Consider the following 56,812-nt stretch of genomic DNA (forward strand, 5'->3'; position numbering starts at 1 on the left):
TTGCCTCGTTCCTGACGGTTATTACAACAGATACCCCGGGCAGAGGGTTCATGCTGTTATACCCAGTCCATCCTCCCCAGTTCCCTGTCCTTCTTCGTCTCCTTCTTGTATTTCTTGTAGTGCTCCCTGCACAGGTGCACCTTCGTCTTCTTCTCCTTCAACGAGAAGACCTTTTCCGCAAGCTCTGAGGGGACTGTCCTGAAGCTCTCCCCGTTGCACCCGGAGACATCGCAGATCTTGTCCGGCATCACAGGAACATGCTGTATGTTGAGATAAGCTTATGGATTTTAACCTTCATTGCGGGGCAGTGAGCAAAGGGGCCTTAGAACTCCCAGACAATAGAGTGCTTCACGACGCAGTGCAAGCGTTACAGAATCGAGCGCTATGCGGGGGAATGCCCGGAGTAAGCCTCCTTCTGTTCACCCTTTCGGGTTGGCGACATTCGACTCGCTTCGTCTTACCCGGCCCTCGCGGCGGCCTCACAGGGCCTGTTCAGACTTTCTCCACCCAGGCAGGTGCTTCCATCGTCCACCCCGGGAACGTCAGCCTTGAGGGCGTCACACTATTACCGGGAGCCGTGTCGTTTCTTTTACCTTCACCACCCCTCTCGGGGTACCGGCTTGCGCCGGTTGGGCCCCGCCGTGGAGGGAGGACTTTCCTCACCCGTTCCGGGCGTCAGTCGCCCTCGGGCTTTCCCCCGATCCTCTATGGCTAACAGGATAATAACATCCTCACATTACCGCTCTATCTAATTTTCAGTTTAGATAAAGGATTAATAAAGCGCACATATGTCTGCGTATCTGTCTAAGGACAGAGTGGTATGCAGGTGATCAGTTTGCAGAAGGGTTCAGGCTCGGCACAGGAAGTGGAGTACAGGTACCCGCCCTGGGTAAGGAGGTACATCGACATACCGGAGGAGAGCGTTTACGATGCCTTTGCATTGTCCGTGAAGGAGAACTCTGGCAGGCCTGCAGTCTACTTCCTGGGTAGGAGGATGACATACAGCGAACTCGGCGAATATGTGGATGCAATGGCCGAGATTCTCAGAGACCAGGGGGTGTCCAGGGGCTCCCGGGTCATGGTGCTGATGCCCAACGTGCCCCACTACATAGTCACTTTCTTCGCTTGCATGAAGCTGGGTGCTGTCGTCGTGCAGGCAAACCCGCTCTACACAGTGAGGGAGCTGTCGTACGAGCTTTCGGATTCAGGCTCCTCCACGCTCGTGACCGTTGACATTGTTGCAGGACGCCTGAAGGGCCTGGACCTCTCCGGTGTCAGGGTGCTGGTGCTGGACACGATGGACTTCCTGCCAGGAGGGAAGGCCATGCTATTTCCGCTGAGCAGGCAGGGCAGGGAAGCCAGGGGGTCTTTGAAGGCACTGGGCCTCAGGACCGTGCGGATAAGGGTAGGAAGGAACGGGCCACCCGAGAAAGTCGATCCTGCAAAGCACCCAGCCCTGATCCAGTACACCGGTGGTACCACCGGCATGCCCAAGGGCGCCGTGCTATCCCACAGGAACCTGGTGGCCAACGCGTACCAGATAATCGAGTGGCTCCCCGAGAAGTACAGGAAGCACACCTCCTATCTCTCGGCCGCACCGTTCTTCCACGTCTACGGAATGATGACAGCTATGCTCCTGCCTCTTATTCAGGGTGCCACAATGTACCTTGTGCCTGACCCCAGGGACACCGGTATGATAGTGGATTACCTTGAGAGGTTTGGGCCCACGGCATTTCCTGGGATCCCGACCATGTACCATTCAATAGTATCCCGTAAGGACATATCTGCGAGAAAGATCAACAGGGTGAAGGTGTGCATCTCAGGTGCGATGCCACTGCCCGTGGAACTCCAGAAGAGGTTTGAGGAGGTCACAGGGGCGACTCTGGTTGAGGGCTATGGTCTCAGCGAGTGTTCGCCTGTGGCAAACGTGACACCGATCGTGGAGGAGGATCGCGACAGCTGGAGGCGGCCTGGATCCGTTGGCCTCCCGCTCCCCTCCACGGAGGAGAGGATAGTATCCCTGGCCGATCCAGACAGGGACGTGCCTCTGGGGGAGGAGGGCGAGCTACTGATCCGCGGGCCGCAGGTGATGCTGGGGTACTGGAACAGGGAGGATGAAACGAGAGAAGTCCTGAGGGACGGCTGGCTGCACACGGGGGACATAGCCCGCATGGACAGTGATGGCTATGTCTACATAGTGGGAAGGAAAAAGGAGCTCATCATAGCCAGCGGTTACAACGTGTATCCCAGGGAAGTGGAGGACGTAATATACCAGAACCCTAAGGTGGCACAGTGCGCCGTGATAGGCGTCCCGGACGAGCACAGGGGAGAAACGGTCAAGGCGGTAATAGTCCCGAAGGACAGGAGCCTCACAGCCGATGAGGTCATAGGCTTCTGCAGGGAGAGGCTTGCGGCCTACAAGGTCCCGAGGATCGTCGAGTTCAGGGACAGCCTGCCCATGACTGCGGTTGGAAAGGTGGACAAGCTCAGGCTGAAGCAGGAATACCTTGGGAAAAATGGGGGTTGACACATTGTACCAATAAGTAGTTATTTATACTCAGGGTAACGAAACACATGGACAAGAGGATAGTGGTCCTAGTTACACTGGGGTTACTGCTTGCAGGTACCTCCACTGCCTTTGCTGCGGGCAGCGCGGCCTCGGCCAACCTGGGTAACTACACCTTCAACTACAGCGGCAACACGGTCAGTGACGTCACATACACGCATGACGGTGTTTCCGCTGGCCTGGTCTCAACGATGTATGTGAATGGCACATCGTACATGGTGGCCAGCAGGGACAACAGCATATCTGACACGAATTTCACAGCATTTTCTGACAACGGCGCCCTGGTATTCCTTACAGTGCCGCGGGTGGGTAGCACTGCCTATTACCTCTCCCTTAACGGTACCGTGGTGGAGAGGCTCTCCTTCACCAGCAAGGTGGGTGACATGTCCACTGAGGACCTTTCAGGAGCGTTCGTGGCATTCGAGGTGCAGGGAAGCGCATCCATATTCTATGTCATCACGAATGGCATGGTCTCCAACACCTCCACATCCATATCGGTCACCGGGAACGCGATCAGTCCAGTCATGCTTGCGATAGTGGCACACGGCGACCTACTGCAAAAGCTCAGGGAACACAGCAGGGTACACTTCACATCCCCGGCCTTCAAGTACGACAGCGCGACTGGCTTTGTTTCAGGCAAATACCTGACCTTCTACGTGAACACGACCAGCGGTGAGATAAAGTATTTCAACGACACACTGGAGAACACAACAGTCTTCAACTCTGTCACTGTGAACGCCACAGGCACCAACAGCACCGGAGAGATAATGCCACCACTGCCTGTGGGCAGGCCCGTTATATTCGGCGACCTGTTCCTGCTCGGCAACCAGGGTTACTATTACATGTTCCATGACAACCCACCTGTGGTCTCCACATTCCTCCTGAGCAACGGCACCATGAACTTCACCCTGGGAACCGGAGTTAGCGCAACGGTTGTGCAGACACCCGGCATATCTTCGAGCGGTTACCTGTCAGCACAGGTTGGCAGCTCAGAAGGCCTTGCGCAGGTGGCAACCAACGAAGACCTTGAAGCAGGTCACTACACCGTGATACTTACAGGGCAGCACTTCTATGCCGTCATGGTATCAATAGGGGCCAGCGTCACACTAAAGGGCTCTGTGCTCAGCTTCAGCACTAACAGTACAGCGGCAATAGGCCTGGTGGCCCCTCCCGGCCTCGTCAAGCTGCCACCCAGGATAATTCAGGACATGGACAAGCAGATAGGCAAGGGCAAGCTGGCCGCAGTGGTATCCATATCGTTTGCTAACAACACCGCCGAAAACGCATCAGTTGTGTTCAACTCATCGCTCACAATGCACGTGCTCTCTGTCTCAGCCGGAAAGGTCTCGGTCTCGGTGTCTTCTGACCACCACTCTGGCGTGAACGTGGCGATCTTCGTACCAAGCAGCGTCCTGAACGGCACAACCTCGGTTAAAGTCCTCATAGATGGCCACGCAGCGGTGCTGACAACCATCGGCAACATAGTTAACGTGACAAGCAACACAACAGCATACTATAGCTTCGAGGCCGCCTCAAACGGCACAGTGGTCATCATTCACATACCCCACTTCTCCAACCACACTGTGACCATAGAGCCCCTCACATCCAACACACCTCCTTCCGGGCTTCCGCACAGTGACTACATCATAGGTGGCATAGTGGCTGTGGCTGTTGTGGCAGTTGCAGGAGCATTGCTGGTCAGGAGGAGGCAGTAACCCTGCTGTAGCATGCGAGGGCCCCGCAACATGTGGCGGGGCTCTCCTATATTTTCTGCATACAGACAATATCAGTGCGCTGAGCTTCAGAGGCCATCTGCCTGCGTCCCCTAGGTCTGGAATGCCAAATTCATCAGGGACAGTGGCCATTAACGCATCTACCTGCTTATGGAGGTTATGTAAATGCGCCAGAAATCCATGATACTGTAAAGGTATGTGGACAACCATGGTCAGTGCCATAGTGATACAGCAAACTTCTCGCCTCTCTGTGTGCTAATCCTTTCTTCTCTATGGCTGGAGGTCTGCCACCCATCCTCCGGGCCATGTGGCCTGCAGTGGGCCTCATGGGCCAAGGCCTCAGCCCACCACCGGCGGCCAAAAACCGAGAAATGAGACAAATTGGGGAAGGGCATGCTGGCCATGCCCCCTACTTCTCCGTGACGGCCTTCTCCCGCCTTATAGGTATGGCGGCGCCTCTCTTCACAAGTATCTCCGCGAACTCCTCAGGCACGTACAGTATGTCATTCTCGTGCAGGTAGTAGTCCCTGTCCTCCTGGGCTATGGGTGGCTGGTCAGAGAGGACACGTATGAGGACATACTTAACCTCACCACTCTCACCCGGAGCCTCTGCCATGGGTTCCCCGGCCTGCTCCTCCGCCTTCTCCTCCTCACCCGCCCCATGCTCTTCAACTACCTGCTGCTCCGGCTCCTTCTGCTTCCTCTTGAGGAGGAAGGCATCAAACCGGTCCTGGACCAGGTTGTGAATCTCAAGTATGATCTCGCGCTCCTCCTGAGTGAGCGATTCCATAGTGGCTGAGTCCAGCTCGTAAATTGCCGCGATCAGTATCTTCTCGAACCTCTTCTGCAGGAAAGAGCGCAGATCCTTCTCGATCTGATCCTTCCTGTCCTTCAGCCTGATGAACCTGTCTATATCCTGTGCGGCCAGGCTGCGCTGGGCCTCATCTTCCAGGTCTATGAGCACCGCCCTGACGTTCCTGTAGAAACCCTGCTCGATCTTCCTGAGCTTCCTGGCCTTATATTCAGCCCTCATCTGGGCCCTGAGGTCTTCAGCGATCTTGTCGATCTGGGCAGGTGTCAGGGGCATAACGTTCCATACCTAAGCCATTAATAACCTTCCCTCGCTAGCTGAAGTCAACCGAGTAGACCTCCGCGGGGAGGTCATGGAAGGCGGAGTGGAGCAGTTCCTCGCAGTCCTCGCACTCCTGCTCTGCCATCCTGACCCTCTTCGGTACGGAATCTGGAGGTATGACCTTGCCCGGCTTGGACGGGTCGTCGACATAGTCCGTTTCGAGGAAGGCCGGCTTCCTGACGCTGATCCAATGCCTTATGTTGGGCCTGGTCGCGAGGAGTGATATCCTTATCTCTGTACCGAGGAGCAGGTCCTGTGGCAGTGCATGGTGCTTCACAACCCTCCTCCTGTCCATGCCAGCGGACACCGTTAAGCCCTCTATCCTCCTGTACCCGTCCGCTCCAAGGTCCATGGTGTGCAGCATGACTGGCGCGCCCTCATCCGCTGCCATTGAGAGTATCTGCCCGAGAAGCTTCCAGGAGAGGTCCATATGCTCGTCTGAAACACGGAAGTGGGGCAGGCCCACCTCACCTATGCACGAGCACAGCCCCTCACTGTAGAGTTTGATGGCAAGTTCCGCACCTCTCATGACCTCCATCTCAGGGTCCCTCCCAGCTCCGCTGAACATCAGGAGATCGAGGGGATAGGGCCCAAGGGTCACCATGACTTGCAGCCCAACATCTTCCCTTATTGCATCCGCTATCCTCAGGGTCCTTTCATAGACCCTCTCGTAGTATCTGTCCAGGCCAACGGAGGGATCAGGGAGGTTGACTATGTTAAGCGCAGTGCCACCGGCTGCCTTGAACGCCCTGGCGGCCTCCCTGAAGAGGCCATCCTCACGGAGGTGGAAGTGGTTGTCGAAGACTGGCCCGGAGTACCTCACACATATGCATGCTTAAGTGAGGATTATTCGTTTCGCAACCGGAAAGGCTGCGCTGGGAAAACTTTAGAAAAGTTTTATACAGAATTTAACCTAAGGGGTGGAGGAGGATCAGATATGCAGCAGGGCCAGATGGCTTATGATAGAGCGATCACGGTATTCTCACCTGATGGTAGACTCTTCCAAGTAGAATACGCCAGGGAGGCCGTCAAGAAGGGCTCCACGGCAATAGGCATAAGGTTCAGGGGCGGCGTTGTCCTCATATCTGACAGAAAGATAAGGAGCAGGCTAGTGGAGCAGAACTCACTGGAGAAGATACAGCTGATCGATGACTACGTCGCAGCTGTCACGTCCGGCCTCGTTGCGGATGCCAGGGTGCTAGTTGACTTCGCGAGGATAGCGGCACAGCAGGAGAAGATAACCTACGGTTCCCTTGTAAACATTGAGAACTTAGTGAAGAGGGTCGCCGACCAGATGCAGCAGTACACCCAGTTCGGAGGCGTGAGGCCATACGGCGTCTCCATGATCTTTGCCGGTGTGGACAGCATTGGCCCGAGGCTCTTTGACTGCGACCCAGCGGGGACAATAAACGAGTACAAAGCGGTCTCCATAGGTGCTGGGAGGGATGCAGTGACAGCGTTCCTGGAGAAGGAATACAAGGAGGACCTGGACGAGAAGGAGGCGGTATCCCTTGGGATACGGGCCCTCAGGGCATCTGTGGAAGAGGGCCAGGAGTTCAGGCCACCCGAGATCGCCACGATAGTCGAGGGCTCGAAGTTCAAGATCTACACGAGGGAAGAGGTGGAGAAGGCTGTGCAGAACGCCTGAGGCCCCTTTTCAGAGCCCTCCATAATCTTCTATAGGCTCCCTCTCGTTTTCCACCTTCCTTTTCATCAGGGTGCCCACTATGGCCCCCCAGGCCAGGGAAGCGATGATGCCTGTCCCTATATTTGTCAGGTAGTACGTGATGCCGTACTCCCTGATATCGGCCAGGTCGACAAGTGCGTACACTATGAACCAGAGGATGAGGGAAAAAACTATGGCCTTCCTGAAAGGCGTCGATCCAGGTATCCCCCCGTACGCGTAGCCGTAAATGGCCCCGAAGATGGTGCCGGCGATCAGGGATATTATCGCAACCAGTGCGACCGCAACTGCGAGGGCAGCCGGGTATAACTGCTGCGCAGTGAGGCCCGAACCTGGTGGTATGCTGCTTGCAATGACCTTCATTATCTCCGGCTTCAGTGCGCTGAAGAGGAGGTAAACGGAGACCGCAGAGATCAGGGCGAACACCAGTGACCCGAGCAGACCGTAAACTGCACCACTCCTAGTGTACCTCGGCAAGCCTATCGGAACAATACCGCAAAAAGGGAATAAACCCTTTTCGGTATGGAAAGCGGGTACCGTGCGAGGCAATCTGCAAAGATAAATATGTACTTGTATTATGTTGCACAACATGGTAAGGCTTGAGGACTCCATTGTGGCAAGGCTCGACTCCCACGGCCATAGGTTCGAGATCCTCGTTGACCCTGAGGCGACCGAGAGGATAAGGGAAGGGCAGATCGATATAGAGAAGGACCTGGCCATAGACCAGATCTTCAAGGATGCGAGGAAGGGGGAAAAGGCCGGAGAGGAGGCGCTGATGGAGGTCTTCAAGACAACTGATGTCGCCACGATAGCGGTGGAGATCGTAAGGAAAGGGCAGATCCAGCTGACAACGGAGCAGAGGCGGGAGATGCTTGAGAGGAAGAAGAAGGCCATAATAGATACAATATCGAGGGAGAGCATAAACCCGCAGACAAACACCCCTCACCCGCCGTCCAGGATCGCCCAGGCCATCGAGGAGGCCAAGGTCCACATAGACCCGTTCAAGAGCGTGAACGAACAGGTCCAGACGGTACTGAAGGCAATTAAGCCCCTGATACCTATAAGGATGGAGAAGGCAAAGTTGGCGGTCAAGCTGACCGGGGACGCCTACGGAAAGGTCTACGGTGATCTTGTGCGCTCAGGGTTCATAGTCAAGGAGGAGTGGGGAAAGGACGGTTCATGGATGGGCCTGCTTGAGGTGCCAGCTGGCATCCAGGGGGACATAATAGCCTCCATCACGAGGAAGGCGAAGGACAACGTGGACATACGGGTGGTGAAGAACGGGAAGTAGAATAGAAACTATTACATTGTCCTATAATATTAAAGCTTGCAACTGGTGGAAAGTCTGATGCAATGTATCGTGTTTGTGCTACCCTTTGAAGCGGACGGTGGTGGTTTTTGCCAGAGACGAGACAGATTGTGATGCCGGGGGATCCCATAGACCTGGGGGGCCTGAAGCCCAGGAACGGCCTCTTCAAGTGCGGCAACGCGCAGTACTGTTCCGAGTACTTCGGTGTTGTGCAGAAGAGTGAACAGTTTGTGGATGTTGTGCCATTCGCAGGGCCCTACATACCAAGGAGGGGCGACAAGGTAATAGGCAAGGTCATAGAGGTGGGCCCCTCCACATGGACGGTCGACATAAACTCCCCTTACATGTCGATGCTCCACATGAACGACACGCCCTGGAGGGTCACCACAGGCGACCTCAAGAGGGCCCTCTCTGTGGGCGACTATGTGTATGCTAAGGTGATGACACTGAACGAGATTAAGGAGAGCTGGCTCACCCTTAAGGACGTCGGACTGAGGAAGCTGGAGGGTGGGCACATAGTTTCCATAGCGGCGCCCAAGGTGCCCAGGATCATCGGCAAGGGAGGGACAATGGTCAACACCATCAAGGAGGCCACCCAGACGCGCATCGTGATAGGGCAGAACGGCGTGATATGGCTCGACGGGAGCCCGGAGAACGTCATGGTGGCCATTGAGGCCATCAAGATGGTGGAGAGCGAGGCCCACACCACAGGCCTCACTGACAGGGTTACGGCATTCTTAAAAGAGAGAAAGGGTGATGCGGTTGGGAACACCAAGTGATATTAAGCTGATAGACGAGAACGGACTGAGAGTGGACGGCAGGACGCCGGAGCAGCTCCGGCCCATAAAGATACAGACGGACGTGCTCAACAGGGCCGATGGCTCCGCGTACATAGAGTGGGGTGGAAACAAGATAATGGTCGCAGTGTACGGGCCGAGGGAGGCCTACCCGAGGCACACGCAGGACATAGAGAGGGCCATAGTGAAGGCCAGGTACAATATGGCTGCCTTCTCAGTGGACGAGAGGAAGAAGCCTGGCCCGGACAGGCGCTCTGTGGAGATAAGCAAGGTCATATCTGAGGCCCTCCAGGCTGCAATACTCGTGGAGCAGTTCCCTAGGGCGCAGATCGACGTCTTCATAGAGGTGCTCCAGGCAGACGCGGGCACGAGGATCGCAGGCCTCACGGCTGCATCAGTGGCCCTGGCCGCGGCCGGTGTGCCCATGAGGGACCTGGTCGTGGGGTGCACTGCCGGAAAGGTGGACGGCCAGATCGTGCTCGACCTCTGCCGTGAGGAGGACAACTTCGGCCAGGCAGACCTGCCCATGGCCATACTGGCAAGGTCTGGCAAGGTCGTGCTGATACAGATGGACGGCGACCTGACAACGGAGGAGTTTGACAGGGCAACATCCATGATCCTGAACGCGACGAAGAGGATAAACCAGATACAGAGAGAGGCGCTGCAGGGTAAGTACATAGCGGAGCAGGGTGGTGAGTGATGCCAAAGGACGAACTCAGCGTTCTTTCAGAGATAAAGAGGAACTATATCCTCTCAAGGCTCAAGGAGGGTGTCAGGGGAGACGGAAGGAAGCCCAAGGAATACAGGAAGATCAACATAATCACGAACTACGTGCCCAGGGCTGCAGGCTCCGCCCTTGTTGAGCTAGGCAACACAAAGGTGCTCGTCGGGGTTAAGATAGAGACGGGGGAGCCGTTCCCCGACACGCCGAACATGGGTGTCCTCACAACCAACCTGGAGCTCCTGCCCATGGCCTTCCCCTCATTCGAGGCCGGGCCCCCAAACGAGCAGTCAATAGAGATAGCAAGGGTCGTGGACAGGGGGATAAGGGAGAGCAGGATGGTTGACCTGGAAAAGCTGGTCATAGAGCCAGGCAAGAAGGTCTGGATCATATTCATCGACATAAATGTCCTCGACTATGACGGCAACCTCATAGACGCCAGTTCCCTCGGTGCTGTTGCGGCGCTGAGGACCGCTGTGGTGCCAGCCTCAAAGGAGGGTGGCGAGGACTTTGCACTGCCTGTGAACAGCATACCAATATCCGTGACCATGGCGAAGATAGGGGACAACCTCCTCTGCGACCCAGACCTGGAGGAAGAGCAGCTCTCCAGCACGAGGATAACTGTGACCACCACGGAGGACGGACACATCAGGGCAATGCAGAAGGGCGACGCGGGAACCCTTGACCTGGAGGAGATCAGAAAAGCTATAAAACTATCAAGCGATATAGGTCGCCAGCTCAGGGAGAAATACTTCAGGTGATGTCCAGTGTCAAGGAGGACAGTTAAGGTAGGTGCCGCGGGCAGGTTCGGGCCCAGGTACGGGGTAACCGTCAGGAAGGCCTGGAACGAGATATACAAGCTTAAGAAGGCCACATATGCCTGTCCGTCCTGCGGCAAGAGGAGGGTCAGGCGCGTGGCAAACGGCATCTGGGAATGCTCCTACTGCAGCTATAAGTTTGCCGGTGGCTCCTACACGCCAGAGGTAACGGCGCAGATCACACAGGAGGCCCAGAATGTATAAGTGCATAAGGTGTGGCAGGCCCCTGCGCGAGAGCTACGGTACCGCAGAGATAGAGTGTGAGTGCGGCTCAAGGGTCTTTGTCAAGTCCAGGCCACCCATAGAGAAGGAAGTAATTGCAAGATAGGTGCATGGTACGCATAGAGGCCGAGATACCTCACGACATCTGCGTGAGGTGTGCCGGCAGGATCTTTGCCCTTGTGGACAGCGGCCTCACGAATACGGGCAGGGGGGAGATGCTGCAGTTCGCCATCCGGTCGCTGACAGGCAACAGGGACTTCTCATTTGTTCCGGAGCGAAGTTGCAGGGTCTGCAGGGGTACCTTCCTCCAGATGGAGAAGTACCTCTCCATGTTCCTAGACGCCACCTCAGGGTACGAGTTCTCGACCTTCCTCGTGGGTTCCACGTTCCCGGAGGAGACCGTCTCAGAAGAGCAGGCTATCCAGGCCCTGTTCCCGGGTCTCGGGGAGAGCATAAAGAGGGAGTTCAACAGGGAGCTTGGCAAGCTCATATCTTCAAAGACAGGGAAGCAGCACGACCGGAAGGAACCGGACATCATAGCAAACTATGACCTCAGGTACGACACACTCAGCCTGACGGTGAGGGGCTTTTACGTAAAGGGCAGGTACAGGAAGCTGAGCAGGGAAATACCGCAGACAAGGTGGATACACAGGGTCGGTGACGACAGGTCTGTGGAGTACTTCATCGGAAAGCCGCTCTGTGACATGCTGGGTGGCAAGGAATACCACCTCCATGCGGCGGGCAGGGAGGATGTGGACGTAAGGATGCTCGGGAGTGGCAGGGACTTCGTTATCGAGGTGGTGAACCCGAGGATAAGGCACCTTGACCTTGAGGAGTTCAGAGAGAGGGTCAACGCATCTGGATACGTAGAGGTTGATGCACTTTCACTGGCCGGCCCCGATGATGTTGTGAAGGTAAAATCCCTGCAGCACGAGAAGACATACGAGGCTGTGGTGAGGGGAGAGGGAAGCATAGACTGTTCCAGGCTTAGGGAAGCGCTCTCCTCCATATCTGGAAAACTTATATATCAGCGTACTCCATTAAGGGTATCCGGCAGAAGGGCGGACAAGATACGGCCAAAGAGGATAGTGGCTGCCTCTCTCTTGTGGTGCGAGGGAGACAGGGCGGCCATAAGGGTGAGGGCAGAGGCAGGCACTTACATAAAGGAGATGGTCAGCGGAGACGGTGGAAGGACAAAACCGAGTTTGTCCTCCCTTTACGGCTCACCACTGGTGGTGAGTGAGCTGGATGTGGTGGAGATACACAGAGAGGGTGGTTGAGCATGGTAAAGATGTCCCACGGCCCAAGGGCCGGTTCCAGGATGAAGATGACCAAGCGGGTGAGCGAGAGGGGTATGCCACCCGTTACCAGGTTCATGCAGGAGTTCGAAGTAGGCGATTACGCCTCAATAGATATCGAGCCGTCAGTGCACTCAGGCATGCCGTATCACGGCTTTCAGGGGCTCACAGGGAGAGTTGTGGCCAGGCAGGGTGACTGCTACCTGGTCGCTGTCAGGGTCGGTGGGGTAACGAAGAAGGTTCTGGCAGCTCCTGTGCACCTGAAGAAAGTGGTCCAATGAGGATCAGGTACAGGACGATAGCAGAGACGTACGAGATACTGCACTCCAAGCAGAGCCACAGTGATCCGGAAAAGGACTCGCTGGCCTACTGCGAGTCGTTCCTCAAGCTGAAGCCTGAGGAGGCGAGGAAGGCCGTTAAGTATATACAGGAAGAGTTCAGGGTGCCGGAGAAGGTTGCCGTGAAGCTTGTCGACCTGAAGCCCGTTTCCAGGGACGAACTTGTTGCGGTCCTGTCAAGTTACGGCGTGATGCTTGACGAAAACAATTTAAGCAAGATGTTGGATTATTTCCTGGGGCTGTAAGAGGTATCTCACTTGGAAGAGTACGCATACATTCTAGACTACCTCCCGCAGGGCAGGGCTGACGAGAAGGGCTACAGGAAGACGCCGGTAGCACTGGCACTGGGCGAGACAGAGTTCAAGCTTCTGGAGCTCGTCCCAAAGCCCGACGCGGGGATAAATGTGGGTGACAGAGTCTACATAGGCAAGGACGCTGAGAAGAGGGACAAGATAGCGGCAGTCAGGCGCAGGATATCTTACAAGGAACTCACCAGCGCCGCGGCGAACGAGCTCCCGTACATAATCGAGGACATAGTGAAGCAGAGGGAGAAGTTCTTCGTGGACTTCTTCAACAGGGCGGAGCCGATCAACACGAGGATGCACACGTTGGAGCTGCTCCCTGGCCTTGGCAACAAGACCATGTGGAACATACTCGAGGAGAGGAAGAAGAGGCCGTTCGAGTCCTTTGAGGACCTTGTGCAGAGAATAAAGACCATACACAACCCCCAGAAGATGATCGCCAGCCGTATACTGCAGGAGCTCGAGGAGAGGAACGAGAAGTACAAGCTATTTGTGGCTAGATGAGCGGTATTAACCTTCACAGGAGGTACGGGCAGGTCCTTCTCAACAACAGGGGGATAGCGATCAGGGAAGCCGATACCCTCGGCCTAGGCGCGGGTTCCCACGTCCTGGAGATAGGCCCGGGCACTGGCATCCTGACTCAGGTGCTCCTTGAGAGGGGGCTCAAGGTGACCGCCGTCGAGGCCGACCATAACATGTACGATGAGATACGCTGGAAGTTCCAGAAGTTTGTGGAATCGGGGCAGCTCGTGCCGGTGAAGCAGGACTTCCTTGAGTTCCAGGCCGGGGAGTACGATGGCATAATAGGCAATATACCGTACCACATAACTTCGCAGATCGTGTTCAGGCTCCCGGAGTTCAGGTTCAGGAGGGCGGTGATAATGGTGCAGAGGGAGTTTGCTGAGAGGATGGTGGCAGCTCCAGGGAGCAGGGACTACTCAAGGCTGTCTGTCAGCGTGGCACTCAGGTTCAACGCCAGGATAGAGAAGATCGTGGCCAGGAAGTACTTCAGGCCCGTGCCTAAGGTGGACTCTGCAATCGTCTCCCTTCAGCCAAGGGAAACGCCTGTGGATATGGCTGCTGTCGAAAAGGTGATACAGAGGGCCTTTTCCATGAGGAGAAAGAAGCTGGGGAATATATTCGAGGGGTGCCCACAGGAGTATGCGGAACTGAGGCCCGATCAGATCAGCCCGGAGGCATTCCTCGACCTGGCCTCAAGGCTCACGGGCCTTTCTCCGCGTGGTCACCCGTAGACTCTGTCATGCCCTTTATGGTGAACGGGTTCGAAACGAGCCCTGCGGCAGGCGTGTTGATGGGCACCATCATCAGGGTGCCCTTGCCCTCAAGGCCTATCTCGTAGAGTATGTTGAGCCACCTCAGCTGGAAGGCTGTTGGGTTATCCACGTACTGGTTTGCGGCCTCAACCATCTTCTGGGCAGCCTCTACCTCCGCAAGTGCCAGTGTGACCCTGGACCTCCTCTCCCTCTCCGCCGCTGCCTGCCTGGACATGGCCTCCTGCAGGTTGGAAGGGACGACAACGTCCCTTATCTCCACGGACGATACCTTGACGCCCCACGTCTCTGTCTTCTCGTCTATTATCTGCCTGGCAGCCTCTCCTATCTTCTCCCTCTCGGAAAGCACCTCGTCGAACATTGTCTTGCCCAGCACCTCCCTGAGCGTGGTCTGGGCGGAATAGTTGGTGGCCTGCAGGTAGTTCTCCACGTTTAGCGCAGCCCTCTGGGGGTCCACAACCTGGAAGTACATGACCGCGTCTACGTTTATCGGGACGTTGTCCTTGGTGAACGTGCTCTCTGTCTTGAAGGAAACGGCTTGTATTCGGGTGGATATTACCTGGTTCATCTTGCTTATGATGGGCGTCACGTAAATTATGCCTGGCCCCTTGAGGCCAGTGAACCTACCGAGCGTGAGAACAACTCCCCTCTCCCACTCCTTCAGGATGTGTATGCCGGAGAGCAGTATTATCAGCACTATTATCAGCACTATGATCAGGACTATCTCCAGGGGTGTCATCTTAATTTTATAAAAGGAAACTTAATATTTTAAACTTTGCCAAGCCGAGAGGGAAAGCCCTGCGTCCGTCTCCATGAATGGTTCAGGCCATACTTTGGTCGCTGCTCCGCGATCCTGTGTAAGGGTTGATCCTGCCCAGGATGAACATGGAGAGGAACTCACCGTCCCTTAGGAAGCACTCCCTCATGTACCCCTCAACCTGGAACCCGTTCTTCATCAGCACGCGCAGTGACCTGAGGTTATCCTCGAGCACCCTTGTGTGAAGCCTGTGCATTCCGAGGTCCCTGAAGGCGAAGTCGCATACCAGCGAGAGGGCCCTTGTCGCATAGCCCATGCCCCAGAACTTCCTGCCTATCCAGTAGCCAACGTGCGCGTCCAGGTCGTAAGAGTCGAGGTCAGAGAGGCCTATTATGCCTACGAGTTCGTGTGAGACGGCATCCCTTATGGCGAAGTCTATGGCAAAGGGCCTTCCGTTGATCTCCCTGTTCCTGTCTATGAAGTAAGATGCATGGAACACGGTGTACGGGTAGGGAAAGCTGTGGCCCCCTATCGTCCTCTGTATCTCGGGGTCGTTCGCAAGTGCTGCAAGTTCCCTGGGATCCACCGTGCCCAGGTCACTGTCCAGTTCAACCAAACTGTCCGTGAGCAAGTACCTCTGCACTGGCCAGTCAGGAAAACGGGTTATAAAACGGTATCCGGGAAAAGGTTTTATGAATTCGGCGTATACATTTCAGAACTTCATGCGGTTCAAGGCTACTCTGGTATCCTGGCAGGACATAGAGGACTGGTGTGATGCAATCAGGGAGAAGATCGTTGGCGACTATGAGCCGAACGTGATCATCGGCCTCTCCCGTGGGGGCCTTGTGCCTGCGAGGATCCTCTCGGACAAGCTCTGGGTGAAGGAGCTCATATCCGTCAAGACCGAGCACTGGGGCATCACGGCAACAAAGGACGGCAAGGCTGTTCTCAAGACCTACGGTAAGCCAGACCTCACAGGGAAGAGGGTTCTCGTGGTTGATGACATAACGGACACGGGGGAGAGCATGAGGCTCGCGTACGACTTCGTGAAGTCCCTGAACCCCCTCTCCGTCAGGACAGCGACAATGCTCCATGTGTCGAGGTCCAGTTTCGTCCCGGACTACTATGCCAGGTACGTGGACGAGAAGAACTGGGCCTGGTTCATATTCCCGTGGAACGTATACGAAGACCTTGACAACCTTATAGGGAGGTCCATGTCGGAGCCCATGGAGACAACGGAGATAAGGGAGATACTCCTGAGGGACTACGGGCTCGACGTGTCTTCCCTGGACATGGAAAAGATACTGCGCGACTTCGAGAACATGGGCAGGATAAGGAGGAACGGAGAGGTCTGGGTCAGGTGAATCATGGCACGACCACAGTTCCGGAATGCCCTGAAAGGGTCTCTGTGCACCTCTCCAGGGAGGCTATATGTGCCACCTTCCCACCCCTCCTGATGAAGTCCACCGCAGCCCTTACCTTTGGCCCCATGCTCCCGTCCTGGAACTCACCGCGGCGCAGCATTTCCTCCAGCTCCCCGGCACTCGCCCTCCTGATCGGCTCCTGTGAGGGCCTGCCGTAATCCCTGTAGACGAATTCCACATCTGTGAGGATCACGAGCCTCTGCGCTTCGATCAGGTTGCCAAGCAGGGCAGAGGTGGCGTCCTTGTCGATCACCCCGTTGACCGGAGTTATTCCAGTGGAATCCCTTATGACGGGGATCCCCCCGCCCCCACACGCTATTGGCAGGAACCCGTCGATAATTAGGGATATTATGGCCGAAGTCTCCATTATGTCCACAGGCCTTGGCGATGCCACCACACGCCTCCACCCCCTGTCGTCCTGCCTCTTCACATTCCAGCCGAAGGCCGATGCCATGCTGGCAGCCTCATCCTCGCTCATGAACGGGCCAATGAACTTCCTGGGTTCCCTGAGAGTAGGGTCATCTCTGTCCACCACTACACGGGTGAGGACCACCGCCGGGGGCTTGCCTATGCCAGCTTCCCTCCTTGCAAGGTCATAGGCCATCGCCAGCACCTCGCCAATCATGCCCTGTGACAGGGCCACGGCGGTATGCATATCGAACGGGCGGATCTTCGATGCTGCCGCCTGGGCCTGTATCAGGAGTGACCCGACCTGCGGGCCGTTCCCGTGCGTGATCACGACCTCGTTCTCCTCGATCACAGGGAGCAGCGACCTGAAGGCCTCAGTCGCCCTTTTCAGCTGGCTCTCGTAGCTCCCATCGTCACCCTTTTCCTGGAGTGCGTTGCCACCCAGCGCTATAACGATCCTCTCCATGTGTACACCGCAGGGTGTGGCCATTTGAACGCTCTATTTAAGGCATTCATCCTTTCCTTGAACTCGCCTGAGCACTTGGGAAAGGATATGCACAATTTTCTTGCCTTTTTTCAAAAACAATATGTGCGATGCAGTTATGCGAGTTTATGGAAATTGTTGTAGCACACACCCCTGACCCGGACGACTCCTTCATGTTCTACGCGATGTTCGAGGGGAAGATCAGCACCAGGAACACATACAGGCAGGTGGTCAAGGACATAGAGACACTGAACAGGGAAGCTCCTTCCGGCACTTACGGTGTGACCGCAATATCTGCCAACGGCTATGCATACGCGAGTGACAAGTATGCACTCACTCCTTCCGGTGCGAGCTTTGGAATAAGTTACGGGCCCATGGTGGTCGCGAGAAGGGACATCGACCTCTCCAGCGCCGTGCTTGCCACTCCTGGGCGGTACACATCATCGCACCTCCTCTACCAGATGTTCGGCCCAAAGCCGGCAAAGATGGTGGAGATGCGCTTCGACCTCATTCCAGAGGCTGTGCAGAATGGTAAGGTTGACGCTGGCATCCTCATACACGACGAGCAGCTCACGTTCCAGAGGCGCGGCCTTGTGAAGGTCCTTGACCTGTACGAGGAGTGGAAGCAGTACGCAGGGGAACTACCGATACCCCTTGGCTTCAACGCCATAAGGAAGGACCTCGGAAAGGAGGCCATAGATGGCTTCAAGGCGGATTTCCAGGCATCAATAGTATATGGAAAGGAGCATGAGGACGACGCCCTGAAGTATTCTCTCAGGTACGCCAGGTACAGTGATATCGAGCTTGAGAGGAAGTTCGTGAGGATGTACGTGAATGAGCTCACTGTAGACTTCGGAGAGAGGGGCAGGAGGGCGCTCAGAATGTACTATGACCGTGCCATATCCATGGGCCTGCTACCGGACTTTGACCTCGAGATAGTGTGAGTGGGGTGGTTCCGCTGGAGGTGAGGGACAGGTTCACCGGTGAGGTGATGGGCGAGATCGAAGATGGGGACCTGCTCCTGGACTGGAGGGCTTGGCAGGAAGAATCCTGCAAGGGCCTGGAGGGCCTGACAGTGGAGCAGAGGATGGAGGCAGTCCACTGGATCGCCAGGTGGCTCTCTGCTCAGCCGGAGGAGATCGCTACCGAGCTCGCCAGGGAGAGTGGAAAGACAGTCTCCGAATCGAAGAATGAGTTGCTCTCCTCCTCTCTGGCCATGGCCAGGACTGCCTCCTCATTCAGCTCGCTCCTCGCCCTCACAGGCTCATGGAAGGGAGGCGAGCGCTACTTCTCCCTCAGTTCCAGGGGCCCCGTGGTCTGCCGTTTCGATGCTTCGCTTCCGGTCCTGGGGATATCCACACCTCTGGCCGTATCTGTGCTGACCGGATCGCCACTGGCAATGCTGTGCGAAGAAGGGCCTTCAATCACTGTGGCCAGGATCCTGAAGGAGCTGCCAAGGGCGGGCCTGCCGGTGTCCGCATTCAGGCAGTGTACTGCAGCACAGGGAGTGGCTGACAGGGCCACCCACATAGACTCCACTCTCAGGAGGGACTTCGGCTCTTTCATCGGCCCCGTCAAACCGGTTGTGGTGCTCGTTGACGGTGACAACGACAGGGTGGCATCCGATTTCGTGGACTCTGCCACGTTCTCCATGGGCCAGGCCTGGGCATCCACAGGCTACCTCTTCGCACCGCAGGCGGTGTTCGAGTACGTTAAGAACAGGGTACTGGAGGAGGTGGAGCAGAGGATGGACTTGCAGTCACCGCAGGGCAGGCTGGGCGCCTTCACTTCCGAGAGGAGGAGGGAGGCCTGGCTTGGCTCCATCCAGTCACAGGTCAGTAGGGGGGCGGTGCCCATCGGGCCGTCCATATCTTGGAAGGTACCAGTGCTGGAGGCCTCAGGCCTGAATCCGGAAAGGGGTGAACCCGGCCCATACATGTTCCTCTCATGGTACCGGGACCTGGAGAGCCTGGGCCAGCACATCCGCTCCCTCGGTTCAAGCCTTGTCTACCTCTACACCGAGGACGAGGGGGTGGCGAGGGCTTTTTTCAGGAAGGGTGGTATGAGTGTCATGCTCAACTCCCCACCTGCATCTGTGGTCTCCCTGGCAGAAATGGCCCTGTTCTCCAATGGCTCTCCTGGCCCTGAGGAAACGATCCTCAATTGCGTGCGCAGGAGGGAGCTCATTTTCCTAGGATGAAGCCTACTCCACCGGCTTCATCCTCTTTACGACTTCCTCTGCAAACTCCGAGCACTTCAGTGGCTTTATATTCAGCACCCTGGCCAGGTCCTGTGTTACCTTCTGGTCCTTGTATGCCTGCACAATGGCATCTTCAAGCACCTTCGCTGCCTCGTTCCAGCCTATGTACTGGAGCATCATCACGCCGGAGAGCATGAGGGATGTCGGGTTTGCCACATCCAGGCCCGCGTACTTCGGGGCGGTGCCGTGGACTGCCTCGAATATGGCATACACATCGCCAACGTTCCCACCGGGCGCTATGCCAAGGCCGCCTACCTGTGCAGCTATTGCGTCTGAGAGATAGTCTCCGTTCAGGTTCGTTGTGGCGATCACGTCGTACTCCTCCGTCCTGGTGAGGACCTGCTGGAACATGTTGTCAGTTATCCTGTCCTTCACAACGATCCTGTTCCTGTAAGCCTCAGGGTTCTTACTGTACTCCTCCTCTGTGACCGTCTGGTCCCTGAACTCAGTCGCGGCCAGTTCATAGCCCCAGTCCTTGAAGGCGCCCTCAGTGTACTTCATTATGTTGCCCTTGTGGACAAGCGTCACGCTCCTCCTCTTGTTCGCTATTGCGTACTGTATGGCCTTCCTCACGAGCCTCTGAGACCTGAACTTGCTTATCGGCTTTATGCCTATCCCAGTATCCGGCGTAAGGGATATGTTGAACTGCTCGCTCAGGAACTGCCTTACGCGGTTCGCCTCCTCAGAATCGTATTTCCACTCTATTCCAGCATAGAGGTCCTCGGTGTTCTCCCTGAACACTACCATGTTGACCTTCTCCGGGTTCTTGACAGGGGACGGCACACCTGGAAAGTACCTCACTGGCCGTATGTTTGCATAGAGGTCGAAGTACTGCCTCAGGGTCACGTTTAGGCTCCTGAACCCCTCTCCTACCGGTGTGGTGAGGGGGCCCTTTATGCTCACAACACACCTGCGAAGCTGTTCCAGGGACTCCTGGGGTAGTCTCTTGCCCGTCTTCTCGTAAGCCTCGTCTCCCACCATAACCTTCTGCCACTCTATGGAGCGCTCGCCTTTGTATGCGAACTCCAGGGAGGAATTGATGGCGTAGAGAGTGGCCTTTGTTATGTCCGGCCCAATGCCGTCGCCCTCAATGTAGCCGATGGTGGGGTTGTTCGGGACAGAGAGCCTGGTGCCTTCCTTAATCTCTATGTATGTCATCCTGTATCGCACAGTGATGTCTTCCAGGCCTAAAATGCTTTTATCTCAGCGCCTGTGATAGTACGCAGGCATGGCACGAGGCATTGCGCTGCGGCACAGAGCGCAAAGTTAATAGTTGAATACACCATAGTTCAGGACTGTGGTTGCATTCCGCATTCTGACTGAAAGGAGGTACAGGTTTTGATAACAGCCGTCCTGGGTCTGCAGTTCGGTGATGAGGGTAAGGGCAAGATCACCGATTTCTTAAGCGGTGAGCACAGCACCGTTGTGAGGTTCAACGGTGGCAGCAACGCTGGCCACACCGTTGTGACGGAGAGCGGTACTTTCAAGTTCCACCTCGTCCCATCTGGCGCCCTTAGGTGCAGGAACATAATACTCGGAAACGGCATGGTCATCGATCCAATATCGCTGATAGAGGAGATAGAGAAGTTGCAGCAGGTGAAAAAGGACCTCAACATAAGGATAAGCCTCATGGCACATGTTGTGACACCCATGCACAAGTACCTGGACAGGGCAGAGGAGGAGGTGAGGTCGAAGCTCAGCATAGGCACCACAGCCCAGGGGATAGGCCCCACGTACGAGGACAAGTACGCCAGGACGGGAATAAGGATGGGTGACCTCTCCAGCATCGAGATCCTGCGCTCTAAGGTCGAGACAATCTACAGCATGAAGAGGGCCCTGCTCGAGGGGTCTGAGTTCGAGAGTAGGGAGAGGAGGGAGGAGATGGTGAGGCAGCTCAACTCCGCATACGAGAGGATAAGGCCTTACCTGGACTACACGGAGATCACGATAAACAGGCTCTACAGGGAAGGAGAGAGCATACTCTTCGAGGGGGCGCAGGGTGCCATGCTTGACATAGACTTCGGCATGTACCCGTTCGTTACATCCTCGAATACGATTGCAGGCGCCCTTTCCCTGGGGGCTGGCCTGTCGTTCAGGAAGGTTGACCGGGTCGTGGGCGTGGCAAAGGCCTATGTCTCCAAGGTCGGGGCCGGGCCCTTCCCAACCGAGATACTGGGTGAGGAGGCGGAGAGGCTCAGGAAGCTTGGCAACGAGTACGGCACGACAACAGGCAGGCCCAGGAGGGTGGGGTGGCTGGACATACCGATGCTGAGGTACTCCACAATGATGAACGACGTGGACGTCATAGCCATGACAAGGCTCGACACACTTGGTCAGCTTGGCAGGATAAAGGTGTGTTACCAGTACGCATCAGACAGCGGCCCGGTAGACGTGATACCGAGGAACCTGGAGGATGTGCAGGGGATAAGGCCTCTCTACAAGGAGTTCACAGGATGGGGCCCTCTGGATGCCCAGACGCTGAATGCGGTGGTAGAAAAGGGCTACTATGCTCTCCCGCAGGGCATGAGGGAGTATGTGGAGTATGTGGAAAAGGTACTTGGCATCCCAGTGGAGATAATATCACTGGGGGAGAGGAGGGAGTACACGATAAGGAAGGGGAGCATGAAGGTCAGCAGGGTAACCGGCTGATCCCACCTTCACAAATATGGCTTGGGCACTCTATCGGAGGTCGCAGACCAGCAGCAGGTGCCATTTTATGCAGCAAAGGCCCGTGGCCAGGTCAACACACCTGGCACAGCCGAGCATTCGAGGGCAGATAACCTATCCATCTAGTTCCCTCAGGACTGCCCTGCAGGGCGCACCGTCCTCGTACATGCTGAGTGGAAGGCATATGAGCTCGTAGTCGCCCGGCTCCACGTCCTTGAGGTACAGGCCCTCCAGTATCACTATGTCCCTGGAGAGGAGCTCCCTGTGGGCGAGCGGTTCCGGGGAGCCGAACCTCTCGATGGAGAGGTAGTCTATGCCCACAAGCCTCACTCTCCGGGACGCGAGCTTCCTGGCACCTTCAGGCGTAAGGTAGGTAAAGGAGGTATCGAACCTTCCGTACTTCTCCGAATTGGGCGTTTTGAATATTATCCTCTCTCTGTGCACATCGGGTATGTCCTCCGGGCCTATCCTGTCCTTGTCCACCTGTACAACGGTAACTGGGCCGATGAACTTATCGAGAGGTATCTCGTTCGCCCTCTTGCCATCCCTTATCATGTGGTAAGGGGCATCGAAGTGTGTGCCCGAGTGCGTCTCCATCAGCACTCTCATTATGTGCACGTGATCCTTTTCGTGTGTCTTGTACTGGTACTCCTCGTAGGCAGCATCTCCAGGATACGTTATAAGGCCATTCCTCAGTGGCAGGCTTATGTCGATCATCCAGCAACCATCTCCAGAGCAGGCTATGCAGTCCGGCCCATCTGGCAGCCTCAATATGCGACAGCCCAGCCGGATGCAGTGCAGCATCCGGAGCGAATAGAAATAGTTCATGGGGGCAGCGCGCCCTATCTTATCCTCTTCCTGGACCTGGAGACCCTCCTTAGGGCGTGCCCGCAGACGTCACACGCCTCCACAGGCCTCCTGTAGATCCTGCCGCAGCCGGTGCACATGTATGCCCACCTGATGCTGTGGGTGATCGGGCCTATTGAAACGCCGCTGAATGGCACTCCCACCTCCCTGCAGAGGTTCTGGATTGCATAGTCGTCAGTGAGCACCTCCCCACCTGTCTCGATGGCAGCAGCGACGACTGAAATGTCTGCCTCGCTCACCTCGCCTATGTCGCCAGTCCTCTCCGCAGCCTCCCTCACAATGCCGACTGTACGCTCGCTGGGCCTGTAGAGTGCACCTTCAAGGAGGAGCTGGGCCCTGAGCCTGTCCACCCTGTTCCTGACCTCAGAGGCTACCATCTCTGTGACCACGAACTCCCCGTCCGCGATGTCCAGGTTGCCGGAGAGGATGGCGCTCGTATCAAGGACGAAGGGCCTCATGCTCTATCTCCTCCTGAACAGTGCCATTGCCCCAACGGCTGCTATCACCACAGCGAGGGCTATTATGCCATAGGCTGTGACGTTGCTCTGCGATTCAACGGGCCTGAAGTCCACCGTGACGGATATACCGTTCCTGTCCACAGACACGCTGATGGGGCTGGAGAGTGGTTCGTACCCGGCCGGCGAGAGAACGATTACGGTGTAGTTTCCGAATGTCAGGTTACCGGAGATCTCTGCTGTGTCGCCCGAAATGGTCATGTTATCCACGACCACCCCCCAGAACTGGCCCGCCGGGAGGCCCTGCTCTCTGAATGTAACTTTGTAGTGGTAGGGCTCGAAGGTCAGGTTCACAACCGGTGACGGGGTATCGGTCACAACCTGGCCTGACTGGTTCGTTACCTGGTATCCTGGTGGAGGCGTCACTGTGTAGTTGTAAGTGCCGTAGTACTCCCTGAAGAAGAGGTCAGTGCCGTTTCCAGACTCGACCGTGCCGTTGAGGTCAACTGACCATGTCAGGTCCCTGAGGCCTGTCTGGTGGAAGTCTATTAAGTAAACCCTCTTGCTGAATGCAACCTCCACCGTCACGTTTGACCCGCTGACTTTGAAAGTTCCTGTCACGGCGTTGAAGGTGGCGTTGTTGGAATATGCCGTGTACGTGTATGTACCGTTGGGGAGGAACAGGTCAATTGAGCTGCCGGTGCCGGACTTCACTATCCCGAATGAGCTCACGTTCCACTCCTCCCCTGCTGGCAGGCCGACCTCGGTGAACTGCACGACGTATGCCCTGGTCGTGAAGCTTGCGAACTGGAAGGTGTTTCCCGTGACGGAGAGTGGAATACTGCTTGAGTCAGGGGTAGAAAACGGTGGGGCGATAAGGGACACGGTATAGTTGCCTGCAGGCACGGGGATCACCATGTACGGAGAAGAGGTGACGCTGGTAGCCACGTTATCGATCTCTATTCCCCACTCCTGGCCTGCATAGAGTCCGCCCTGCTTCACCGTCAGGTTGTACAGTTTGCGCGGAACAGAGAAGTATGCAGAGGATGTGGATGTTGATGGTGCTGCCACAAGGTACCCGTTATCCGTTGAGAACGAGAACGGCTCCTTCTCGGCCACGGATGGCCCATACTGCTCCCCAGGAACTGCTATGGTCTCTATGCCGGGAGAGCCGGTGCTGAACGATGCTGATACCTGGATATCGGTGTTGCCTCCCTCGTTGAGCGAGATGGAGGGGTCGAGCTCACCTGGCCCGGCATACCCTCCAGGGCCGGGTCCGGAGACAGCCAGTGTCCCGTTCTGCGCTGTGTAAGCCTGTTCCGGAGCATCGATTATGAAGGATGCACCCGGGGTATTGATGGTGAGGCTGTCGCCGTTAACATTCAGCACCGTCTGGGCCTCCCAGGGCCTGCTTCCGTTCACAACCTCCAGGGATATGTTGATATCCCCATCCTGCTCGGCGGATACCGTCTCCTCTTTCACGAAGTGCTGCCTGTAGGTGTAGGGATATGGCGCTGAGGCCTGCACGTATCCCGAAACGGCGTTCCCTGTGGCGTTGAGCGTTATGTTGATGACGTAGAGTGGCTCCCCAAGGGTGCCAGCCAGGATGGGCGAGAGGTGCAGCGAGTACCCTCCAGAGCTCACGTTTAATGGGTGCACGAATACTCCCATCTCATAGGGCCTATGTGTCCCCGGGGGCACAGAAAGTGACTGGGCAGAAATGTTGTACGCCACAGGCTGACCCCAGCCACCCACAAGGTTGTAGCCGTAGTGGGCAGAGTAGAGCGTGTTCTCTCCCGAGGTGACGTAGGAGAGTGCCGTGAGGGGTAGGGATGAGTTGTACTGTGAATCACCGCTGTACCTGAGCTGGTCTGCCCCCAGGTAGAACAGCATCGGGTTGATGTAGCCCAGCCGCGGGGCACCCATGTGCTGTGCCACCGCATCGATCTCCGCTACCATCCCGGCAACCAGGGGGCTGGCTACGCTCGTTCCCGCAACGACCAGAGTGGATGGTGGCGATTCATCTGTGCCGTTAATTATCGTGTTGTTTGCCAGTGCCGATATGTCAGGGAACATCAGGTACCTTCCAGGGTCCTGGGAGGCTGGCACTGTTTCCACCTGGTAATAGGGCTCAGGTATCTGCTCCGCGTAACCCCCCTCTGAGCCGAGTATGCCGGAAGAGAACGTGTCCTCGAACCATGCGGAGGCAGAGGATATATGCAGGTTCGGGCCGAGCACATCTGTGACTCCGCCAACCGATGTTATGCCGGTGTAGTTGAAGGCCAGCGCTGCAGGGAAGTTCGCTATAGAGCCTGAATACTTTGAGGAGAAGGGGCTGTCCGCAGCATCCCCGCTCGCGGCCAGCACGGTGATGCCCCTGGCCTCTGCAAGGTCGAGCAGGTACTGCCAGGCCTGCACTGTGCTGTTGGAAACTGTGGAGAGCCCTGTCCCCCAGGAGTTGGATATCACAGAGAGGTTCTGGAACAGCGCGGACTGGTTGCTTAGGACGCTGGTGAGGACTGCGGTTATGAGTGCGAGGTTGTTGCTGGCGCTACTGGGCCCGTACGCGTTCACTATGGTGGCCCCGGGCGCCATGCTGCCTGCCATTTCCAGGTCGAGCTCGTTCTCGATAACAGCTCCTGTGGTATCGTACTGGGCCTTCGGGCCAGGTAGCGGGGCGCCATCGACTGGGTATGGCACGATCCTTGGCCTCGGCTCCCAGCTGGGAAGAGTCAGGTTCAGGTAGCTCTCCACGCTGGCCGGGTCGTAAGGGGGAACCTGGATACCTTCGTCGCTGCCGGCCCACAGTATCGTGACTATGGTCTCGTTGAAGGGATATGTTATGTTGAACAGTGGCCTCTCACCGTAGGCCACCTGCATGTCAGGACCCCACAGGTACTGTACTCCACTCTGGGTCACTGGTGCAGGATAGCCGGACGGTGTGGTATCCGGGGATGACATGTTGTGTCCCGGGAGGTCTGAGAGAACCTGCAGGGGGAGCCTCATAGGCGGCGAGGAGGAGAGCCCTATGACTGAGTTGACCATAACGGAGACGTTCCCCGGGAGCACTGGGTTCGAAGAAGGCCCGAATGACTTTGAGTCTCCGACTATATCTGTTCCGAAGGCCCTGCCTATCTGCCCGGCACTGCCCTGCAGCTGTATTGCAAGCCTGCTGCTGTAAGTCGTGGCTTGAAGGCCAAAGGAACGGAAGTAGGAAACAATATCCCTGTACTTGCCCGGAGGCGGTGCATACCTCTCTATGAACTGGGCAAGGGTGATGTAGTGCCCGTAATCCGGGCTATAAGGGTCTGATATGCTGGCCAGGAAGGATTCTAGGGATGTCAGGTTCGAGGGCTTCAACATGACCATCACGGTTAGGTTTCCGGTCATGTTAGGCCCTGAACCAGGGCTCCCCACATACGGAACATCCTGCATACCAGCACGATCGCTGCCGGCGGCAGTTAAAGTGATTGCAGATAGCGTGATCATCAATACCGCGAGCATGGCGATCGCTTGCTTCATATTCATTAAATATTAATCGATGGGTAAAACCTTACCGATCTCCCACCCCTGCGTGGGCGGCGAAACGGTAATATGGCCATGCCCAATACTTTGCTCCGTCGAGAAATATTATGATAAAAATAATTGACCTTGAAAAGAGGTACAGGGACGGGCCCCACGCCCTGAAGGGCATAAACCTGGAACTGGAAGACGGTGTTACATCGATAATAGGGCGGAACGGTGCAGGAAAGACAACTCTCATAAGGATACTGTCCACGCAGCTCGAGCCAACCTCCGGGACAGCCCTGATAAACGGCCTGGACATACTCAAGGATACCCAGGAGGTAAGGAGGAACGTTGTGAGCATACCACAGGAATCGGGCCCCATAGGCATACTCACTCCAGTGGAGCTCGTCAAGCTCTTCCTTGTGGGCAGGGGCATGTCCTTCCACGACGCGCATGTGCTTGCACTCAAGACTCTTGACCAGCTGGGGCTGAGGGAGTTCAGGAACGCACCCTCGGACACCCTGTCCGGCGGCATGAAGAGGAAGATATTTGTTGCTATGGCACTGGCAGCAAACGTGGACACGGTCTTCCTGGACGAGCCGACAACAGGCCTTGATCCCCTCTCCAGGATAGAGGTCTGGTCCGCCGTGAGGGAGCTTGACGGGAACGTGATCCTCACCACGCACTACATGGAGGAGGCCCAGGAACTGTCCAGAAAGGTGGTCCTCATAGACAACGGGACCGTGCTGGAGAAGGGAACAGTGCAGGACCTGCTCTCAAAGTTCAGGGGGAAGATAAGGGTGGAGTGTTCCTTCGACCCTGGTGGCCCCTCAATGAGGATAGGAAACATGTTCATAGGGTACGCCCCCAGGTCAGAGGCGGAGAGCTACATTGACAGGGGGTGCACTGTGAAGGCCATAACGCTTGATGACCTCTTCCTCGCTCACGGTGTTCTCGTTGAACCTTAAGTTCTCATTCCTACTCGCCTGGTACTACGGGTTCCGGACGGTCACCAGGGGCCCTTCCTACGTGGTGGCATCGCTGAGCTCTCCACTGACACTGCTCTTCCTGGTCTTCGTTATATCCAGGGGCCGCCTGCTGCCCTTTGCCATAGCGGGCGGCTTCATAACGCTGGTGGCAAGCGTTGCGCTGTCAAGCGCAGGAGACGCTGCTTTCCTGAGGCTCCAGCTGAGGATCCAAGACCTCTTTGTGGCTAGCAGCGTATCGCCCGTGGACTACATGCTTGGCCTCACCCTGAGCTACCTTGTATTCTCCCTGCCGGGCATGGCTCTCTACGTAGCCCTTGGGGTGGCGTTCCACATATTCACACCCCTCGGCTCGGCGGGCCTCTTCGGTGTCCTTGTCCTCCTAGTTGTAGCGACATCTGCCATAGCATTCATCATAGCGGAGAGCATCAAGCACGTCAGGAACGTATGGGGCATCGCAGGCATCCTCTCTGTGGTCATGACGGTGCTACCGCCCACATTCTACCCGTACACATACATACCGAAGTATGCACTGTGGGCACTCTCGATCTCGCCGGCAACGCCAGCCGCCGTACTCACACAGGGTTTCTTCGGCCTGGCAAGGCCGCTCCCGTACATGGCATACGTGCTCGTTGCGGAGACACTGGTGTATTTCCTGGCCGCAAGGTACCTGACCAGGTGGAGGGAGAAGTGAATCACTCTTCCTCGACCAGGAGCCTCCTCACCACCTCGCCATTCATGTTCCTTGGGATGCTCTCCACCCTCCTGAACCTCGAGGGCCTCATGTAGTAGGGGATGTTCCTCTGCGAGTAGTTGCCAAGCTGCCCCTCCCACCCATCCGAGGCCGGTACTGCAAAGACCTCTATTCCCTCATCTGTGGACAGCGCTGCACACTCCTTCACTGCACCAGACCTGCAGATGAGGTCCTCAAGTTCAACGGGGTCTATGTAGAAGCCACCGTTCATCAGGACATCGCCGGGCGGTCGCCTTATGTGGAGCAGACCGGATCTGGTGAATGCCCTGATGCCCGTCTCAACATTCCCGTACTGGTGCCTGATGTTGAGGTATCCCTCCTGGCCCTCAGGAAGCACGGAACCATCATCTCCAACGATCTCTAGGGAAACGCCCTCGAGAGGCGTGCCGTATGAATCGCCTGCCTGATCCTTCGTGGCATTCTCTGCTGAGAATATCCCTGGGGCCGCGGGGTGCGATGCAGCGATCAGGGCCGTGACTGGGACGCTGTGCAGTGCCTCCATGGCATGGCTGCCCGGGTGGCCAACGGAAACCGTCACAGAAACGCCGCGGAGTGAGGCATGGAGACCCTCACGTACGATGAGGTCAAGGAGCAGGCCTGGGGCCAGAAGTACCGGCCGACCCGCATCTCTGCAGGCCGATATGGCCTCCACTGTGTCGTATGTATCCATGACAAGGGCACTGGACCCTCCGGTGCTCAGGGGTGCAATGATGCCGTCAACAATGGCCGCCTCATGGAAGGCTGGCACGGTATTGACGAGGTTCAGGCGGCCATCGCTGTTCATGAACCTCCTGGCGAAGGCACGGGCGAGGGCCATGCACTGCCCCTGTGACACCTCGAAGACCGCCTGTGAGCCGGAGGCATCAAAGCCGTACAGCCTGAGCCACGGTGTCTCAACGTCCAGGCTCTCTGGGACACCACCGGAGCCATCGAATATTAGATCCGTCAGCTTGATCACAGCATCTCCGTACCTCGGCCTCCTCTCAGACCTCAGCGAAGTCCTTATGGAGTAGGACACGGACGCCTCGAAAGACATGAAGTCCTGTGGTCTGCAGACCACCGTGGTCCTCTCTGCATCCTTCACCCTGTGGAAGTCCTCCTCATTAACAAGCACAATTGAGGCCCCGGTCAAGTCCAGCCGTTTCCTGATTATGTCCGCGGGCAGCGTGGGGTCGATGAACTCAACCTGCGTGCCCGACCTTGAGGCGGCCAGCAGCGCCATTACGCTTGGCGGCGTATTTCCGGTCAGCACAGCGAGCCTCCTCTCCCCGGTGACGGGCACACGCGTGGTGAGGTTCATGCAGAGGGAATCGGAAAAGCGCAGGAGCGTCTGGTATGTTATCCTCTTGCCCCTGAAGATAAGCGCAGGGTAAGACCTCCTGGAGTCGGCGACGTTCCTGAAGTAGGAGTAGAACGTCTCCTGTTGCCAGGTCTCCTCATCCTGGCCGGGCCCATCCATGGTTTTCAATGCGCCCTGAAACTATTAATCTTTGCACCGTCAGAGTACCTGAGGAACACCTCCGGCACTGCCCCGATCATGTCGGATACGCTGTACCATAGGCCCTTCCTCTCCATGCACATGTCGGCTGCTGACTTGTTGATGAAGGTACCGAGGAGCGATGCCCTCAGTGCTGGCATTCCCTTTGACATGAGGGCAGAGATCAGCCCGGCGAGCATGTCGCCCGTGCCTCCCATAGTCATCCTCGGGTTGCCCCCAGTGCACCTGTACAAAGAGTTGCCGTCAGTTATTATGTCCTCCTCTCCCTTTAAGACCACGACGACACCATGCGACTTCGCGAACTCCATGGCGTTCTCCGGCACGGGGTCCATGCCACTCATATCCCTGAATTCCGATGCATGGGGCGTGACCACGACCTCCTTGCCGGACAGGTCGCCCAGATGGGGCAGGAGCCTCAGGGGATCTGCATCCAGGACAATTCTCTGGGCCCTCATTATGATCTGTGAAACTATGCGCCTGTCAAAGTCCCTTCCAAGGCCTGGTCCCAGGAGTATGCACCTGGACCTGAAGGCTTCTTCTGGCACCGAATCACCTATGCTCGACACCATGTATTCGAAGGAATGCGAAGCTATGAGCGGTGCGTTCTCCCTCGTGGTGTAGACCTTGACCAGGTCGCAGCCCGCTGCAAGAGCTGCCCTGGCGGCTATCACGGCGGAGCCGTAGTATGACCAGCCTCCAAATACCGAGAGTGTGCCGTTCATGCCCTTGTGCGACCCCGGCTCCGGATAGGGGTAGAAGAGCATGTCACCAGGGCCTGCCCTGTACACTGCGTCCCTGGGTATCCCTATGTCCCTGACGACGATCTTACCACTGTTCTCTCCTGTCATGCCCTCCTTGACATCCGTGAAGGTTACAGTTATGTGGGGTCTCACTGCTATCTCGGAGCCCAGGCCCGAGGGTACATCGATTGACACAACGGCCTTTCCACTGGTATTGATCTTCCTGATTGCAGAGGCATATGGTTCCCTCGGTGTGCCGTGCGCACCTACCCCCAGGATCGCATCTATTACTATGGTGCAGTTCGCTATGCACTGGTCAAGCATTTCCGGGCCCTCTATCGGCCCGTTGTATGTCTCAACTGCCCTCTTCAGCATGTCCGTAGACAGAGACTCCCTGCCCCTCAGAGCTATCACGGATACCGAGTTTGACTTTATGAGCTCGGAGGCCGCAACTATGCCGTCCCCACCGTTGTTCCCGGACCCGCACACGACGCATATCCTCTGCCCCTTCCCGAACTCCTCCTCTACGACTTCGCTGACAGCCCGGCCTGCATTCAGCATGAGCCTGAAGAGGTCACCGTAAAAGTACCTGTAATTTGCGTCTATCCTTGCAGATTCCAGGTAGGAAAGCATGTTTGAGTATCAGGGCTTTCCTAATAAACATGGACAGCCTACTTGAGCACCCTTCCGGTGGCTATCTTCCAGAGGTAGAGGTCGAATATGCCTGGCTCCAGGCCAATCTGTGACGCCATCCCAGCCAGTTCTCTCTCTACGGCAAGGTAGCTCTTCGCGGAGCCTGCCCTGAAAGCCGAGACATCGATTTCCCTGGACACAAGGCGCAGGACATGCTTGTCGAGTATGGCGAAGTCGAACACACCAACGTTCCTCAGGAAGTGTGACGCCTCTTTGTACCCAAGGCCATCGACGTTCGCCACCATGAACTCCCTGGCGTAGAAGCGGTCCCTCTCATTGACGATTGCCGGAAGCAGTGGCAGTACCCACCTGGCCCTGTATATGTACTGTGACCTCGTCCTGTAGAACCTGCAGTGGTGGGAGTGCATCCTGGACACGAGTGCATCGTAGCTGGAAAAGGCGAAGAACTCTTTGGGTACTAGGCGCTGCATTCTGAGACCGAGTTCCGCAGAGGTGTTCGCGGTGATGATGCAGAAGCAGAGTTCGCCAAAGAGGGTGAGGGGATCGGAAGACCTCAGCACCCTGAACTCCTCCGCCCTTGATTCGACTTCAGAGCGCACTGGCGTATCCATCAGGGCAGAAACGGCGTCGATAACGCTGGTCGAGCCCGAAAGTACCTGTTCCCTGAGGCGTTCCACTGCACTCCCTTGCGCCAGCACGCAATGAAAACGCACATGCGGATTTAACGGTGTCGAATGCACCTGAAAAAATTGGTTTTGTTTAGGACTTGAAGGCCTCGTAGGCTTTTATGGCCTGCCTCAGCCTCTTCTCAACAACGTCCCACTTCACGTTCCTCATGAAGGCGTCGAGGTACGGGGCCCTCTTTGCACCGTAGTCTGTATAGTAGGCATGCTCATACACGTCGAGGGCCAGTATGACTATGGCATTCCATATGCCGTTCATGTTGTGCGCATCCGCGCCTATATTCCTGAGCTTGCCAGTGTTCAGGTCGAAGACGAGAAGCGACCATCCCCTGAAGGCTATGCCAGTGGCCTTAAAATCCTCGACCCACTTCTCGTAGCTGCCGAAGTCCTTCTCAATCTGCTTCTTGACGAATTCCGGTACCTGTGCCTTCACGTTAGCAAGGCTCTCGAAGTACAGCTCGTGCAGGAGGGCACCGTCGTAGTTGAACGTCTCCTCAAGCTTGAGTTCCCTCAGCTCGCTGTAGTTCTGGTTCGCCTTGCTCCTGTCGGCGTTTGGGAGCCTCTCCCATATCTCGTTTAGCTTGTTCACGTAGCCCTTGTAGTGGGTCTCGAAGTGGTACTCTATCTGCTGGTCCGATATCCCGTCAAGTCCCTTGGGTTTCAGCTTGTCCTTTGTCTCCCATTTCTCTGCCATGTTTTCACCGCTCGTTTATAATTTCAACAGGTAAAAAAGTTTCGAGATTTGCAAGACGCAGTGGCCGGAATGAAGATACTATGGTTGTTCAAGTTTACAAATTGTCCCGGCAGGGGGAGATGATGACGTACCCTTGACTCGGGAGTGTACTGCCGGGACAGGTGACCAGTGATATGATATATAAATTATTTATGCCAATGGAAGAGTCAGGCGGGCCCTTCTATTCCGATATGGTCACCTGAAATGGACTGCCCTTCACCCATTTCATAGTAAGTCCATGGCCTGCGGAAAACACGTCCAGCCACGCAGGGCCATGTGAACACGGACTTCCAGCGTCCAAGCCAACAGGCAATCAGGGCCTGGCGAATTCCACTCTTCAGGGGATGGCAGTTCTCTTATGCATTAGGGCACTCAGGCGAAGTCCTCGAGAGGTATCTCCCCCTCAGATCCGTGCCTGCTGACCCTTAACCTCTCGTCTCTCTTCCTGGAAATCCATTCCTCCAGGCTCTCTTCATCCAGGGTTCTGGACCTGGTGACCTCGGCGTTGCAGGTTGAACAGTAGAGGCCTGAATATATGAGTGTGCCGCATATTATGCAGTGGTGCTTGGCCGACATCATGACCGCATACGGTCACACCTAAATTAGTTTACCATCAGGCTGAGCAACTGCGCCACCGAATTTTTCAGTCGTCCCTGTATAGCGTGTCCGTGTCCGCTCCGCCCTCGAAGAAGAGGGACATCTTGCTGTATATGTCCTCGAGTCCCGTGAAGTCCCTGGAGGAGACGGGTATGATCTCGGAAAACATCCCGCTGTCCTGCAGGGCCGTTATCACACCTGAAAGGTAGTCCTTCAGCATCTCCTGCCTCTCCTCGAACAGCGCGTTGCGCAGCTCCTCTGAGTCGTTGAACCACGTCTTGATCTCGTCAAGGTCGTCCTCACCGATGAGGTCGGTCTTGTTCACTATATACAGCATTGGTTTGTAGAACCTCGAAAACACGGAACCGTAGAGCATCATCTGTGAGACAAGGCCGGAGGGCGATGTTGAGAGGACCGCATCGGTGACGAATGCTAGCATGGCCCTGCCACCGGACAGCTTGTCCACAAGCATCGGGCTGCCCTGCCTAAACGCGAAGAGCTCTATCTGGCCCGGCGTATCGAATATAACGTAGTAGTCGTTGAACTCAGAGAGGTATTCCTGCATCTTGTCCACGTTCTCCAGCATAAGGTCAGAAGCCACTATCTGGGCCCCGTTTGGGCCAAGGTTGAATTCAGACATCACGTCCGGTAGCGATATGATCTCCCTCACATCCACATCCGGTTCATACGGCACGAACTCTGACCCGGGGTCCAGGTTAACGACCGCAACGTCGTACTCCTGCTTTATGAACCACTCCTTCAGGGCTCCGCAGAGCGTCGATTTTCCAGTACCAGCTGGGCCTGTAACGAAGAGTGAACCTATCATCGCTACCTTCCCTGGTATGCCTCCAGCCCAATAACCTCTTTCCTCTCCTCCTCTCCGAATGTCCCCTCTATGGTCTTCACAAGATTGTCGATCCTCATCTTCAGGTACCAGGGCAGGTTATATTTCTCCGCCATCTTTATGGTCTCGTCCATGTACTTTACTATGCTGCCCCTGTGAATCGTCAGCGTGAGCTGCGGGTTACCGCAGCGCAGGCACTTTCCCGACAGTGGCACTCTCCTGTACTTGGTGTTGCACTTTGTGCACCTGAACTCCTGGGAGAAGAAGCGGCGGAAGTTCCCGAATATGTCGGGGAGGAAGTGGGACTCCAGGACCCTTGCCGCGACATCATCAACGTCAACCGCCCTGAGCTTCGAAGCTAGACCCAGCTGCATTGATATCTTTTCCTCCATGCTCTCTATTGTCTTGTAAGAGGAGACCTTTACCCCCTCAGATATGTCCCTGGTGTCGTGCGTGTAACCTATGCCGTAGTAGGTTCCATTTTCAGCAATGAACTTCTTGTATGGCTTCATTATGCCCTCTATTTCAGAAGGCATTGCGTGCCTCTCCGCGGCAAGGTAGAACTCCTCAGGGTACTCCCACATGGTATCGAGGTTCATGGCCTCCTTGTCCACCTCATCAGGCCTCAGGTTCACTGTCAGCACTAGGGGCGCATCCATGAGGCCCCCGGTGGTGGAAGGCAGGAACTCCCTGGAGAAGTTAAGGAGGCCATCCATGAGCAGCATGACGCTGTCCTCATCACCGTCGCAGTTCCTCCTCTTGGCCGCGTGGAAGAGGGGGTGTGCATAGCATGCACTTACATCCGAGAACCCTATGATCCTACCAACTATTCCACCTGACGTGTGCGGCGCCAGTCCTATGACCAGGTGCCCAATGAGGTCATCGGCGCTCTCGCACATGTAGTAAGGCTCCATTCCATAGTACTTCACAAGCAGGTCATCTACGAACCTTGCAACCCTGAGCAGGTATTCCGCGGCCTGCCTCGGTATTATTATGTCCTGCGGGTACAGTTCGAGGATTCCGTCACCCCTGTAGCCCAGCTCCTGGAGCCTCTCCCTGCTGACCCCTATCTCCTCTGGCCTGAAGTGTGTTATGGGTATGTCTGTCATGTCGAACCTGGCAGTCCCGTCCTTGTTGGTGGATATGCCGTGGTAGGCCCTCAGGATGCCCTTTTCAATGGGCTCGCACACCCTGTTCCTGGACATGAGCTTCTTGACACCCTTCAGCTCACCTATCTGCTCCAGGTCTATGGAGAGGCGCTCCTCGGCCCTCCTCAGTATCAGGTCTAGGTCCACATCCATCTCCGTGGTCCTCACCGGCGATGTGGTGGAACCGCACTCGGGGCACAGTGGCTGCGGGCCCTGGTAGCCGCATGACCTGCATGACCTTGCCTGTACCTCCACCTTTATTGTCCCGGTCTTGCCTGCGTTCTTGATGGACCTCCTGGTGTCGCCGTAGTTCTCCACAGGGAACAGCACGTGCACCATGGGTTTCATCTTCCTGTCCCCAGCCTTCTCCGGCCTGCCCATCCTCGCCCCCACCCTGGTGGGTGCACGTGGCTTTATCGCTATTCCGGATGCCCTGTTCACGCACTCAACAGCGTCCTTTCCCTCGATCTCCCCGAACTTCTCCACCGAACCTCCAGAGATCCTGAGGCCCATGGAGTAGAAGAGTGCGAACGCGTCCCTGACAAGGATGCCCCCTTCCACCTTCCTGAATTCAACACCGAGCTTCACCAGGGTATCTTCAGCCCTGGCATCCATCAGGGCATCCTCTCCAGATACCCTGGAGGCCATCGCCAGGTCCCTGAGTTCCCTGAGCTCATCTACGCTGATATCGTGCCAGAAGTAGTCCCATGCGGGGTGCAGTGGGACCCCATACCTTACAGAGATCTCCACAGCCTCCCTTGAGCCTGGCCTGGATGACACATACTTTGAGAGCTCGGGGAACCTTGAGGCGTATATCCTCCACCACTCAGCTGTGAAAGATGGTGTCTCGAGGACGTGGTTGTTCTCAAGGAAGTCACCGTAGGATATGAGGATCTCCCCGGCATCCGTTATTTCAGTGATCTCATTCTCAAGCATCTTTGCGTCCTCAAGCCTGTCTATGCGCACGTGGTCACCGTTGGAGAGCCTGACCATCGGGCCGTCTATCTCGTCGCAGGGAGTTATTGCCCCGGCTTTGCCAGGCATCTCTAGCTTGAGCTGGGAGCCTATGGCAATGAACTTGTCCATCACGTACATGGTGGCCGGGTTAAGGGAGACGGCTGCAAGGCCAGAGACCCTGGAGCGCCCGTACCTGAGCCTGAACCCACCTGGCCTGCCGGGGTGCGTGAACACCGGCCTGCCCGCTATAAGATCCTTCAGGAACTTCTCTGACTTCTTCTCGCTTGAACCGTCTTCCTTCTTGCCCGTCAGCTGGGAGAGGAAGTTCCACTCCTCCAGCCTCAGGGCATTAGTGTACTTGAGAACTTTCTTTGCCTTCTGGATCAGGCCCTCGCAGAGCACAAGGCACATCCCTCCTCTTATCCTGTTCGTCCTGATCCTCTTCATGTCCCTGTGGCCGGAGACCTCTTCCTCCTCACTGCCCTCGCCATCGATGCATATGGGGGAATTCTGTATGACCAGCTTGATCTCCTCAGCGGTTGGCATGTACTGGAGGTGCTTCACGCGGTTGTAGGCCTGTACCTCCTCTATGTAGCGCTCAATCTCGTCCTCGGTGGGCAAGAACCTCCCGATGCCGAGCTCCCTCCTCACCACATCACCTATCAGGACACTCAAAGCCTGCGCGGTGCCACCGGCTCCCCTTATGGGCCCAGCATAAACGATCCCCGCGTAAGTGCTGCCGTCATCGTTCTTTGATATGTACACGCCGCCGATGCCTTCAAGAGGAGCGACAAGGATGCCCTCTGTGAGTATGGCAAGGCCTACCCTGACGGCCTTGTCCAGTGCAGCCTCTGTCCCCTGTCCTGACAGCCTGGATGCCACACGCCTCGCCATCTCTATGGCTACCTCTTCCCTGCTCATCTTCTCCCCGAGCTCCCTTATCTCCGCCGCTATGCCAGGGATCGAGATGAGCTCCTCCACTCTGTCCGCCATATCTGAGGCCAGGGGGATCTCAACCCTGTCGGTAACGTCCCTACCCTGTGAACGGGCCCTCTGGGCAAGGTCATAGCACTCCCTGACCTTCCTCTCTATGTTCTCCCTGTAAGCCGAAATGGGATCCTCATGGTGGGACAGAAGCATGGTGGCAAATAGCGGTAGTGTGGATAATAATGTTGTGCATGCTGAGAATATCACACTGCTGTGGGTTGCTTGGGGAGTAAGGCCAGGCTGGCAGACAACTCTTTTTGCATGCAGGTGGCGGCCTGGAGGCTGGACTTCATGCTGTGGGAACCCACGATCCGTAGAGGCAAGGGGCCGTCCTAGCCATGAAAGTGGGGTCCGGGCTTGCCCTCCCTTCCTGTGCAGTGCTGGGTGCCCGAATCAGCCAGGCACCTCTGAGGCACATGTCCACGCCCTCACTGGGGGATGTGCGTCAGGAATATCCTGTGATAGGGCTTGCCGTTAAGGATCTCGGCCCCGGAGTGGGTCACGCTCTTGAAAGCCTCGCTTTCAACGAATTCCCTGAAGGCATCAACGCTCTCCCAAGTGCTCAGTATCAGGTACTGGGAGGAGTCGACCTCCCTGTAGAGCTTTGCGTCCTTGATACCTTTGCCGTTTTCCTTAAGGTACCTGAGCACATCAGAGAACTGCCTTTCAAATTCACTCTCATGGCCTCTCTTCACGTCGTAGAAAAAGCCTATGTTGACGATTTCTTCGCTCATCGCCTGCCCCCATTTAAGTAATGGATATAATGGATAAAAGTGTAACGAATATCTGTACGGCAAGGCAGCTTCAGGCATGGTGAGCGCAGACGAATCCTGTTCATATATGTGAATGCAATGGAGGTTATATGACAACAATCAAGAGCGCTGTCATGTCTGTAATATCAAGCGACCCCACTTACTCCATGATAGTGAGCAGCGGGCTCTGCAATTACACAAGCATGGCGAAGAGGATACAGAGGACTGTGGAGGTGATGCTGGGCCGCCAGGTGAACCTCAATTCCATAACTAAGGCCCTGACCCAGATACGCATTGAGCCCAGGTATGTCAACATTTTCGGAATAGTTTCTCAGGCAACGCTCTGGGCGGAGTACGGCCTGAACGAGTTGCAGTGCGGCCTGAACGACAGGCTGCCGGAGGGTTCGCTGCTCGTTGTCAGGAGGGACGGTTACTATACCTGCCTCTGCAAGACAGGTGAGCCCGGTAAGATCGCGCTCATAAGGATCAGGACGCCGAAGGAGGCCTCCAACACTCCTGGCCTCTCGCTCTTCATAACTGAATACCTCTATCTCAACGGTGTGGAGTTCAGCAACATTTACAGGCTTGGCAACGAGATCTGGATAACATCAGATTCCGAGAACGCGGGCAGAATACTTTCCATACTGAGCGACATGATATATAGGTCACAGCACTGATTTGAATTCACAAATATGATTTATTTTTCATGAATGGGAAACATTAATCTATCTGAGAAAGATTAGCGGGTATGTTTCCAATTGAATACGCCTTCGCCGTGGTTTCAGGCGTACTTGTGGGTTTCAGCCTGGGGCTAATAGGTGGTGGCGGATCAATACTCGCCATTCCTCTCTTCATATACTTCGTTGGGATAGACAACGTTCATGCGGCCATAGGAACAACCGCACTGGCTGTGAGCCTGAACAGCTTCTTCAACTTCACCCAGCACCTGCGCCTCGGCAACGCTGATCTGAGGATCGGCTCCATATTCGCCGGCATCGGCGTGGCGGGCGTCCTGGCGGGGACCACCCTGGGCCTGATCACACCGGGCAGTTCCCTTCTCTTTTACTTCAGCATTGTGATGGTCGGCATAGGCATTTACATGTTATTCGAGAGGAGGAGGGAGAGGCAGGGTGCCGGAGGCAACAGGTATGGCAGGATATCCCTGTCTTCCCTGGTTGCTGGGTTCGCCTCTGGGTACTTCGGAATAGGTGGAGGTTTCCTCATCGTGCCCTCCCTCCTGTACTCTTCCAGCATTGGCATGAACAGGACTGTGGGGACCTCCCTTCTGGCAGTGGGGACTTTCGGCCTTGTAACAGCAATAAGGTACGGAATAGCAGGCTACCTCTACCCAGTGATCGCTATCCTATATGTGGCCGGCGGCATAATCGGGGGTCTTGCTGGAGCCAGGCTTTCGAAGAAGACGGACTCCAGGAACCTCAAGAGGGCCTTCGCGGCTGTGATAATCGCAGTTGGCATATACCTTGCAGTAAGCAACTTCCACCCCTAGTGGAAGTAGCCCAGGTAATTAAGAACAAGCATGGCTATCGCCGAGGCAAAGATAAGGAGTCCGGCGACGGCCTCCTTTTCAGGCAGGCCTATGTTGAGTGCCCTCTTCAGGCCTCCAGCACCCCCGATTTCCCTGAGACGGGCAGCATGGGTGTAAATGAACTTTAAGTAGCCCTCCGCCAGGTAGGAAAGGGTCGAGACCTTCTGTCCTATATAGAAGAAAGCCGCCAGGGCCAGCACATATGAAACCACTATGAACGTGTTACCTAGCTTCTGTCTCTGCGGGGGCATTTTGAGATGGCATGCTAAACATGTCTAATTAATCTTTCTAGCAGTATAATTTATGAAAGAGCATTCATGCATGTGAAATTCTAATAGAGTGAAAGCATACACCGGCATGCGCATAGTCGTGGTGGGGGGCGGGGCTGCCGGGATGGCCGCAGCCTCGAAGGCCAAGAGGGTATCCCCACATGCAAGCGTAACTGTGCTGGAGGCGGGACGCTTTGTGTCCTATGCAGAGTGCGGCATGCCCTACTACCTCCAGGGCATTGTCAAGGATCTGGAGGATCTCCTCCACTACCCCGTCACCGAGTTCACGCAGAGAAGGGGGATAGATGTCAGGACAGGTTGTCGCGTAACTGAAATAGACACAGGGAAACAGGTGGTGAAGTCCCAGTGCGGGGACTTCCCGTACGATAGGCTGATCATAGCCTCAGGGGCCTCCCCTGTGCTGCCGCCCGAACTCTCCTCGCCGGACGTGCACACCCTTAGGAGCATGGAAGAGGCCTCATCAATAAAGGCATCGATGAGGCCCGGATCTGAGGTAGCAATAGTTGGAGGCGGCGTCCTCGGGACCGAGCTTGCGTCAGCCCTCTCGGAAGGCGGGTTCCGTGTGACGCTCGTGGTGAGGAAGCACAGGCTCATATCCGCCCTCTCTGAGGAAGTATCGGCACTGGTAGCTGCCGAAATGGAAGGCCGGGTGAAGATACTCTGGGACACAACCGTGGCCTCTGTGGAGGGCAAGGGCGGCCAGAAGCTGCTCGAGACCAGCTCAGGGCAGGTCAGGGCCGATGTGGTGATTGCAGCCACGGGAGTGAGGCCCAACTCCAGGATCGCCTCAGATGCAGGCATCCAGACAACGGGCAGCGGTGCGATCAGGGTTGACGAGAGGTGCCTGACATCCGAACCGGGTGTATATGCTGCGGGTGACGTGGCAGCCTGCAGGGACCTCGTCACCGGTGACTACGGGTGGTTCCCACTCGCACAGGTGTCCAACAAGATGGGGAGAGTGGCCGGGGCAAACGCTGCCGGCGGTGAAATGAGTTTCCCAGGGGCCCTGGGGACAACCCTGATCAGGATATTCGGGAAGGAGCTTGGCTTCACGGGGCTTACTGGCCAGAGGGCAAGGGATGCTGGCTGCAAGTCCGTGCACATAACTGCGGGTTCCAGGGCGAACTATTATCCCGGAAGGGAGAACGTGGATTTCGTCCTCCACTACTTTCCCGATGGCAGGGTGGCAGGTGCTGAGGTGTTCGGAGGTCCTGGGTCGGCCTGGAGGCTCAATGCTGTTGCAGGTCTCATCTCGAGGGGCTCCAGGCTTGAAGACCTCTTCTTCGCAGACTTCGGCTACTCCCCGCCCTTCGGCCCCGTGTGGGACCCGATAGTGATAGCGGCCAGCGTGGCCATGAGGGAATAGGATGAGGAGACATCTTCCTTACTACCTGATACTCATACTATCAGCGGTAGCCTTCAGGTCCACAAACAACATGGTGTTCACCACAGTGCCACTCCTGGGGCGCTACGACCTTTCCTTCACAAGCTTCCAGGTGGGCCTCATAACTGCCCTGATCTATCTCTTCACTGCCCTGTCCTCAACGTTCCTGAACGCCAGGCTCACTGGCGGTGCCAGGCGTCGGGCGCTTATCGCCTCATCGTCAATCATACCTGTCAACCTGGCTCTACTTTACTTCTCTTCCTTTGCCACAGTCTGGGCTTTCTCCGCTCTCTTCGGCTTCCTGTCAGGCATGGTCTTCCCGAACCTGAACGCCAGTGCTACCGCGCAGGGGGATGCCAGGCAGGTGGAGAGGCAGCTGGCCATATTCAGCGTCGGCCTCAGTGTTAGCCTTGTGCTTGGACCATCCCTCGAGACGTACCTGCTCTCCCTCCTCACATACAGGGAGATATTTGTCTCCTTCATACCTCTGGCCGTCCTGACAGCCATAGTTTCGACGAGGGTGTCGTTCCCGAAGGGAGGTGTGGAGAGCACAAGGATGCAGGGAGGGCTCTCGCCTGGGTTGATAGCCGCCATACTCACTGTTACCTCGTACTCCGTGCCATTCGTTGTCCTAGTTGCCTTCCTCCCGATATACGCGATATCCGTGGTGCATGTGCAGAGGACACTGGCATACTCCCTCTTCGTGTTCTTTTTCCTCACCTCCTTTGGCATGCGCCTCTACCTCTCCTTCAGGCCGGTGAAAGTGCTCACCGTACCGGTGGTGCTGTCCACATCCCTCACTGTGGCAGGCCTGTTGATGCTATACCTGGCACGGGATCTGGCCGGGATAATCGCCAGCGCTCTGGTGCTGGGCATACCCCATGGGCTGAACTTCCCCATGTCTACCATAATGCTCTCAAGGGGAACTGGCCTAAGCGAGAGGAACGTAGCTTTTTCATACTTCTCAGCCTACAACAACATAGTCCAGGTCGTGACAGGCCTGGCCTTCGGCTACATCGTCTCAGCGCTCGGCTACAGGTTATCGTTCCTCATCCTGACCGCTGCGGTGGGGGCCCCGTTCCTTGCCTTCCTCATACTCTACGTGAGGCCGGGGGCATACTTCCTCTCGGGGCAAGGGCCAGGTGATACAGGACTGTAATACACTTATATATACATGCAGCAGCTACACTCATCCATGTTCTCCAAGGACCCATCAGAGCTGGTAAGGAAGGAGCCATTCGACAGGGAGGAGACTGTTAGGTCGATAAGGCTTGCAATGGCGGCGGAGATAGACGCCATAAACTTCTACCTGCAGCAAGCAAGGCACATACCGGAAGGGCCGTTCAAGGCAGTGCACGAAGACATAGCCAGGGAGGAAATAGCGCACTTCGGTGAGTTCATGAGGCTCCTCCTGGAGTATTCGCCAGAGGATTTCAAGAGGATGGCGAGTGGCTGGGAGGAGGCATCACGCCTCATAGGTAAGGCAGAGAACTTTCCGTTTCAGGAGAAGGGCAGCGGCGGTTCAGGGGAGGCACAGGGTGGTGTGGGTGGCAGGCTCTTCCCGATGTTCCGGGAGGTCGAGTGGAAGGAGGAATCTGTCCAGGACCCTGAGGACGCGGGCAAGGTGCACCAGCTCAGCTTCCTGACACACCAGGTCGAGATAAGGAGGGACCTGAGGGAAGAGGTCGCCTCTGCGGTTCTGGGCAGGGAGGAGAGGAAGTTCAGTATGGGGCTAAAGAAAGAGATACTGGTGTCGCACCCACTCTCGCCCTGGAACAGGTCGACACATGTCAGGACGGGCCAGATAGGGCAGGCAGGCCAGATCTCAAGCGACATAATAACGGGCATAGATAGGTTATCGTCAGAGGGCTACGATGGAGACCTCGGACTCATAGTGAGCCCGGAGGCCATGAAGTCCATGAACAGGGAGATCGGTGGCACAGGTGTCCTGGAGATTGATGTGGTCAGGCCATACTTCAGGAGCATCGTCTTCACCCCCGTGCTGGAGGGCCTCTCCGCAATGGTGGTCCACATCCCATCCGTAAGGGTGCTCGTCAGGATGCCGCCGGAGACGGAAAAGAGGGTTCTAGACGCCTCGAAGTGCCTTTACATGATGCACTCCAAGCTGGCCCCGATGACAGACTACAGCGGGGCAGTCGCAAGGCTCCAGTGGAAGGACTGAACCCAGGATGCGGGTGAGCTGGCCATGTCGGCACGCCTCAGGAGGCAATCCAACTGTAATGCCAGAGGGACAACCATGATGATGTGCATCCATCCCCTGCAGTGGTGGCAGGGATCGGAGATACATGCCATCCAGTTCCACGGGAATGGGCGAGCGAATATGGAGCCACATCCATCAGAAAGGCTTCAACGCACCGCGTTGAGGTAAGAACATCCCCTTCGGTGAGGGTGATAGGTTGCCGCCTCCTGTGGGCACTTTCATGGTTACTGGAGATCGGGCATAGCCACGCCGTGCAGGCTGTAGAGAGGGCTCCAGGCTGTGAAATATAGCCTGATGGCCTCATGAACGGTATACCGTGCCCTGGCCTGTCCTGCCGAAACCTGATCCCTGTGGCGGGAAAGATGTTCAGTAACGCCACTGCCGCCAGTAGCCCGAGGAAAAGCCCCTCCGGAACAACCGCGGTGGAAGGTGAACACAGTGTTCGTAGTGCCCGGTAACGCGCGATGGTGCGGCAGGATGGTAGCACAAGGCATCCAGCGCCGGTAAAACATCTGCAGCCAGCAACTCAGAGGCACCCCCATTGCCTGGAAGGCGATCTCGCCTAGGGCGTTCCTGACGACCAGGGCGGATATCCTGCAGGTCTGCACGGTCGCCACGAGCTCAAGGCCTGTCAGCCCGATGACCACAGTTACGTAAATATGATAGCTTCCAATACCAGAAATTCGGGGAAACACTGCTGTGACCAATATAAGTAGGGCCATTTCCACTGGGGATTCCTCCCTTGCATCCATTCCATCTCTCTCTGGCTCCAGTCCGGCAAACCCTGGAGAAGGAGCCTGTGTTTGTGCAAGTCCTTCAGATCCAGCAGGGTGTACCGTGTTATGACAGGCGGTGGCTTTTATCACCTCCCCGGGCTGAATATAAATCTGATGATCGATAATAGTGTCCCATGTTTTAACTGTGGTTTTACTCAGTTTCCTCCTGTACGAAAGGATCGTAACATTCCTACCTGATAATCTTAAGCATTGGCCCAGCAATTTCGGAAGCCCCAGTGAAGCCGGTGAATTTCTCTTTACGGGCCTTACCGGATCTCCCCCAACGTTATCCGTGACACTGAAAACATGTTGCAGGTGAAGTATCTCTAAGATTGCACCCAGAGTTCGGTACGCCTAATGGAGCGAGATGGACGTATTTTACCTGATCGTTTCATAATCATGAGTATCTGCATCTCCCAGAGGCCACGTACCTGGAAACACGAAAAATTTTAATCATGCTTGTTAATAACAGGCATATGGCATTCCCGCCCTGCTCCATGATTCTCACTACAGGCACAGCGGGAGCCATTATTATCCACTGAACCCCATGGAAGGTGTTTAAATGGTGTTCTCCTCTCTGAGGTGTATAGACTGTGGCCATATGTATGGCATCGACAGGAGCAGGTACAGGTGTGACAGGTGTGGTGGCCTCCTTGAAGTCACGCATGAGTTCGGGGACCAGTTGTATGATTTCAGGAAGAGGGGCGTGTGGAAGTACAGGTACCTCATCCACCCGGCCCTACCGGAGAGCCTCACCGTGAGCAGGAACGAGGGCGCCACCACCATGTACAGGAGCGACAGGGTGAGCCAGTATGCCGGAATCAGCCTGCACCTGAAGCATGACGGCGAGAATCCCACGGGCAGTTTCAAGGATCGCGGTATGACAGTTGCGGTCTCAGAGGCCCTGAGGCTGGGAATGAAGAGAACTGTATGCGCATCCACAGGTAACACCGCTGCCTCCGCGGCATCTTACAGCGCAGTGGCTGGAATGGAGTGCACGGTCTATGTCCCTGCTGGCAAGGTCTCCCAAAGCAAGATGGCACAGACGCTGGCCTACGGTGCCAGGGTTGTGGAGGTGGACGGCACGTTCGACAATGCGCTCGAGGAATCACTGGATCTTGTCGAGGACGGAAGCTACACCCTCAACTCCATAAACCCGTGGCGTGTGGAGGGCCAGAAGACAGTGCTCTACGAGATCCTCGAGTGCATGAGCGACGTGGACATAATATCAGTCCCGGCGGGAAACCTAGGGAACACATCAGCCATAGGCAAGGCAATAATGGAGCTCGACACCCTTGGCCTCCTGAAGAAGGTTCCCAGGCTTGTCGCTGTACAGGCAGAGGGAGCAGCCCCTTTCTACAGGATGTGGGTGGAGCACTCGGAGTCCATATCGAGGGTCGAGCCAGTGACAGTGGCCTCAGCAATAAGGATAGGTAACCCGGTGAGCTGGAAGAAGGCCAGGAGGGCCATAGAGTACACATCTGGAACGGTCGTATCTGTCTCCGATGAAGAGATACTCGAGGCCAAGCGGTGCATAGACAGGGCAGGCATCGGTTGTGAGCCCGCCTCTGCAGCCTCTGTTGCGGGGATACGGAAAATGGTGCAGGAAGGGGAGATATCGAGGGATGAGCGTGTTGTGGCCATACTCACGGGAAACCTGTTGAAGGATCCCATGTCACCCGTCGGAAACAAAGTTTAAGTATTTTAGTAAAATGCTAAACTATGGATTATTTAACTAAAAAAGAGCGTGACTGTTTAATCACGATCAAGGAATCATCAAACGGTCCTTTCCCAGTCAAGCTCAGTGAGATTGCGGAGAGGATGCAGGTGAAGCCCCCCACTGTGTCGGATCTGCTCAAGAGGCTCCTCGATAAGGGCCTGATCACAAAGAAGGGCGGGATGGTCATACTGAGCAGGGACGGTGAGGAGGCATACAGGGACATAACCCTAGTTCACAGGGCAATGGAAACGCTGCTCTTCAGGGCTGGCCTCTCGAAGGAGGAGGCATGCAGGGAGGTCAAGGAGTTCGACTACCTCATGAGCAGGGAGACTGCGGAGAGGATACTTCACCTCATGGGCGACCCTGACACTTGCCCACATGGGCAGCCTGTTGTTGTGAAGGAATGAAGACCACTAAATCCAACATTTATGCCGTGTTCCTTATAATTTAAGTCAGGTCTAGCTGATATTTATATTACTGCCCATATTGGTATTTCGTGAAAGGGGCCGGCCGCAGATGCACACTCCTATTCGGGATGTTGGCCATCTTAGTGGTGGCGTCAGCGGCGGCTATCCCATCACAGGCGGAGGTTGAGGCTTCAGCCGCTGTCATGGCTGAGGGGGTTCATGTAGCCAGCCCGCTGGCACTGGACTTCAATACCCAGTACGGGTGCTGCGGCATTTCATGGAAGCCGTTTGGGGGAGCCATTTACGGCAACACCGAACTGCTCGGTGGCGCACTGACAGTGAACCTTACTTGCCTCGGCGGAGACCTCTGCCTCCCAGGCATTCTCTTTCTTGACAATGTGAATGGCCTCCCGGGGCAGTTCTACATCCTATACGGGGTAGCAAACAGCACACAGTCAAACTGGGTATACGTGAACGCCACTTCTTCCAGCCTGCCCTTCAACGGTTGGAGTGAACAGAACATGAGTGAATCGGGGCCATACCCACTTTACGCTTCTGCCGGCTCCACCAATTACATTGACCTCTGCATATCAACACCTGCAGGCTGTGGCCAGGCACCATCCATCACGGTGTACGTTTATGTGAATGCAACGCTGGGCAGCAGCTGAGGTTCTCACATCCAGTGCTGTCATCAGGCCCATAGTTGGGGAGAATCCTGCTCGGTCACTGATCTTAAAAGCTGGGTGAAACCCCTGCGCCTGCAGGTCATCTCTTGCGGCCTGAGGCTGTTCAGATGGAAACGTGTCACAGGCCATTACCGTGGAATTAAGCGGGGAGCGCTCCCTGGTCCTAAAACCAGCACGGAAATGCATGTTTCACGGGCATGTGTCCACAGATGATATGTATTTTTATTTCACAAAACTTAACAATGCAGTGCCGCTGGTCTCGTTGATACGGTTTGTTCCACATCACCTCTCTCCTGCATGCTGCCCCGGAAATGCTGATCTCGCTCTTCCTGGTCTACCTTATGGCGGAAACCCTGATGGCCTCAGGGCTCCACAAGCATTCCAGGGTAAGTGAGAAATTCATAGTGAAGGGCCGGCTCAAGAGGGATTCAGGTTCTGTGGCCACATGCCCACTCATCACGGGCCAGGGGTCAGACCTGGCACTGCTTGGGATAGTAATGCTATCCGTCTCCACATTCATCCTGGTATTCCTGGGGCTGTCGGGTGACAGCACCCTCTACGATGTTGTGCCCCTCATCTCGGGCAAAGCTGGTTTCATAGTCTACGGCCTTGTGGTGATATCATACGCACTGGCAGTGGTAGCCACCTTCTTCATTGTGGTGGTTGGAAGCAGAGTGAAGAAGGTGGTGGGCCTCTTCTGTTCGGGCCTCTGCACCTACATCGCTTTCCGCACCCCATCGCTTGGCTGGATCCTACACATCCACGCACCCTCGACCTTGATTTTCGCCATCATTTACTTCTCAATCCTTATGTCGTTGTTGATGTCCTATTACGTCTGGTGGGTCGTCAAGCCGGAACGCGTTGTGAGGCTATCAGTTGCTTCTTCCGGTATCTCTTACGCTTTGCTTGCCGCGCTGTCAATCTACAGGTTCATCTGAAAGGCCAATATCTGTAACGGGAAACACCATTCAGCCTGGTTATCCATTCACCGGTCAGCGCTGGGCAAACGGCCGCGCTCATACTGTTAAAATTATAAAAGAGGATCATCCACTATTATATAAATACTGTTAAATCGTGAGTTGCAGCTAACTAAATAATATCCACTCGAATAGCTTATCGAGTTGATCATATCTGTCGTCTGACTGCGGTTATTTCTTCAGGGAAAACGGTGAACTGGTCTTCAGAGGTGATCTCTGGAGGGTCTCGAGGGAGAGGACGGCAAGTGTGGGAAATGTGAGGATAAGGTTCAGGCTGGTCCTTGAGTCCGGTGGGCAGTGCAAGATGCTGTTCCAGGAGCTCACAGGAAACAAGCAGGACAGGCTGGCGCAGATCACAACGGCCATAATGCTGAACTCAATGGGTGGAGGCGCCAGGTTCTGCCTGGTGGCCAGAAAGCACATATCCCATGAGGAGAGGAGCATAATAAAGAGCAACGGCATAGTGCTGGCTTCCAAGATCGGTATCATCCCGAACGACGGGGACGTTGTGTGGCTTTTCGGCTCGGAGAATAGGTCCAAGTTAAAAAGGCGGCAGAGGGCAGAGATAGTGCAGGAAATACTCAGCCTCCTGTGTGACCACCCATGCCGGATCACGGAGATCGTCAGGAAATGCAACCTGAACTATGAGAGCGCTCTCTCTATGCTGGAAAGGCTCAAACAGAGGGATATGGTCAGGATAACTGAGGACGGCGGAGTGAAGAGGGTCAACATCACAGAGAAGGGCATAACAACGCTGAACCAGATGCTATCGGGGCGTTTTGACTTCTTTGGTTAGAAAGATGCACGGACTTCAGTTCTGGGCCCTCCTGTTCATACCCCTGGCAATACTAGTCTCAACACAGGTGGCCGGCCACATCCTCAGGGCCGGAATCAGCGATGTCTCCCGCACTCTTGAAGCTGCCATGGAGGATGTTGGTAGGTATACGAGGGTTGTATTTGCTGAAACCCTGGTCAGGTTCTTCTCTGACAGCAATGCCAGCACTGTGGTGGGGCGCCTGCTTGATAAGGTCCAGAGGGGCCAACAGATATCCGAGGATGATCTGGAGATGACAATGCAGGCCGTTGAAGACGTATCCGGCCTCTACGAGGCAATGAGGGGGAGCATAAAGCCACTGTTAAGCTACAACAGGATGCTGTACGTCTCCTCACTGATCCCACTCATCGTAACTGTCTACGGAATAGTCCTGTCTGCCGCAACCTCGCTCCTATTCTTCTCATACCTAGGCCAGCTGCCCAGGGGTTTATACAACCTCTCCATAGGGGTCTCCGTGGGCTCAAGCATAGTGTTCAGCGTGCTGCTCGGTTTCCTGCTGGCTGAGGTGCACTTCCTGTACAGGGATGCTGGTGGCCCATCCTGAAACGGAGTCCACCTTCGTGGATACCCTCTTTAACGAACTAATCAGGAAAACTCCACTGTGATCTGGATACGTCGGGTCCGTAAGGGCGGGGGAAGTTAGACATCGCCATCTTAAATCTTAAAGGCCTCTTGCAACAAAATATTTATACTGATGACGCGACTACGTAAGGGTTGAGGATAAGCAGGATCGTTGAGCTGTCAGCCCTGGCCGCCGTGGTGATCTTTGTAGTCGGCGTAACGGTGTATTCAGGTACAATACCGCCAGTGAGCACGATAGCGTCGGAGAGCATGACACACAGCGACTACTGGCAGTACGGGACAATGAACGTCGGAGACATTGTGTTCGTCAAGAAAGTAGACAATGTGCCAGGCTCCGTGATAACGTACGTGGTCGGCAGGGAGAGGAACTATTCGACCTATGGGGAGTACGGGAACGTAGTATTGTACAGGAGTTCAGATGGCCAGACCATCATACACAGGGCTATGTTCTACCTTTCCTGGTCTTCAGGCAGGCCCGTTGTGCAGGGATACCACAACCAGTCGTGGATGACGGTCACTGATAAGTACGTCCTCATAAAGGAAGTGGGCTTTTCACACAGGAACCTTGTTGTCTACATATCCTCCATGGTCAACGAGAGTGGCTTCATAACCGTGGGGGACTTCAACCTGGCCTTCCGCGGGGTCTACAACTCATCGCTTAATGCATATGAAGCGGCAGACCAGAACGTCGGTATAACGAACGCCCCTGTGAACAAGAGCAGTATCATCGGTGTGGCCTTCTGGGACATACCGTGGTTCGGACTCATAAAGCTGAACGTGCTGAAGCTCTACGGCCAGTGGCCGCAATCCAACGAGGTGGCCAAGGATACCTATGACCTCTTCTTCGCTGCAATCCTTGTCATAGTGGTGCTCGCTGCCTTCCCGTACGGGCGGGTCATAAGGAGGAAGAAGTAACTACAGGACGTGGGCAGGCATTGCCAGGGGCTCCATGGAGCATCCACCTTTGTATCTGTGTGTTCCTGTGCCCCCTCACGGTACCTGCAGGGCACCATTCCCATGATATGTAACAATAATCCCTAAATTCATTCAAAACAATATTCCATATCTTTGCTTCCACCCCCTTTTGTATCGTGCAGCAGTAACAGACATGCCCATGAGGGGCGAAGGAGAAAGAGAGAATGAATAGAAAGACCATGATAGCCATTGTCGCTCTGGTGGCAACACTGCTTCCGGCTGTGGCTGTGGCTGACGTGATGGTGCAGGGCTTTGTGAACGGAAACTCCCAGGCTGTGCCAGATGCATTTTACGTGCAGCCAGGATCGAACTACATGCAGGCGCACAGTGCAGCGGGGTTCACATGGATGAGCAAGTCGGTCAGCGAGAGCGAGATACTGGGAAACATAACCCTCGGCTTCATGACAAATGAGACCATATATGAGGTCAACGTCTTGGACGTCAACTTCTCGAGCGGTGCATCCGGCGACTTCAACATTACCGTAACGGTGCCTTCTGGGGTCTCTGGCACAGTGGCATTCCCAGAAGATACAGCCATGTGGGTATCTAACGAGCCGTTCACCCTGAGCTACAGCGGGATCCACTTTGCATCAGGATCTACGACCTATGAGTTTAACCTGGCATCACCCGGTACGACATCGGAAGTCTTCGACAACGTTAACCACAGCACGCACCTGTACATAGCATTCGTAGTGGGTGCCGGCCCGGCGGATGAAAGCTACTCGTTCCTTGTGACGATGAGCCTGCTCTCCTCGTGAGGGCATGGCCCGCCAAATTTTTACCTTTTTAGTTACATTTTTAAATTTAATTTTTCAAACATCTGACAGTAGGGACACCAAGCATCTCTTTTAAGGTTTATGAAAGGCCTTTGTACTTATTTTAATACACGAAATTATGGAATACAGATATTTCAGGGAAATATGGTAGCAGTGAAACTATGATTATGACATTACATTAGTGCAAGGATGCCATGGTTTTCCAGGCCAGGTCACCGCAAACTTGACGTGGGTCTATACCCTCTGCAGAAGTTCCCGGTTCTGAGCGGATGTTTCCTTGGATGATGAATGACTGCATTTAATAGCCACTCACAGTCAAACTCTTCCTGACATCTGCTGCCTCTCTGCTTGCTCGTCATATGGGTACGTCACGTAGAGGCTACTTGCCCTATCGAGCTCATCCATCTCTTCTCTGGTCAGTTTCACGTCCACAGAGCCGATGTTCTCCCTGACCTGCTCGACACTCCTGGCACCTATGATCGGGGAAGTCACTCCCTTCCTGTTCAGGAGCCAGGCGAGGGATACCTGTGCGTCTGTCACCCCCTTCGACTGTGCGATCCGATGCACCGCTTTCAGTACCCTGCTGTAGTAGTCTTCGGCCCCCTTCCAGGGCACGTCTATGCCCCTGGATACCATGCTGCGAAGCCTCGTGCCGTCTGGCACCTCTCCCCCCACCGTGTACTTTCCGCTCAGCACGCCTCCCTTCAGGGGGCTCCACGGCAGGACGGCGATGTTCTCGTGCACGCACAGGGGTATGAGTTCGAACTCTGTGGCCCTGCAGAGCAGGCTGTACTGCGGTTGCAGGCTCACGAACTCACTGAGCCCGTTCTCCCTGCTTATGGAGAGGGCGAGCATGAGCTGCCAGGCCCTGAAGTTGCTCGCACCTATGTGTAGCACCTTCCCCTCGTCCACGAGAGCCTGTAGTGCGGATAGCGTCTCCGAGAGGTCGGTGATGGGGTCCCATGCGTGGACCTGCAGTATGTCTATGTAATCGGTCTTCAGCCTCCTCAGGCTCCCCTCAACGGAGTGCCTTATGTGCTTTCTCGTAAGTCCAACAGAGTTGGGCTTGTCGGAGGTGGCGAACCTCACCTTGGTGGCAACTATGTAGTCCTCCCTGTTCCTGTTGGAGAGCCATTTACCCAGTATCTCCTCAGACCTCCCCTGGTTGTATACATCCGCTGTATCGAAGAAGTTACCGCCGCTTGCCTCGAACTCGTCCATGATCCTGAAGGCAGTCTCCTCCCCGGCATCCCTGCCGAAGGTCATTGTGCCGAGGCAAAGCTCGCTCACCCTTAGGCCTGTCTTTCCCAGCAGCCTGAGCTCCATTCGCATGTATTGAGAGGGGAGGATAACTACTTTTCTTGGGCCCTGGATCCAGAGGCAACACTTTATTGCCACCTGAAAAATCATCACAGGTGGCAGCACGCGTACTGCAGGTCACAGGCACATCGTCAGGGAGCGGAAAGAGCACTGTAGCCATGGCAATGGCGTACCACTTCAGGAAGCTCGGGTACAGGGTATGCCCTTTCAAGGCTGTAAACATGTCACTGAACTCGGTGGTGGTGCACAACGGTGAGATGTCCAGGGCACAGTGGCTGCAGGCCTTGGCCGCAGGCGCAAGGCCAGATGTCAGGATGAACCCCGTTCTCCTGAAGCCTGAGGGCCAGGGCTCGCAGGTCATAGTGAACGGCAGGGCCATGGGAAGGATGGCAGTGAGGGAATACTACTCGTACATCTCATCTGACGGCCTCATGAAGATCCTGGAATCCATCCAGTGGGCCATGGGGGACAGCGACATAGTCGTATCGGAGGGTGCGGGCTCCCCGGCCGAGATAAACCTCCTGAGGTTCGACCTGTCCAACGGCCTGCTGCCGGAGATATCGGGGTGCCCCATAGTCATGGTGGGAGACATAGAGAGGGGCGGCGTCTTCGCGTCCCTCTACGGCACACTGGAGCTCATGCCCCACAGGTCCCAGGTGAAGGCGCTGGTCATAAACAGGATGCGTGGGGACACCTCCATCCTGGAACCCGGCATAAGGCTCCTCGAAGGCCTATCAGGAACAAGGGTTGCAGGCGTCGTGCCATTCTTCGAGTTCAACCTGCCCGGGGAAGACTCCATGGACTACCAGGGGGACACTGGATCGGAAGAGGTGTGCGTGCTGCGTTACCCCCACATGGAGAACTACAGCGAGGTTGACCCGCTCAGGTACTACGGTGTGGGATACTCATACGTGGACCACAGGAATGCAGGCAAGATACTTAACGCAAGGCTGGTGGTGCTACCCGGGTCGAAGCTCGTCTTTGAAGACCTCGCTTACATAAGGAGGCATGGCATCGACAGGCTGATTATGAAGGCCAGGGAGAGGGGCGCCAGCGTCCTTGGCGTATGCGGCGGTTACCAGATCCTGGGGAAGAGCATAAGCGACCCGTCTGCCGTGCAGTCAAGCGGTTCCTTCACCGAGGGCCTGGGACTCCTGGACGTTGAAACGGAATACGCGAAGGAAAAGACAATAAGGGAGGTGGAATATAATATAAGGAACAGCCACCTGACGAGCCAGAGGTACAGGGGATACGAGATACACTACGGGATGGTGAGGAACTTGTCTGAGGAACCATTCCTTGAGACCGATCTGGGGCCAGAGGGAGCGGTGTCCAGGGACGGGGCAGTGATGGGCACGAATGTGCACGGCGTGCTGGAGTCAAGGGAACTCATCGAACACATTCTCGGGAGGAAGGTACCTGTATCCAGTTACATGGAAGGCCTTGAGGCTGAGGTCAGGAGGGTTAGCGAGAGGATACTCTCCTGCCTCGATCTGGACTACATCGAGAGGCTAGTGCTGTGAGCTACCCTTACATAGTCCTGGGTATAACGATACTCATAGGCGCCATCCTCCTGGACATTATCTTCGGGGAGCCGCGGGAGTGGATACACCCTGATAGGATACTTGGCAGGCTCATATCTTATATGGAGCCACCATTCAGGTCTCTCAATGGTGGAGTCGCAGGCGGGTTCCTCCTCGCCGTAGTGTTTATAGCTGCCATCACCTCGGTGGCCTACTTTGTGCTTGCAGTCTCCTCACCCGTGGCCTTCGTCTTCGTGATAGTGGGTATCGCCTACCTGAAGGCTGGTGTATCGGTGAGCAGGAACGCATCCACGGCCAGGCGTGTTGTCAGGCTCCTGGAGAACGGCGAGCTGGAGGCTGCCAGGGATGCCCTGATCGCGTCTGTGAGGAGGGACACCAGCGAGCTGGACACTGGCCATGTGGTCTCGGCGGTGATAGAGATGCTTGGCCAGAGCCTCCTCTACGACGTTTTCTCCCCACTCTTCTTCTTCGCCATCTTCGGCCCAGTGGGGGCACTCTTCGTGAAACTCGTCGTGACACTCGACAGGAGGATGGGCAAGAGGAACAAGAGGTACTTCGAGTTCGGCAGGTGGGCCGCGATAATATCGACTGTCGTGAACTACATCCCGGCCAGGATCGCCGGCTACATGACGCTGCTCGGCGCCGAGTTGCTGAACTACAGGATACCGAGGCTGTCACTGAGGTCAGTGAGCAGGCTCGTCGAGAGCGTCAACTCTGGCTGGACCATGGGTGCAATGGCAGTTGCAATGAACATCAGGCTGGAAAAGATGGGCTCGTACATACTCAACGACGACGGCTTCGAGCCCGGCATAGGTGACATAAAGAAGGCCATAAACATATATTACATGACGGTCTACTCCTCTATAATACTCATAGTTATACCCATAATGATCATCGTATTCCTCGGTACATCAGCTCTGTGACCACATCTTCCACCAGGTCCTGTAGGTATTCCCTTACCTGGACGGAACCGAGAAGCCTGGAGATAAGGGGAACCCTGGGCTCGAACCGCCTGACCTTCATCCCTGAACCCGTGGCGGCCCTGAGTTCCTCCAGGACCTTTTCCTTGCCCGCTATGCCGTCTATGAGCCCGAGCTCAAGGGCCTCCCTTGGGCTGAACACCCTGCCGTTTATGGTTTCGTCGATCCTCTCAGGCGGTATTTTCCTCCTCGATATGACATCATCCCTGAACCTCGAGAATATGTCGGAGAGGACCTTCCTGTATATCTCCCTGGCCTCATCGTCCGCGGGGCTGAATGGAGATAGCATGTCTTTGTATTTGCCGACCTTCGTCACGTTCACATCTATGCCTATGCGTTCCAGGAACCTCCTCACGCTGGGGTTCACGCTTATGACGCCTATGGAGCCCACAAGCGAGGTCTCCATCGCGTATATCTTTGTGCAGGCACAGGCGAGCCAGTAGCTCCCGGATACGCCCAGGCCCTGTATGAATGCATACACGGTCTTTTTAGAGGAGAGCGAGGAGAGGGCATCGTAGAGTATCTGGCTTGCTGTGGCATCCCCTCCCTCCGAGTTTATCGTGACCAGGACGCCACCAACCCTCCTCCTTGACCTGAGGTAGCGGAATATCGGCACGTAGTTCCTAACAGACCTGTCAGTGATCCTGCCGTAGAAGCTCACCTCAGCAACGTACACGATTAGAAAGTGGGAATTGGTATGAAAACCTTGAGATCAGAGCATCATGGAGAGCCTCTGGTCGATCTCCATGGCTACCTTCACCGGATCGCTTGCCTGGTAGATCTTCCTGCCAACGATGACGTAGTCCGCACCGGCCGCCACCGCAGAGACCTCATCGCCTCCCTGGGCGCCTATGCCGGGCGATATTATCTTCATGCCCCCGGCGCGTGCCCTTATCTGGCGCAGGACGGCCTCGTTGTTGCCCGGGGCCACGAAGCCGTACACCCCGGCCTTCATGGAAATGTCGATAAGCATGTCATGGAACCTGTTGAGCAAATCCGAGGCCCCGGGGTGGGACATGGCAACCACAGAGAAGACCTTCATGTCTCCTGCTGCTTCAACCACGGCCCTCAGCGAATCTTGGCCAACGAAGCTGTGTGCTATCACACCCCATGCGCCCAGTTCCCTGACCCTCTCCACTATGAGCCTGTTGGTGTTGGGTATGTCTGCAAGCTTCAGGTCGCATATCACCCTCGAAAACCTGGATATCTCTCTTATTATCTGCGGCCCTGCGTGGAGAATGATGGGCCAGTTGACCTTTATGGCAAAACAGTGGGGAGAGATGTCCTGAGCCATACGTAGGGCCCTCCCCACATCTACCAGATCCAGCGCGAGTATAAGCCTGCTCCCATCGCTCATTTCCCTGGCATTGCTCTGCCTTAATTATTTATTTCACTATGTCCACCGGTGTCTCATCCTCT

Annotated in this window: 60 protein-coding genes and 1 other RNA gene (2 of these 61 only partly in view); 35 read left to right on the top strand and 26 right to left on the bottom strand. The window is 55.8% G+C overall.

The genetic code is table 11. The features are described 5' to 3' along the window. The 3 genes from IEW66_RS02305 to rnpB all read right to left on the bottom strand — a co-directional run. Positions 1-52, bottom strand: the start of a protein-coding gene (locus IEW66_RS02305; RefSeq protein ID WP_188679954.1) for a glycosyltransferase. The gene continues 749 nt to the left of window position 1, outside the view; 52 of the gene's 801 nt are visible here — the first part of the coding sequence; its start codon is at positions 50-52; the stop codon falls past the left edge of the window. A gap of 4 nt (positions 53-56) precedes the next feature. Beyond that, the gene (locus IEW66_RS02310) at positions 57-248 is read right to left on the bottom strand and encodes a hypothetical protein (RefSeq protein WP_188679956.1); all 192 of its coding nucleotides are present in this window, start codon (positions 246-248) and stop codon (positions 57-59) included. Between the two features lie 144 nt (positions 249-392). Further along, positions 393-695, bottom strand: an RNA gene (gene rnpB / locus IEW66_RS02315) — RNase P RNA component. A gap of 140 nt (positions 696-835) precedes the next feature. On the opposite strand from rnpB, the gene IEW66_RS02320 reads away from it, so the two are divergent. Further along, positions 836-2,527 (top strand): long-chain-fatty-acid--CoA ligase, encoded by a 1,692-nt coding sequence (locus tag IEW66_RS02320; RefSeq protein WP_229657446.1) that lies wholly within the window; start codon positions 836-838, stop codon positions 2,525-2,527. 47 nt (positions 2,528-2,574) lie between these two features. Then, entirely contained in the window at positions 2,575-4,281 is a 1,707-nt protein-coding gene (locus IEW66_RS02325) for a hypothetical protein (RefSeq protein WP_188679961.1), read from the top strand. 427 nt (positions 4,282-4,708) lie between these two features. Here IEW66_RS02325 and IEW66_RS02330 read toward each other — a convergent pair whose 3' ends face one another. After that, positions 4,709-5,386 carry a hypothetical protein gene (locus tag IEW66_RS02330; RefSeq protein ID WP_188679962.1) on the bottom strand — a complete coding sequence of 226 codons (678 nt, stop codon included), beginning with the start codon at positions 5,384-5,386 and terminating at the stop codon, positions 4,709-4,711. A gap of 37 nt (positions 5,387-5,423) precedes the next feature. Next, a complete protein-coding gene (locus IEW66_RS02335; RefSeq protein WP_188679964.1) occupies positions 5,424-6,254 on the bottom strand; it encodes a TatD family hydrolase in 831 nt (276 codons plus the stop codon). Positions 6,255-6,368: 114 nt separating this feature from the next. On the opposite strand from IEW66_RS02335, the gene psmA reads away from it, so the two are divergent. Next, positions 6,369-7,079 carry an archaeal proteasome endopeptidase complex subunit alpha gene (psmA, locus tag IEW66_RS02340; protein WP_188679966.1) on the top strand — a complete coding sequence of 237 codons (711 nt, stop codon included), beginning with the start codon at positions 6,369-6,371 and terminating at the stop codon, positions 7,077-7,079. 9 nt (positions 7,080-7,088) lie between these two features. Here the strand turns inward: psmA and IEW66_RS02345 are convergent, their stop codons facing one another. Beyond that, on the bottom strand, positions 7,089-7,592 hold the full coding sequence (locus IEW66_RS02345) for a hypothetical protein (RefSeq protein WP_188679968.1): 504 nt from the start codon (positions 7,590-7,592) through the stop codon (positions 7,089-7,091). 112 nt (positions 7,593-7,704) lie between these two features. On the opposite strand from IEW66_RS02345, the gene IEW66_RS02350 reads away from it, so the two are divergent. The 11 genes from IEW66_RS02350 (at position 7,705) to rsmA (ending at position 14,173) form a co-directional block, all read left to right on the top strand. Then, positions 7,705-8,406 (top strand): ribosome assembly factor SBDS, encoded by a 702-nt coding sequence (locus tag IEW66_RS02350; protein ID WP_188679970.1) that lies wholly within the window; start codon positions 7,705-7,707, stop codon positions 8,404-8,406. Between the two features lie 107 nt (positions 8,407-8,513). Then, positions 8,514-9,203, top strand: coding sequence for an exosome complex RNA-binding protein Rrp4 (gene rrp4 / locus IEW66_RS02355; RefSeq protein ID WP_229657447.1), 690 nt, complete (start codon positions 8,514-8,516; stop codon positions 9,201-9,203). Beyond that, positions 9,181-9,921 carry an exosome complex exonuclease Rrp41 gene (gene rrp41 / locus IEW66_RS02360; protein ID WP_188679972.1) on the top strand — a complete coding sequence of 247 codons (741 nt, stop codon included), beginning with the start codon at positions 9,181-9,183 and terminating at the stop codon, positions 9,919-9,921. The genes rrp4 and rrp41 overlap by 23 nt, the downstream gene beginning before the upstream one ends. Next, entirely contained in the window at positions 9,921-10,703 is a 783-nt protein-coding gene (rrp42, locus tag IEW66_RS02365; protein ID WP_188679973.1) for an exosome complex protein Rrp42, read from the top strand. The genes rrp41 and rrp42 overlap by 1 nt, the downstream gene beginning before the upstream one ends. A gap of 6 nt (positions 10,704-10,709) precedes the next feature. Next, positions 10,710-10,964 carry a 50S ribosomal protein L37ae gene (locus tag IEW66_RS02370; RefSeq protein ID WP_188679974.1) on the top strand — a complete coding sequence of 85 codons (255 nt, stop codon included), beginning with the start codon at positions 10,710-10,712 and terminating at the stop codon, positions 10,962-10,964. After that, positions 10,957-11,088, top strand: a complete 132-nt coding sequence (locus tag IEW66_RS02375) for a DUF1922 domain-containing protein (protein ID WP_188679975.1) — start codon at positions 10,957-10,959, stop codon at positions 11,086-11,088. The genes IEW66_RS02370 and IEW66_RS02375 overlap by 8 nt, the downstream gene beginning before the upstream one ends. A gap of 4 nt (positions 11,089-11,092) precedes the next feature. Beyond that, a complete protein-coding gene (locus IEW66_RS02380; protein ID WP_188679976.1) occupies positions 11,093-12,262 on the top strand; it encodes a tRNA pseudouridine(54/55) synthase Pus10 in 1,170 nt (389 codons plus the stop codon). A gap of 2 nt (positions 12,263-12,264) precedes the next feature. After that, on the top strand, positions 12,265-12,561 hold the full coding sequence (locus IEW66_RS02385; protein ID WP_188679979.1) for a 50S ribosomal protein L21e: 297 nt from the start codon (positions 12,265-12,267) through the stop codon (positions 12,559-12,561). Continuing rightward, complete coding sequence (locus IEW66_RS02390; RefSeq protein WP_188679981.1) at positions 12,558-12,863, top strand: Rpb4 family DNA-directed RNA polymerase subunit; 306 nt, start codon at positions 12,558-12,560, stop codon at positions 12,861-12,863. Before IEW66_RS02385 ends, IEW66_RS02390 begins: the two co-directional genes overlap by 4 nt. A 12-nt stretch (positions 12,864-12,875) precedes the next feature. Continuing rightward, positions 12,876-13,424, top strand: coding sequence for a DUF655 domain-containing protein (locus IEW66_RS02395; protein ID WP_188679983.1), 549 nt, complete (start codon positions 12,876-12,878; stop codon positions 13,422-13,424). Then, positions 13,421-14,173, top strand: a complete 753-nt coding sequence (gene rsmA, locus IEW66_RS02400; protein WP_188679985.1) for a 16S rRNA (adenine(1518)-N(6)/adenine(1519)-N(6))-dimethyltransferase RsmA — start codon at positions 13,421-13,423, stop codon at positions 14,171-14,173. Before IEW66_RS02395 ends, rsmA begins: the two co-directional genes overlap by 4 nt. On the opposite strand, the gene IEW66_RS02405 is transcribed toward rsmA, so the two are convergent. Beyond that, a complete protein-coding gene (locus IEW66_RS02405; RefSeq protein WP_188679987.1) occupies positions 14,142-14,951 on the bottom strand; it encodes an SPFH domain-containing protein in 810 nt (269 codons plus the stop codon). The genes rsmA and IEW66_RS02405 overlap by 32 nt on opposite strands. 82 nt (positions 14,952-15,033) lie before the next feature. Beyond that, positions 15,034-15,612 (bottom strand): GNAT family N-acetyltransferase, encoded by a 579-nt coding sequence (locus IEW66_RS02410; protein ID WP_188679990.1) that lies wholly within the window; start codon positions 15,610-15,612, stop codon positions 15,034-15,036. A 79-nt stretch (positions 15,613-15,691) separates the two neighbouring features. Here IEW66_RS02410 and IEW66_RS02415 point away from each other — a divergent pair, with 79 nt between their 5' ends. Next, positions 15,692-16,333, top strand: a complete 642-nt coding sequence (locus IEW66_RS02415; protein WP_188679992.1) for a phosphoribosyltransferase — start codon at positions 15,692-15,694, stop codon at positions 16,331-16,333. A 1-nt stretch (position 16,334) separates the two neighbouring features. On the opposite strand, the gene IEW66_RS02420 is transcribed toward IEW66_RS02415, so the two are convergent. Next, positions 16,335-17,267, bottom strand: coding sequence for an amino acid kinase family protein (locus tag IEW66_RS02420; protein WP_188679993.1), 933 nt, complete (start codon positions 17,265-17,267; stop codon positions 16,335-16,337). Between the two features lie 146 nt (positions 17,268-17,413). Between IEW66_RS02420 and IEW66_RS02425 the strand changes: the two genes are divergently transcribed. Continuing rightward, positions 17,414-18,229, top strand: coding sequence for an MqnA/MqnD/SBP family protein (locus IEW66_RS02425; protein WP_188679996.1), 816 nt, complete (start codon positions 17,414-17,416; stop codon positions 18,227-18,229). Positions 18,230-18,234: 5 nt separating this feature from the next. Next, the gene (locus IEW66_RS02430; RefSeq protein WP_188679998.1) at positions 18,235-19,485 is read left to right on the top strand and encodes an aldehyde dehydrogenase family protein; all 1,251 of its coding nucleotides are present in this window, start codon (positions 18,235-18,237) and stop codon (positions 19,483-19,485) included. A gap of 3 nt (positions 19,486-19,488) precedes the next feature. Here the strand turns inward: IEW66_RS02430 and icd are convergent, their stop codons facing one another. Then, positions 19,489-20,703: an isocitrate dehydrogenase (NADP(+)) gene (gene icd / locus IEW66_RS02435; protein WP_188680000.1), complete on the bottom strand. Its 1,215-nt coding sequence runs from the start codon at positions 20,701-20,703 to the stop codon at positions 19,489-19,491. Positions 20,704-20,883: 180 nt separating this feature from the next. Between icd and IEW66_RS02440 the strand changes: the two genes are divergently transcribed. Then, positions 20,884-22,194, top strand: coding sequence for an adenylosuccinate synthase (locus IEW66_RS02440; RefSeq protein ID WP_188680002.1), 1,311 nt, complete (start codon positions 20,884-20,886; stop codon positions 22,192-22,194). Positions 22,195-22,326: 132 nt separating this feature from the next. Here the strand turns inward: IEW66_RS02440 and IEW66_RS02445 are convergent, their stop codons facing one another. The 3 genes from IEW66_RS02445 to IEW66_RS02455 all read right to left on the bottom strand — a co-directional run bounded on the left by IEW66_RS02445 (position 22,327) and on the right by IEW66_RS02455 (position 26,969). After that, positions 22,327-22,929 carry a cyclase family protein gene (locus tag IEW66_RS02445; protein ID WP_188680004.1) on the bottom strand — a complete coding sequence of 201 codons (603 nt, stop codon included), beginning with the start codon at positions 22,927-22,929 and terminating at the stop codon, positions 22,327-22,329. A 125-nt stretch (positions 22,930-23,054) separates the two neighbouring features. Then, positions 23,055-23,537 carry an NOB1 family endonuclease gene (locus tag IEW66_RS02450; protein WP_188680006.1) on the bottom strand — a complete coding sequence of 161 codons (483 nt, stop codon included), beginning with the start codon at positions 23,535-23,537 and terminating at the stop codon, positions 23,055-23,057. A 3-nt stretch (positions 23,538-23,540) separates the two neighbouring features. Continuing rightward, on the bottom strand, positions 23,541-26,969 hold the full coding sequence (locus tag IEW66_RS02455; RefSeq protein WP_188680008.1) for a protease pro-enzyme activation domain-containing protein: 3,429 nt from the start codon (positions 26,967-26,969) through the stop codon (positions 23,541-23,543). 197 nt (positions 26,970-27,166) lie between these two features. Here IEW66_RS02455 and IEW66_RS02460 point away from each other — a divergent pair, with 197 nt between their 5' ends. After that, a complete protein-coding gene (locus IEW66_RS02460; protein WP_188680010.1) occupies positions 27,167-28,009 on the top strand; it encodes an ABC transporter ATP-binding protein in 843 nt (280 codons plus the stop codon). Continuing rightward, positions 27,999-28,721 carry an ABC transporter permease gene (locus IEW66_RS02465; RefSeq protein ID WP_188680012.1) on the top strand — a complete coding sequence of 241 codons (723 nt, stop codon included), beginning with the start codon at positions 27,999-28,001 and terminating at the stop codon, positions 28,719-28,721. Before IEW66_RS02460 ends, IEW66_RS02465 begins: the two co-directional genes overlap by 11 nt. A 1-nt stretch (position 28,722) precedes the next feature. Here the strand turns inward: IEW66_RS02465 and IEW66_RS02470 are convergent, their stop codons facing one another. The 8 genes from IEW66_RS02470 to IEW66_RS02505 all read right to left on the bottom strand — a co-directional run bounded on the left by IEW66_RS02470 (position 28,723) and on the right by IEW66_RS02505 (position 38,356). Further along, the gene (locus tag IEW66_RS02470; RefSeq protein WP_188680014.1) at positions 28,723-30,240 is read right to left on the bottom strand and encodes an AMP-binding protein; all 1,518 of its coding nucleotides are present in this window, start codon (positions 30,238-30,240) and stop codon (positions 28,723-28,725) included. A gap of 5 nt (positions 30,241-30,245) precedes the next feature. After that, a complete protein-coding gene (locus tag IEW66_RS02475) occupies positions 30,246-31,652 on the bottom strand; it encodes an NAD(P)H-hydrate dehydratase (protein WP_188680016.1) in 1,407 nt (468 codons plus the stop codon). Positions 31,653-31,690: 38 nt separating this feature from the next. Beyond that, the gene (locus IEW66_RS02480; protein WP_188680018.1) at positions 31,691-32,371 is read right to left on the bottom strand and encodes an N-glycosylase/DNA lyase; all 681 of its coding nucleotides are present in this window, start codon (positions 32,369-32,371) and stop codon (positions 31,691-31,693) included. Between the two features lie 61 nt (positions 32,372-32,432). After that, positions 32,433-33,050: a superoxide dismutase gene (locus IEW66_RS02485; protein ID WP_188680021.1), complete on the bottom strand. Its 618-nt coding sequence runs from the start codon at positions 33,048-33,050 to the stop codon at positions 32,433-32,435. 411 nt (positions 33,051-33,461) lie between these two features. Further along, the gene (locus tag IEW66_RS02490; protein ID WP_229657449.1) at positions 33,462-33,668 is read right to left on the bottom strand and encodes a C1 domain-containing protein; all 207 of its coding nucleotides are present in this window, start codon (positions 33,666-33,668) and stop codon (positions 33,462-33,464) included. A 64-nt stretch (positions 33,669-33,732) separates the two neighbouring features. Continuing rightward, positions 33,733-34,512 carry an ATP/GTP-binding protein gene (locus tag IEW66_RS02495; RefSeq protein ID WP_188680025.1) on the bottom strand — a complete coding sequence of 260 codons (780 nt, stop codon included), beginning with the start codon at positions 34,510-34,512 and terminating at the stop codon, positions 33,733-33,735. A gap of 2 nt (positions 34,513-34,514) precedes the next feature. Next, positions 34,515-37,775 carry a DNA polymerase II large subunit gene (locus IEW66_RS02500; protein ID WP_188680027.1) on the bottom strand — a complete coding sequence of 1,087 codons (3,261 nt, stop codon included), beginning with the start codon at positions 37,773-37,775 and terminating at the stop codon, positions 34,515-34,517. Positions 37,776-38,050: 275 nt separating this feature from the next. Next, positions 38,051-38,356, bottom strand: coding sequence for an antibiotic biosynthesis monooxygenase family protein (locus IEW66_RS02505; RefSeq protein WP_229657450.1), 306 nt, complete (start codon positions 38,354-38,356; stop codon positions 38,051-38,053). A gap of 128 nt (positions 38,357-38,484) precedes the next feature. Here IEW66_RS02505 and IEW66_RS02510 point away from each other — a divergent pair, with 128 nt between their 5' ends. Together IEW66_RS02510 and IEW66_RS02515 are read left to right on the top strand one after the other, a co-directional pair. Beyond that, positions 38,485-39,051, top strand: coding sequence for a hypothetical protein (locus IEW66_RS02510; protein WP_188680029.1), 567 nt, complete (start codon positions 38,485-38,487; stop codon positions 39,049-39,051). A gap of 71 nt (positions 39,052-39,122) precedes the next feature. Then, positions 39,123-39,881 (top strand): sulfite exporter TauE/SafE family protein, encoded by a 759-nt coding sequence (locus IEW66_RS02515; protein WP_188680031.1) that lies wholly within the window; start codon positions 39,123-39,125, stop codon positions 39,879-39,881. Here the strand turns inward: IEW66_RS02515 and IEW66_RS02520 are convergent. Further along, positions 39,878-40,171, bottom strand: coding sequence for a hypothetical protein (locus IEW66_RS02520; RefSeq protein ID WP_188680033.1), 294 nt, complete (start codon positions 40,169-40,171; stop codon positions 39,878-39,880). The two genes, IEW66_RS02515 and IEW66_RS02520, sit on opposite strands and share 4 nt — an antisense overlap. Before the next feature lie 106 nt (positions 40,172-40,277). Between IEW66_RS02520 and IEW66_RS02525 the strand changes: the two genes are divergently transcribed. From IEW66_RS02525 to IEW66_RS02575, 11 genes are all read left to right on the top strand, one after another. After that, a complete protein-coding gene (locus IEW66_RS02525; protein ID WP_188680035.1) occupies positions 40,278-41,576 on the top strand; it encodes an FAD-dependent oxidoreductase in 1,299 nt (432 codons plus the stop codon). Between the two features lies 1 nt (position 41,577). Next, positions 41,578-42,753: an MFS transporter gene (locus tag IEW66_RS02530; protein WP_188680037.1), complete on the top strand. Its 1,176-nt coding sequence runs from the start codon at positions 41,578-41,580 to the stop codon at positions 42,751-42,753. Positions 42,754-42,789: 36 nt separating this feature from the next. Then, the gene (locus IEW66_RS02535; RefSeq protein ID WP_188680039.1) at positions 42,790-43,776 is read left to right on the top strand and encodes an encapsulin; all 987 of its coding nucleotides are present in this window, start codon (positions 42,790-42,792) and stop codon (positions 43,774-43,776) included. A gap of 1,416 nt (positions 43,777-45,192) precedes the next feature. Further along, complete coding sequence (gene thrC / locus IEW66_RS02540) at positions 45,193-46,290, top strand: threonine synthase (protein ID WP_229657451.1); 1,098 nt, start codon at positions 45,193-45,195, stop codon at positions 46,288-46,290. 23 nt (positions 46,291-46,313) lie between these two features. After that, positions 46,314-46,718: a metal-dependent transcriptional regulator gene (locus IEW66_RS02545; protein ID WP_188680043.1), complete on the top strand. Its 405-nt coding sequence runs from the start codon at positions 46,314-46,316 to the stop codon at positions 46,716-46,718. A gap of 146 nt (positions 46,719-46,864) precedes the next feature. After that, positions 46,865-47,386 (top strand): hypothetical protein, encoded by a 522-nt coding sequence (locus IEW66_RS02550; RefSeq protein ID WP_188680045.1) that lies wholly within the window; start codon positions 46,865-46,867, stop codon positions 47,384-47,386. 290 nt (positions 47,387-47,676) lie between these two features. Next, entirely contained in the window at positions 47,677-48,342 is a 666-nt protein-coding gene (locus tag IEW66_RS02555) for a hypothetical protein (protein WP_188680047.1), read from the top strand. A 295-nt stretch (positions 48,343-48,637) separates the two neighbouring features. Next, a complete protein-coding gene (locus IEW66_RS02560; protein ID WP_188680049.1) occupies positions 48,638-49,177 on the top strand; it encodes a winged helix-turn-helix domain-containing protein in 540 nt (179 codons plus the stop codon). 4 nt (positions 49,178-49,181) lie between these two features. After that, positions 49,182-49,760: a hypothetical protein gene (locus tag IEW66_RS02565; protein ID WP_188680051.1), complete on the top strand. Its 579-nt coding sequence runs from the start codon at positions 49,182-49,184 to the stop codon at positions 49,758-49,760. Positions 49,761-49,930: 170 nt separating this feature from the next. Further along, positions 49,931-50,713 (top strand): S26 family signal peptidase, encoded by a 783-nt coding sequence (locus IEW66_RS02570; RefSeq protein WP_229657452.1) that lies wholly within the window; start codon positions 49,931-49,933, stop codon positions 50,711-50,713. A gap of 224 nt (positions 50,714-50,937) precedes the next feature. Beyond that, positions 50,938-51,531, top strand: coding sequence for a hypothetical protein (locus IEW66_RS02575; protein WP_188680053.1), 594 nt, complete (start codon positions 50,938-50,940; stop codon positions 51,529-51,531). A 333-nt stretch (positions 51,532-51,864) separates the two neighbouring features. Here IEW66_RS02575 and IEW66_RS02580 read toward each other — a convergent pair whose 3' ends face one another. After that, the gene (locus IEW66_RS02580) at positions 51,865-52,875 is read right to left on the bottom strand and encodes an aldo/keto reductase (protein ID WP_188680055.1); all 1,011 of its coding nucleotides are present in this window, start codon (positions 52,873-52,875) and stop codon (positions 51,865-51,867) included. Positions 52,876-52,964: 89 nt separating this feature from the next. On the opposite strand from IEW66_RS02580, the gene IEW66_RS02585 reads away from it, so the two are divergent. Further along, positions 52,965-54,392, top strand: coding sequence for a cobyric acid synthase (locus tag IEW66_RS02585; protein WP_188680057.1), 1,428 nt, complete (start codon positions 52,965-52,967; stop codon positions 54,390-54,392). Continuing rightward, positions 54,389-55,336 carry an adenosylcobinamide-phosphate synthase CbiB gene (gene cbiB / locus IEW66_RS02590; protein ID WP_188680059.1) on the top strand — a complete coding sequence of 316 codons (948 nt, stop codon included), beginning with the start codon at positions 54,389-54,391 and terminating at the stop codon, positions 55,334-55,336. Before IEW66_RS02585 ends, cbiB begins: the two co-directional genes overlap by 4 nt. On the opposite strand, the gene IEW66_RS02595 is transcribed toward cbiB, so the two are convergent. The 3 genes in view from IEW66_RS02595 to ftsZ are tightly spaced (at most 36 nt apart) and all read right to left on the bottom strand, a layout consistent with a single transcriptional unit that may run on beyond the window. Further along, positions 55,305-56,069, bottom strand: coding sequence for a S49 family peptidase (locus tag IEW66_RS02595; RefSeq protein ID WP_188680061.1), 765 nt, complete (start codon positions 56,067-56,069; stop codon positions 55,305-55,307). The two genes, cbiB and IEW66_RS02595, sit on opposite strands and share 32 nt — an antisense overlap. Positions 56,070-56,105: 36 nt before the next feature. After that, the gene (gene pyrF / locus IEW66_RS02600; protein ID WP_188680063.1) at positions 56,106-56,750 is read right to left on the bottom strand and encodes an orotidine-5'-phosphate decarboxylase; all 645 of its coding nucleotides are present in this window, start codon (positions 56,748-56,750) and stop codon (positions 56,106-56,108) included. Positions 56,751-56,778: 28 nt separating this feature from the next. Then, positions 56,779-56,812: the final stretch of a cell division protein FtsZ gene (gene ftsZ, locus IEW66_RS02605; RefSeq protein ID WP_188680065.1), read on the bottom strand. It continues 1,100 nt past the right edge of the window; 34 of the gene's 1,134 nt are visible here — the last part of the coding sequence; the start codon falls outside the window, past its right edge; the stop codon is at positions 56,779-56,781.

Origin of the sequence: Thermogymnomonas acidicola, assembly GCF_014646795.1 — an archaeon.
In the GTDB taxonomy this organism is placed as follows: Archaea; Thermoplasmatota; Thermoplasmata; order Thermoplasmatales; family Thermoplasmataceae; genus Thermogymnomonas; species Thermogymnomonas acidicola.

Bases quoted from the DNA above. Each gene is read 5' to 3' on its own strand.
- IEW66_RS02310 (WP_188679956.1), bottom strand. From the start codon at position 248: ATGCCGGACAAGATCTGCGATGTCTCCGGGTGCAACGGGGAGAGCTTC.
- IEW66_RS02325 (WP_188679961.1), top strand. From the start codon at position 2,575: ATGGACAAGAGGATAGTGGTCCTAGTTACACTGGGGTTACTGCTTGCA.
- IEW66_RS02330 (WP_188679962.1), bottom strand. From the start codon at position 5,386: ATGCCCCTGACACCTGCCCAGATCGACAAGATCGCTGAAGACCTCAGG.
- psmA (WP_188679966.1), top strand. From the start codon at position 6,369: ATGCAGCAGGGCCAGATGGCTTATGATAGAGCGATCACGGTATTCTCA.
- IEW66_RS02350 (WP_188679970.1), top strand. From the start codon at position 7,705: ATGGTAAGGCTTGAGGACTCCATTGTGGCAAGGCTCGACTCCCACGGC.
- rrp41 (WP_188679972.1), top strand. From the start codon at position 9,181: ATGCGGTTGGGAACACCAAGTGATATTAAGCTGATAGACGAGAACGGA.
- rrp42 (WP_188679973.1), top strand. From the start codon at position 9,921: ATGCCAAAGGACGAACTCAGCGTTCTTTCAGAGATAAAGAGGAACTAT.
- IEW66_RS02375 (WP_188679975.1), top strand. From the start codon at position 10,957: ATGTATAAGTGCATAAGGTGTGGCAGGCCCCTGCGCGAGAGCTACGGT.
- IEW66_RS02380 (WP_188679976.1), top strand. From the start codon at position 11,093: ATGGTACGCATAGAGGCCGAGATACCTCACGACATCTGCGTGAGGTGT.
- IEW66_RS02385 (WP_188679979.1), top strand. From the start codon at position 12,265: ATGGTAAAGATGTCCCACGGCCCAAGGGCCGGTTCCAGGATGAAGATG.
- IEW66_RS02390 (WP_188679981.1), top strand. From the start codon at position 12,558: ATGAGGATCAGGTACAGGACGATAGCAGAGACGTACGAGATACTGCAC.
- rsmA (WP_188679985.1), top strand. From the start codon at position 13,421: ATGAGCGGTATTAACCTTCACAGGAGGTACGGGCAGGTCCTTCTCAAC.
- IEW66_RS02405 (WP_188679987.1), bottom strand. From the start codon at position 14,951: ATGACACCCCTGGAGATAGTCCTGATCATAGTGCTGATAATAGTGCTG.
- IEW66_RS02415 (WP_188679992.1), top strand. From the start codon at position 15,692: ATGCGGTTCAAGGCTACTCTGGTATCCTGGCAGGACATAGAGGACTGG.
- IEW66_RS02420 (WP_188679993.1), bottom strand. From the start codon at position 17,267: ATGGAGAGGATCGTTATAGCGCTGGGTGGCAACGCACTCCAGGAAAAG.
- IEW66_RS02425 (WP_188679996.1), top strand. From the start codon at position 17,414: ATGGAAATTGTTGTAGCACACACCCCTGACCCGGACGACTCCTTCATG.
- icd (WP_188680000.1), bottom strand. From the start codon at position 20,703: ATGACATACATAGAGATTAAGGAAGGCACCAGGCTCTCTGTCCCGAAC.
- IEW66_RS02445 (WP_188680004.1), bottom strand. From the start codon at position 22,929: ATGATCGACATAAGCCTGCCACTGAGGAATGGCCTTATAACGTATCCT.
- IEW66_RS02450 (WP_188680006.1), bottom strand. From the start codon at position 23,537: ATGAGGCCCTTCGTCCTTGATACGAGCGCCATCCTCTCCGGCAACCTG.
- IEW66_RS02455 (WP_188680008.1), bottom strand. From the start codon at position 26,969: ATGCAGGATGTTCCGTATGTGGGGAGCCCTGGTTCAGGGCCTAACATG.
- IEW66_RS02460 (WP_188680010.1), top strand. From the start codon at position 27,167: ATGATAAAAATAATTGACCTTGAAAAGAGGTACAGGGACGGGCCCCAC.
- IEW66_RS02470 (WP_188680014.1), bottom strand. From the start codon at position 30,240: ATGGATGGGCCCGGCCAGGATGAGGAGACCTGGCAACAGGAGACGTTC.
- IEW66_RS02475 (WP_188680016.1), bottom strand. From the start codon at position 31,652: ATGCTTTCCTACCTGGAATCTGCAAGGATAGACGCAAATTACAGGTAC.
- IEW66_RS02485 (WP_188680021.1), bottom strand. From the start codon at position 33,050: ATGGCAGAGAAATGGGAGACAAAGGACAAGCTGAAACCCAAGGGACTT.
- IEW66_RS02490 (WP_229657449.1), bottom strand. From the start codon at position 33,668: ATGATGTCGGCCAAGCACCACTGCATAATATGCGGCACACTCATATAT.
- IEW66_RS02495 (WP_188680025.1), bottom strand. From the start codon at position 34,512: ATGATAGGTTCACTCTTCGTTACAGGCCCAGCTGGTACTGGAAAATCG.
- IEW66_RS02500 (WP_188680027.1), bottom strand. From the start codon at position 37,775: ATGCTTCTGTCCCACCATGAGGATCCCATTTCGGCTTACAGGGAGAAC.
- IEW66_RS02505 (WP_229657450.1), bottom strand. From the start codon at position 38,356: ATGAGCGAAGAAATCGTCAACATAGGCTTTTTCTACGACGTGAAGAGA.
- IEW66_RS02510 (WP_188680029.1), top strand. From the start codon at position 38,485: ATGACAACAATCAAGAGCGCTGTCATGTCTGTAATATCAAGCGACCCC.
- IEW66_RS02515 (WP_188680031.1), top strand. From the start codon at position 39,123: ATGTTTCCAATTGAATACGCCTTCGCCGTGGTTTCAGGCGTACTTGTG.
- IEW66_RS02520 (WP_188680033.1), bottom strand. From the start codon at position 40,171: ATGCCCCCGCAGAGACAGAAGCTAGGTAACACGTTCATAGTGGTTTCA.
- IEW66_RS02525 (WP_188680035.1), top strand. From the start codon at position 40,278: ATGCGCATAGTCGTGGTGGGGGGCGGGGCTGCCGGGATGGCCGCAGCC.
- IEW66_RS02530 (WP_188680037.1), top strand. From the start codon at position 41,578: ATGAGGAGACATCTTCCTTACTACCTGATACTCATACTATCAGCGGTA.
- IEW66_RS02535 (WP_188680039.1), top strand. From the start codon at position 42,790: ATGTTCTCCAAGGACCCATCAGAGCTGGTAAGGAAGGAGCCATTCGAC.
- thrC (WP_229657451.1), top strand. From the start codon at position 45,193: ATGTATGGCATCGACAGGAGCAGGTACAGGTGTGACAGGTGTGGTGGC.
- IEW66_RS02545 (WP_188680043.1), top strand. From the start codon at position 46,314: ATGGATTATTTAACTAAAAAAGAGCGTGACTGTTTAATCACGATCAAG.
- IEW66_RS02565 (WP_188680051.1), top strand. From the start codon at position 49,182: ATGCACGGACTTCAGTTCTGGGCCCTCCTGTTCATACCCCTGGCAATA.
- IEW66_RS02575 (WP_188680053.1), top strand. From the start codon at position 50,938: ATGAATAGAAAGACCATGATAGCCATTGTCGCTCTGGTGGCAACACTG.
- IEW66_RS02580 (WP_188680055.1), bottom strand. From the start codon at position 52,875: ATGGAGCTCAGGCTGCTGGGAAAGACAGGCCTAAGGGTGAGCGAGCTT.
- pyrF (WP_188680063.1), bottom strand. From the start codon at position 56,750: ATGAGCGATGGGAGCAGGCTTATACTCGCGCTGGATCTGGTAGATGTG.